A 57376-nucleotide genomic window follows, 5' to 3' on the forward strand; every position below is an offset into this window, starting at 1 on the left:
TCCGGCGTTCTGGCTGATGCCGGCCTCCCGCACCACCCCGCCCGAGCTCGACGTGGTCGAGTTCATCGGCACCACCCGCAGCGCCACCATGACCGTGCACTGGACCGGCCCCGGCGGCGACGACCTGCACGAGGGCAGGCGCTTCACCGGTCCGTCCGACTTCTCCGCCGGCTACCACGTCTTCGCGCTGGACTGGGAGAAGACCTCGCTGACCTGGTACATCGACGGCGTCGCCAGGTTCTCGCTGAAGGAGCACGTCCCGGACGTGCCGATGGAGGTGCTGCTCACCCTCGCCGTGGGCTACCCGCACCCGCCCGCCGCCGGGCAGGACTCGGCGGTGCTGCAGGCCGACTGGATCCGGGTCTGGCAGCACTGAGCCGCGACCCCGACCGCAGCCGCCGGCGTCCGGGTCAGTCGGTCGGCGGGCCGCCGACCGGGCGGCCGATCCCGGCCCGGACCCGGCGGTAGGCCCGCCAGCCCCTGGTCCGCAGCCGCTCCGGGTACGGCGCCACCGGGGCGCCGCTGCCCTCGGTCCAGGCCCGGAACTGCTCCGCCGGGGTGTCGGCGCGGACCATCAGCCGGGAGATCCGCAGCGCCTGGTCGGCCGGTGAGCTGAAGGCGTAGCCGACCGAGGCGGCCGAGGACCACCCGGCCCGCTGCACCTTGCGGCGCACCGACGGGCTGGAGTAGCCGTGCGGGTAGGCGAAGGCCTCCACCGGGTGCGACAGCAGTTCCTCCAGCTCCTGCTTGCAGCCCCCCACCTCGTCGCAGAGCTGCCGACCCGGCAGCGTGTCCAGCTGCGGATGGGTGCGGGTGTGGCCGCCGATCTCGATGCCGCAGGCGTCCAGGGTGGTGATCTGACGCCAGTTCAGCATCGGTGCCGGCGGCAGCAGGCTGCCGCGGGCCGCGCCGCCCGGCGCGTGCACCGCGCCGGTGGTGACGTAGAGCGTGGCCGGCAGCTCACGGTCGGTCAGCAGCGGGGTGACGGTCCAGTAGAAGTCGGCGAAGCCGTCGTCGAAGGTGAGCACCGCCGAGCGCGGTGGCAGGGTCGGCCCGCCGCGGATCGCGGCCACCAGGCGGCGCAGCGGCACCACGGTGAGCCCGGCCTCGGCGATGCGGTCCAGCTGCTCGGCGAAGGTGCGCGGGCTGACCGTGAACGGCGCGATCCACGACGGCGGGTCCTCCGACACCGAGTGGTAGAGGAAGACCGGGACGGCGTACCCGGGTCCGGTCATGTCGCACCTCCGCCGATCCGTCCCGCGGCGTAGCCGAGCAGGGTGGCACCGGCCCCGGTGACCACGGCCGCTGCGGCGGTCGCCGGGGTGCCCGAGCCGGGCCGCAGCCCGCGGGCCAGCGCCCGGGGGAGCGTCGAGCGCAGGTAGGCCCGCTCGCTGGCCAGCCCGGGCCCGGAGCCGGCGTGCCGGGCCACCGCGGCCTTGGACAGCCCCTCGGCGTAGCAGCGCGAGCGGAAGTAGGCCCAATCGGTGCGGGCCGGCGGGACGTGGTGGCGTACCACCGCGGCAGGTTCGTACAGCAGCACGCCCTGCGGGTCGCGGGCCGCCATCCGCAGGCACAGCTCGGTCTCCTCGCAGCCGAGCGGGCGGGTGCCGACCCGGCCGAGGTCGGTTCGGAAGCCGCCGGCGGCGAGCACCGCCGCGCGCCGGAAGGACATGTTGGCGCCGATGAAGTTGCGTACCGGCGCCCGCCGTTCGGTCATGCCGCGGTAGCTGCAGCCGACCACCCAGTCGAACTCCGGCGGGAACCAGGCCGGGCGGCCGGTCTCCCACCAGGGCAGCACCAGGCCGCCGACGCCGAGCACCCGCGGGTCGCGGTAGCCGTCCAGCAGGCGCCCGCTCCACTCGGGTTCGGCGACGGCGTCGTCGTCCAGGAAGGCGACCACCTCGCCGCGGGCGGCGGCCACCCCGGTGTTGCGGGCGCCGGAGAGCCCCTGCTGCTCCTGGTTGCTGACGATCCGTACGCCGTCCAGGGCGCCCCGGGCGCGGTCGGCCAGCTCCGGGCAGTGGTCCACCACCAGCAGCAGTTCGTCGACCGGGGTGCGCTGGGCCCGTACCGAGCGGACCGAGGCGGACAGGTCGTCCCAGCGCTCCAGGGTGTAGGCGCAGACCAGCACCGTGACCGAGGGTCCCGCGGGCGTTCCGGTGGGATCCATCACGGCCTCCTTTCCTGTTGCCGCGGCTCCTGCTCCCGCGGCGCCTGCTCCCGGGGCAGCCAGCGCGGCAGCGCGGCCAGCAGCGGCAGGCCCAGCGCGCATTCGGCCGCCAGCCAGGCGACGCCTACGCCGGTGACGCCGAAGCGGGGGATCAGCAGCACGCTGAGGCCCAGGACCAGCACGCACAGCAGCGCCTGCAGCAGCACCACCCAGCCGAGCCGGCGGCGCGCCCTGGCCACGTCGATCGCCACGCTCAGCACCAGGTTGGGCAGCGCGGACAGGGCCAGCAGCCGAAGCAGGGCGGTCCCGTGCCGGGCGTACTGGGGGCCGAACAGGCCCAGCAGCCAGGGCGCGGCCAGCACCATCACCGTCGCGGCGGCGGCGATCAGCACCGCGTTGTGGCGCAGCACCCGTCGGGCGTGCTCGACCAGCCGCTCCGGGGCCCGCGCCGCCTCCACCAGCAGCGAGCTGCCCATGTTGTAGGCCACCAGGAAGAGCGTGTAGGCGATCACCCAGGCCAGCGAGAGGTAGGCGCTGCCCTCCGGACCGAGCCGGTTCAGCACCAGCAGCGGCACCACGTTGTAGGCGGCCAGCCGGAACTGCGCGCCGACGTAGTCGGCGGCCGCGTAGCCGACCAGCCGCTGCGGCGCGGGGGCGTCCAACTGGGCCCGCCGGTGGGCCGGGACGGCGCTGCGGAACAGGAAGACATTGGTCACCACCAGCGCGGTGAGCAGCGCCGCGACCCAGGAGGCGAGGATCCCGGCGTCCAGCGCCAGCGTGCCGCAGAGCGCCAGCAGCGCCGCCTTCACCGCGGCGAACAGCGCGTTCTCGCCGAGCACCCATCCGGGCCTGCGCAGTCCGGTGAGGGCGCCGTCCTGGAGCACGAAGATCGAGTAGCCGGCGGCCCCCAGCGTGAAGCAGACCGCGACCAGCGGTCGGCGCAGGTAGTCCAGGCCCGGCGCGAGTTGGGGCACCAGCAGCAGGAAGGCCACCGCGACCACCGTGCTGAACAGTGCGGCGGCCAGGTAGCAGCGCAGCGCCAGCCGTCCGGCGTGCGCCCCGGCGGCCGGGACGAAGCGCACCAGCACGTCGGCCAGGTTGAGCTGGCCGATCCCGGACAGCAGCATCACCGCCGACAGCGCGGCGTAGCTGCGGCCCACGGTCGCGGTGTCGTACCAGGTGGTGGCGAGCACCCAGAAACCGGCGCCGAGGGCTGCGGCCAGCAGCGAACTCAGGGTCAGCACATGGCCGTTGCGCAGCAGCGGCTCGCCGTCCAGAGCCGTCCGCAGCCGGGCCGGCAGCAGTGCCGGGCGCCGGGCCGGCCGGGGCAGCGCGGCCGGGACCGGCGTGCCGGGGGTCTCCACGCGGGTGGTCATGGCAGGTCAGCCTCCGGCCCCGAGCCGCCGGGCGCTGCGCGAGGCGCGCAGGTAGCCCAGCGGCCCGTACAGCAGGCCCTGCACCTCCAGCAGCGAGAGCCGGCGGGACCAGCCGTCGTGCTGCGCGGTGGCGTCCCGGCGGCGGGTGGCGGCGTAGTGCACGCCGCGGGGCAGCCGGCGGGCCAGCGCCGGCAGCATGGCCGGCTCGTGGGCGACCGCGGCGGCCAGGAAGGCCCCGAAGCCGGCGCCGTAGCCGAACGCCTGCGCGGGCAGCGCGTCCGGATCCTGGCTCGGGCGGTGCCAGACCACGGCGTCGGGCTGGTAGGCGAGGGTGGCCCCGGCGACCAGGGCGCGGAAGAAGCCGAGCAGGTCGTCGCCGCCGCGGGCGGCGGTGCCGGTGCCGGTGGCCGGGTCGAAGCCGCCCATGGTGTGCAGCAGCCCGGTCCTGAAGGCCATGTTGGCCCCGGAGCCGAACCGGCCCGCGGTGAACGGGAACAGCGGGTCTCCGGGCGGGTCGGCCAGCGACCAGGTGCGCATGGTGAAGCCCTTGTCGTAGCCGCCGTGCCGCTGCAGGTCGGCCTGCGCCCTGGTCTCCAGCTCGGCGGGCAGGATCAGCCCGGTGACGCAGCCGATCCGGTCCGAGGCGGCGAAGGTCTCGGCGATCGCGGCGGGCCAGTCCGGGTCGACCAGGGTGTCGTCGTCGGTGAAGGCGGTGATGGCGCCGGTGACCTCGGCCAGCGCCCGGTTGTGCGCCCGGGCCAGCCCGGCGACCGGCTCGCGCAGGTAGCGGATCCGTCCGCGGTAGCGTCCCTGGACCATGGCCCGGGCCTCGTCGTCCTGCGGCGCGTTGTCCACCACCAGGACCTCCAGCCGCGGGTAGCCGGTGCGCAGCAGCGAGTCCAGGCACTGCCGCAGCGCGCGGACCCGGTTGTGGGTGGCGACCACCACGCTGATCGCGGGCGGGTCCCGCAGCACCAGGCTGCGGGCCAGTCGGCACGGGTGCGCCGCGGCCGCGTCCCCGCCGGGCAGCCGGCCGAGGACCGGTCGGCCGACGGCGGGTTCCCGGGCGGCCAGCGCCCGGGCGTCGGCCGCGCGGTGCGCGGCGACGGCGCCGGACAGTTCCCGGCAGACGGCGCGGGCCAGCGCCCGGCGGGCGTAGCCGGGGTCGCCGGGCGGGCTGGTGACGGTGAGCACGCCCAGCGGGTGGCCGTGCAGCCGGGCCAGCACCAGCACCCGTCCGCGCGGATCGACCGGCCCGGCGCTCGCGGGGGAGTGCAGCCGGTCCGGGTCGTCCAGGTCGAGGTCGAGCACGCGGACCGGGGTGTAGGGGCAGTCCTGGGTGTCCGGTCCGGGCGGGATCGCGACGGTGCTGCGCTGCCGGCCGCCGCCCTGCCGGCCGTTCATCGCTGCGCCGCCGTGAGCGGGGCCGCCGGCCGGGCGCCGGGGCGCTCGGCGATCAGGGTGCGCAGCACCCGGCGGCCGTCCGAGACCGCGTGCAGGTGCGAACGGCCGTTGCGGCGCGGGAGTTCGAGGCTGGGGACCTCGGCGATGCGCAGGCCCGAGCGCAGTGCGTGGGCGATCATCTCGGCCTCGATCTCGAAGCCGGTGGACCGCAGGTCCAGCTCGTCCAGGAAGCTGCGCCGGAAGGCGCAGTAGCCGTAGCAGAGGTCGGTCAGCACGGTGTCGTAGAGCCGGTTGACGACCGCCAGCAGGGCCCGGTTGCCGAGCGAGCGGATGGCGGTGAGGTCCAGCGAGCCGCCGCCGGCGACGTACCGGGAGCCCTTGACGAAGTCGTAGCCGTTGTCCAGGAAGTGCAGGTAGTGCGGGATCTCGCCGGGCGACATGCTGCCGTCGGCGTCCAGCATCACCACGTACTCGCCGGTCGCGGCCGCGAAGCCGGTGCGCAGCGCGTTGCCCTTGCCGGCGCCGCGCTGCGGGACGCTGCGCACGTTCGGCAGGCAGTGCGCCGCCATCCGCAGGGTCGCGTCGCGGGAGTCCCCGTCGACCAGGATGACCTCGTCCACGCAGGACGGGATCTGTTCGAAGACCCAGGGGATGTTGCGGGCCTCGTTGCGGGCCGGCACCACCAGACTGACGGTGTGTCGGGGCGCGGGCGGGTCGTCCTGGCGCCTCAGCGGGTGCGGTGCGGGTGGGCGGTCGGCGACGCGGTCGGTGCTGCGGCGCCCCGCCCCGCGGTCACCGGCGCGCCGGTCGCTGTGGACGCCGACCCGGCGTTCGATTCTGGGCAGGGTGGTACTCATGGCGGACGACCTCTCCGTACGCAGGGCGCGAGGAGAGTTCGGACGGGCGGCCGGGTGCGGCCGCAGGAGCGGACTCGGCGGCCGTTGCGCCGGTGACGGGAATCGGGGACCGTGTCGGCGTTGACCGCTTCCTCGCGAGGAAGGTGCTCCAGCTCTCGACTGAAGCGGTCGACTGGGGCAGCGGGCCCGGAACGGGCGGTCTGCCACGGACGTCACGGGGACGCCGCTCGGCCTCGGACGCCGAAGCGCCAACTGAGACTGGCAAATGTACTGTCCACGAACGGCGGTGCCGGTGTGGCGGCAGGTCGATCGCGGTGCCAGGGGTTCATCATCGACGCGGAACCCCGTCGGAGTCAAGTGATATCGGCCAAAATCTTCTGGTACATGCTGATTTGGGCGTTTCCGCTACCGGGTCAGTCCGCTTTCGGCGATGCGGCGGGAGATCTCGCCCGGCCGGACCGGCCTGCCGTAGTGCCACCCCTGCGCCCAGTCGCAGCCCATCGCCCGCAGCCGCTGGGCATGGGCCTCGGTCTCGACCTCCTCGGCGGTGACGGTCAGCCCCAGCGTGTGCGCCAGCGAGACCACGCCGCCGACGATCCGCCAGCCCAGCGCCTCGTCCCGGTCCGGGTCGTTCAGGTCGCCGATGAAGGAGCCGGCGATCTTCAGTCCGGAGACCGGCAGGTCCCGCAGGTAGGACAGGTTGGACCAGCCGGTGCCGAAGTCGTCGATGGCCAGCGAGACGCCCATGCCCACCAGGTCGTGCAGCGTCTTCAGTGACTCGTCGTCGCGCCCGACCACGGCGCTCTCGGTGATCTCCAGCTGCAGCCGGTGCGGGTCCAGACCGGTGCCGCTCAGGATCCGGGCGACATCGGTCACCAGGCCCGGGGCGCGCGTCTGCCGTCCGGCCACGTTGACGTTGACCTGCGGCGCGGCGGCGCCGAACCGGCGCACCCAGGAGGCGGCCTGGCCGCAGGCCTGCTCCAGCACCCAGCGGCCCAGCGGCATGATCACGCCGGTCTCCTCCGCCGTGGCCACGAACTCGTCCGGGCCCAGCACCCCGAACTGCGGGTGCCGCCAGCGCAGCAGGGCCTCGACCGCGACCAGCGAGCCGTCCGACAGCGCGCACAGCGGCTGGTAGTCGACGAAGAACTCGCCCCGGTCCATGGCGGTCGGCATCCGGACCGAGACGGCGTAGCGGCTGACCGAGAGGGCGTTGCGGCCCGGGTCGAACACGGTCCAGCGGCCGCGGCCCTCCTCCTTGGCCCGGTACAGCGTCAGATCTGCCGCCCGCACGGCCGCCATCGGGGTGGTGGTGGCGACGGTGCGCTCCAGCACCCCGACGCTGGCCCCCACCGACAGCTGGTTGTCGCCGACCGCCATCGGCCGGCTGAGCGCGTCCAGCACCGTCTTGGCCACCGAAACCGCCTGCTGCTCGCCGCGGCAGTGCTCCAGCAGCACCACGAACTCGTCGCCGCCCAGCCGGGCCAGCAGGTGGCCGGTGGGGGCGAGCGCCCCGGCCAGCCGTCCGGCCACCGCGGTCAGCAGCTGGTCCCCGGCCTCGTGGCCGAGGCTGTCGTTGATCACCTTGAAGCCGTCTAGGTCGATGTAGCACAGGCCGAGCCTGGCGCCCGGGGCCGGATCCTCGAACAGCGCCTCCAGCCGCTCGAAGAACGCCGCGCGGTTGGGCAGCCCGGTCAGCGCGTCGTGGGTGGCCTGGTAGCGCAGCCGCTCCTGCAGCCGGTAGCGGTCGGTGATGTCCTCCAGCATCGCCACCTGGTACTGCGGCTTGCCGTCCTCGTCGCGGATCAGCGAGACCGTCAGGTTGGTCCAGACGACCTCGCCGTCCGCCCGGTAGTAGGGCTTGTCGACCTGGAACCGGTTGCGTTCGCCGCTGATCAGCTCCGCGTAGGCCTCCCACACGCCCGGGGTGTCCTCCGGGTGCACCAGGTCGTCGACCCGGCGCCCCTCCAGGTCCTCGGTGCGCGCGCCGAACAGCTCCACCAGGGACGGGTTGACCTCCAGGATCCGGCCCTCCAGGTCACCGATCCCGATGCCGATGGCGGCGCTCTCGAACAGCGCCCGGAACCGCGCCTCCGAGGCGTTCAGCGCCCGCTCCGCGCCCTGCCGGGCGGTGTCGGCGGCCAGCCGGATGCTCTCCTGCTCGTGCAGGGTCTGCTCGCGCAGCGTCACCGCCCAGCCGACCGCGAACGCCCCGGCCAGCTCGGGACCGCGGCCCTCGGCCAGCGGCGGCTCCTGCACCAGCTCCACGACGCGGGCCAGCATCCCCGGGTCGGTGTAGTGGGCGTGCACCAGCAGCGCGCCGACCTCCTCGGCCAGCGCCGGGTCGAACGGGTCCTCGTTCCTGGCCCGGTGCAGCAGTGCGGTGGTCCTGGCCACCAGCCGGCGCTTGGTGCCCGGGGTGAGCGTGCCGCCGTGGTCGCCGACGCGGCCGTGCAGCAGCGCGGCCCACGCCTCCGCGAATCGGTCGGTGGCGCTGGGGGCCTGCTGCGGTGCGGCGTTCACGATCGGCGTCCCACGCCCACCATGCCGACCATCCGCTCCGGATGGGCCTCCACCGCTGCCGGGTTCTCCGGGTGCCACTCGGAGAAGTAGACGACGCCCGGCTCGACCAGCTCGAAGCCGTTGAACAGGGCGGTGATCCGCTCGCGGTTGCGCATGGTCAGCGGGGTCGGTGTGCGGGCGTAGAGGTCCTGGTGCGGGCCGGCCTGGTCGGGGCGGCCCTCCAGGCCGGCGTGCGAGAGCGCCAGCATGCTGCCGGGCGGCACCGCACTGTGCAGTCTGCGGACGATCCCTTCCGGGTCCTCCTCGTCGGTGATGAAGTGCAGCACCGCGACCAGCAGCACCGCGATCGGCTCGCCGGGCGCCAGCAGGTCGGCGACGGCGGGTTCGGCGAGTAGGCCCTCGACGTCGCGCATGTCGGCCTCGACGACCTCGCTGAGCGGGTCGTCCTTGAGCAGCAGGCGGCTGTGCGCCACCGCGACCGGGTCGCGGTCCACGTACACCACCCGGGCGTCGGGGGTCACCTCGCGGGCGATCTCGTGCACCGCGCCGAAGGTCGGGATCCCGGAGCCGATGTCCAGGAAGCGGGAGACGCCCTGCTCGGCCATGTACTGCACCGCGCGGCGCAGGAAGGCGCGGTTGGCCCTCATGATGTCGGGCAGTTCCGGCCACAGCTCGATCGCCTTGCGGGCCATCGCCCGGTCGACGGCGAAGTTGTGCGAGCCGCCGAGGTAGTAGTCGTACACCCGGGCAGCGTTCGGCTTGTCCAGGTCCGTGCCTGCGGGGACCCACTTCGGTCGCGACATGTGCTGGACCTCTCCGGCCTGGGCGGGTGGACGTGGACAGTAAAAGCCTCCTACTAGCCCATACGTGGTGCAACCCGCAGAATTCCTCGCCCTTGTCCGGCGACGCGGTGAGGTCGGAGGGTCACCCGGCGTTCGAGGGGGCGGGTCGGTCGGGGGCGGACAGGAGCGTCTGCAGGGTGAGGACCAGTCGGTCCGCGTCCCGGGCGGCGAGTGGAGCGAGGAACTGACGTTCCATCTCCTCGCGTGCGCGCTCGGCTCCGCGCAGGCAGTCCTGGCCGGCCGGGGTCAGCTGGACGGTGTTCTTCCGGCGGTCCTGCTCGCTGCGGCGGCGCTCGACGAGCCCCTTGTGCTCCAGGGCGTCGACCAGCGCCACCATCGTGGTGCGGTCGACGCCGAGTCGGCCCGCCGCCTCCAGCTGGGACAGCGGGTTCTGCGCCGTGAGCACCACCAGGACCGCCAGTTCGCGGCCGTCGATGCCGAACGGCGCCAGTGCCCGTGCGGACTGCTCCGCCAGCCGCAGTTGCACGTGCTTGAGCAGATAGCCGAGTCGGGAGGCGAGGGCCTCGGAGGTTGCGTCGCCCGTCATGGCTGCAGCGTATCCGAGACCTGATGGTCAGCAGTGCTGACGATCAGCTATGGTGACGGTAGTCTTCGAGCTGAAGGGCGCGTGACCACCCATGACCGTGACATTCGGAATCAAGACCACCCCGATGCGGGTGGAGTACGCGGACATCCTGCGGGTGTGGCAGGAGGCCGACGGCCTGCCGGAGATCGCGGACGCCTGGCTGTGGGACCACCTGCTGCCGATCGCCGGTCCCAGGGATGGGCAGGTCCTGGAGGGGTGGACACTGCTCAGTGCGCTGGCGGCGCAGACCCGACGGCTGCGGCTGGGGCTGCTGGTGACGAGCAACCGGATCCGCGAGCCCGCCGTCCTCGGCAAGATCGCCACGACCGTGGACGTGATCTCCGGGGGTCGCCTGGTGATGGGCCTCGGCGTCGGCGGGACCCACCAGCCGCCCGACGCCGGAGGCATCGCGGGGGAGAACCCGGCCGCCGCTGAGTACGACGCCTACGGGCTGACCCTGGTGCCGCCGGCCGAGGGCATCGCCCGCCTGGCCGAGACCGTCGCCATCCTCAAGCGGATGTGGACCCAGGAGGTCTTCGACTTCCACGGGCGGTACTACACCCTCAAGGGCAACCGCAACGAGCCCAAGCCGGTCCAGCGCCCGGGCCCGCCACTGCTGATCGGCGGGTGGGGGACCCGGACCCTGCGCCTGGTCGCCGAACACGCGGACATCTGGAACATCCCCGGCCCGCCGCACAACACCCTCGACTACATCCGCGAACGCAGCGGCGTCCTGGACGCGCACTGTGCCGCGATCGGGCGGGATCCGCGGACGATCACCCGCTCGGTGCAGTACATCGTCAACTACGACGACCCCGCCGGTGACCGCGCGGCCGTCCGGGGCCTGATCGACGCCGGCCTGACCCACATCGTGCTGAGCCTGCGCAGCCCCTACCCGCCGCAGGTCGCGCAGTGGCTGGTCGAGGCGATCATCGCGCCCCTGGGCGGAGGTCGGCGGATCCGGACGAACGGACCCGTAACGGCCTCGTAAGGAGTCCCCGAACCTCTGCGTCAGCAGGGAACGGTGGTGCGCCGCAAGGGTGTTGGCGGAGACCTCGGCCACCGGTCCGATCAGGGGTTTCGGTGTTGCGGGGAGGGCTGCCGGGTCGGTCGGGGCGGTAGCGGCCGGTGGGGAGGAGGCGGGAATTGGTCCGACTATGCCCCGATATCTCCGGCGCTAGAACGGCGGACTCCGGTTCTGCAACTATCGGCCACCAAGGCAAGCACCCTCCGAAGGGAGCCGCCGTCCCCGAGTGCGGACCCCGCATGCAGCAGGGGGGCGGCAGTCGGATAGGAGTTGGTTCGATGTCAGGCCACCGATCATCACCACCCAGGCGCTCGCGGCCCCTGCCGATGGAGCCCCTGCCCACGCGCCGGTCGTTGGACCAGCGAAGCAAGCAACGCAAGAGGCGGTCGCTGTGGGCCGTCCTGACGGTGGTGCTCACCGTGGTCGCCGGTGGACTGGCCACCGCCCTCGCGGCGAACAACGCCGCGCCGGCCGCGCCCAACCCCAACTGCTCGCTGATCGTCCCGGCCGACCCGCTGACGGCGCAGGGCCTGGCCACGCCCTACCAGTTGGCCGCGACGGACGCGGGCGGCGGGCCCTGCAACGAGGCCAACGCCAACCAGTCGGCCTTCGTCGAGGCGGCGATCCTCACCAACAACGGCCAGTTGACGCTCTACGACCCGCTGGTGGTCGACCAGGGCACCCAGCCCGCGGCCGCCCCGGTCACCCCCCAGGTGCCGGCGGGATCCACCGTGGGCCTCTGGTTCGGCTTCAACGGCACCAACCTCACCCTGCAGTCGGCCAACGGCACGACCGCGCTGCAGCAGGGCAACTGCGTCAACGGAACCCAGGGCTCCATCTTCGGCCAGTTCTCCTACTGCAACGCGCCGGCGTTCTTCCAGAGCGCCAACCAGGAGATACAGGCGAACATGCTGCAGGTGCCGGCCGCCGGGACGGCCAACGACGGCCAACCCTGCCCCACCGTGCGTGACTTCTCCGTGGTCGACCAGGACCAGAGCGACAACGTGGTGACCCACTACATCGCCACCGGCAACGGCACCATCGCGCAGAACAACGCGGCGAGCAAGGCCGCCCTGCAGAACCAGAACCCCGTCGACCTGGCGAACGGCAGCGACAACCTGCTGCTCACCCAGTTCATCGACCCGGCCCTGGGCTGCACTCCGTGGACCCGCCCCGACCAGTCCAGCGACGGCGCGCCCTCCGCGGCACTTCCGCTGGACGAACTCTCGGCCGCCGCCAACCAGCAGGCGCCGATCGCCCTCGTGCCGCAGAACGACCCGATGGTGCTGAACAACAACAACCAGGACGCCAACAAGACCAACCTCTACCGCCAGGGCGTGGACCAGGCCGCGATCGGCGGCGCCGACAGCGGCAGTGGCGCCACGTACTGCCAGAACTTCTTCGGCTCGGCCAACGGCATCCAGCGGGTCTTCAAGGACATGGCGACCTTCCAGAACGCCCCCTCGGTGGACGCGGCGATGGCCACCAACCTCTTCACCTTCCTGGCGATGCGGGCCAACCAGAGCTTCACCAACCTGAACTGCGGTGGGCTGCTCAACGTGGCCAACCCGATCACGCTGACCATGGACGGCAACGGCGTGGTGACCGCGGCCACCTACACCCCGCTCGGCCAGACCCCGGTCGCCGCCGCCAACTGCACGGCGACCCCGACGGCGGGCGCCGCGAGCACGCCTGCGGCAGCCGGCATGTCGGCGTCGGCGTCGGCTTCGGTGGCGCCGTCGGCGGCGGGCTCGGCCTCCGCGTCGGCAGCAGGTTCCGCGACCGCGTCGTCGGCCGTGGGCAACGCCTGGTCGGCGACGGGCCCGGCCTCCATGGCAGCGGGAGCCGGCTCCACCAGTGCGTCGGCAGCAGCGCCGAGTACGGCAGCAGCGGGTACGGCACCCACGTCGGCAGCCGCAGCCGCGCCTCCGTCGGCGTCCAGCACCTGCACCGCGGCCGCCTCGGCCCCGGCGGCCGGTAACAGCACCGGTGCCACCACCCCGGCATCCGCCATGCCGACCGCCACCTGGGGCGGCGGTCGCGGGATGAAGCACCATCACCACCACATGTGATTCCACCCGTGCACAAAAGGGTGCCGCAGGCTCACGGAGCCTGCGGCACCCTTTTGTGCGCCCGCTGTGAGTTCAGCTCCGTACGCGTCTCTTCGGCGGTGCGACAGCACCGTTTCACGTACTCATGTGCTGACGAACTATTGAAGCTGGGGGAAAGCACCGGGTCCCCCGAGCGATTCGCTCGAGGGACCCGCTACCGGTACCGCTCGATCAGCCGGACGTGGGTGCCGGTGTACTTACTGGCCGTTGCGGTAGGGGTCCTGGCACCGGTCAGGGCGACCGACTCGGTGGTCTCCAGCGGCTGCCGCTACGGGAAAGCACCGGGCCCCTCGAGCGATTCGCTCGAGGGGCCCGGTGCCGGTACCGCTGGAGGCTCACCAGTGGGAGCCGGCGTTCACCGTGGCGGAGGACGTCGCGGTCGGCGCTGCGCTCATTCCCATCGTCATCGAGGGGGTGGGGGAGGGGGACATGCTCGGCGACGGCATCGGTGCCGAGGTCGGGCCGGAGGTCGGGCTGGAGGTCGAGCCCGAGCCCGAACCCGAGAAGCTGACCCGGAGGCGGGCCAGGAAGAGGTGCGTGGTGGTCGGCCAGCTGCCGCCGCGGTGGTAGGACGCCGGGGTCTGCTGGACGAAGGCCCAGGCCAGATCCCCGTTGCGGAGCACCACGATGTTGCCGGAGACATGGATCGTCAGGACCAGGTCCGCCGTCAGGAACCGTCCCTGCAGGTCGATCAGCCGGAGGTGGGTGCCGGTGTACTGGCCGTTGCGGTACGAGTCCCAGCTGGCCAGCATCGCGTTCCGGCCGTACGGCGCGATGTGCACATTGATGTTCTGGACGGACTGGTCGCCGGTCAGGGCGACCGACTTGGCGGTCTTCCAGTGGCTGCCGCTGAGGAAGACGAGCACCACCTGGTCGGTCTTCCAGCGCGGGTTGACGCTCCAGGTGAGGCTGTTCTTCTTGTAGGTGACCGGACCGGGCGCGGAGAGGGCGACCACCTGGCTGCCGTTGCCGGCCGTGATCTGGTCGGCGCTGCTGCTCTTGGAGGCGCCGGAGCCGCCGTCGTCGTAGCAGATCGCGTAGTTCGCGGAGCCGGTGGAGAGGGAGCGGCCGACGTCGCCGCGGCAGCCCCACTCCCAGCCGCCGGAGAGGACGCGCCCGGAGCTGCTGACGGGGACCATCTTGTCGCCCCACTGCCCGGACCTGGAGCCGCTGGTGCCGTGCACGGTGAAGTACGTGGTGTACTTGCTGCCGTTCCAGGCCAGTTGGCCGTTGAGCACCGGCGAGGTGTCACGGCTGGCTGTGCCGGTCAGCTTGACGACGAAGACCACGTGGTTGTTGGCGACGTGGATCAGTGCCGCGGCGGTCTCCCCGTTCCTGTTGTGGTCGGCGATCCGGGTGAGCAGGGTGAAGCCGTTGTTGAAGGCGACCAGGCCGCCGACCTCCTGGGCCCCGTTGATCACCACGTCCGGTCCGCTCCGCTGCAGGAACCGGTTGACCGGGGTGACGTGGATCGAGTTGGACGCCTGCCAGGCCACCTCCAGCGTGCCGTTGGGCGCGACCGCGGTGACGGTGCGCGTCCAGGTCGGTATGCCGTTGGTGGACGGGGACAGGAAGCTGAAGGCGGAGGCGAGCCTGACCGTGGTGACCGAGAGGTTCGCGGTGAGGGTGCCGTTGCTCATCATGGTGGGCGCGGTGTTGGCCATGGAGAAGGGGGCCGCGGCCCCGTTGACCATGGCCGACGGGTTGGAACCGGCTCCGTTGACCGGAGTCGACGGCGGCGTGACATCCGCGAAGGCCAGCCCGCCGGCCGCGGCGACAGCCAGCGCCGCCGGGATGCCGATCATGAGCCGGCGCTTGCGCCGCGCCGTACGTTCCCTGACTTTGATTCGCATGCCGGGCATTTCTGCTCCCTTTCGCTTGGGCGAGATACAGACTGGCCCGCCCGAAGCCCGGGAGTACGGCTCGGAGCCTTTGTGTAAGACAGCGGTAATGGAGCCCCTTCCGCGTCAGGGAATTACCGCGTTTAGGGGGCGTCGTCCCGGAATGAGATATCACCCGTTCCCAGGGTATAGACCACTCCAGCATGGCGCAGACGACCTAACACCCGGATAACACGCCGACTTTGGTGGCGCCCCCGTGCCCAGGGCCCGTCCAGGGTCGGAACTATGGGTGAACTGTGCTGCGCACGGGTGTCCTTGGCGGCGGCTGTGAGTCAGGATCGCGCCGACGCGCAGCCCGAAACACCCCGAGGAGTACCCGTGAATCGTCGTCACCTCCGCCTTGCCGCCGTCCTCGGCGCCACCGGCCTGATCGGCGGAGCCTTCCTCGCCACCCCCGCAGGCGCGGTACCGGCCGCCTCTGCGGCGCACCGCGCCGCGGCCAAGCATGTGCTGCTGATCTCGGTGGACGGCCTGCACCAGTCCGACCTGGCCTGGTACATCGCCAGGCACCCGCAGTCGGCGCTGGCCAAGCTGGTCCGCGGCGGTGTGCAGTACACCGACGCCAAGACCACCAACCCCTCGGACAGCTTCCCCGGCATGGTCGCCCAGGCTACCGGCGGCGGCCCGGGGACCACCGGTGTCTACTACGACGACACCTACAACGCGGCGCTGCTGCCGGCCGGGACCACCAGCTGCAAGGGCGTCAAGCCCGGGGTGGAGGTGGACTTCACCGAGGACCTGGACATCAACAAGGCCTCCATCGACGCCGGCCAGGGCCTGAAGAACCTCCCGGGCAGCATCCTGTCGATGACCGGCAACCCGACCAAGCTCATCGACCCGAGCAAGCTCCCGGTCGACCCCAAGACCTGCAAGCCGGTCTACCCGTACCAGTACCTCCAGGTGAACACCATCTTCGAGGTGGCCCGCCAGGCCGGGCTGCGCACCGCGTGGTCGGACAAGCACGCCGCCTACGACATCCTCGACGGACCGTCAGGAACCGGGATCCAGGACCTGTTCACCCCCGAGATCAACTCGGACGCGCTCGGCTACGCCTCGGGCAACGACTGGACCACCGACAACAAGGCCACCCAGCAGTACGACAGCTACAAGGTCAAGGCCGTCCTCAACGAGATCGACGGCTACGACCACTCGCGCTCGCAGAAGGTCGGCACCCCGGCCATCTTCGGCCTGAACTTCCAGTCCGTCTCCACCGCCGAGAAGCTGCCCAGCTCGGACGGGCTGGCCGGCGGCTACACCGCCAAGAACGTGCCGGGACCGCTGCTGCAGAACAACCTGGACTACATCAACGCCCAGATCGGCGCGCTCACCGCGGAGATCCACAAGCAGCACCTGGACGGCAGCACCACGGTCATCCTCTCGGCCAAGCACGGCCAGTCGCCCACCGACCCGACCGCGCTCACCCGGATCGACGACGGCCCGCTGCTGGACGGCCTGAACGCCGCCTGGAAGAAGCTCCACCCGGCCGCAGCCGACCTGGTGGCGCACGCGGTGGACGACGACGCCATGCTGATCTGGCTCTCGGACCGCTCCAAGGCCGCGACCGACTTCGCCAAGGCGTACCTGCTGGCGCAGAGCGGCACCGGCACCGACATCAACAAGAAGGCGAAGGCCTACACCCACGGCGGCCTGACCAAGGTCTACGCCGGTGCCGACGCCGCGCACTTCTTCGGGGTCAAGCCCGGTGACGCCCGGGTCCCGGACATCTTCGGCGTCGCCCAGTACGGGGTCGTCTACACCGGCGGCACCGGCAAGGTCGCCGAGCACGGCGGCGGCCACGCCGACGACCTGGACGTGCCGCTGGTCGTCTCCGGGGCCGGCACCCCGGACCGGGTCACCGACGCGGCCACGGTCCACACCACCCAGATCGCGCCGACCATCCTGGCCCTGCTCGGCCTGGACCCGCAGCAGCTGAAGGCCGTCCGCGAGGAGGGCACCAAGGTCCTGCCGGTGCGCTGACACGCACGTTGTTCCCGGTTCGGCTCCGTCGGCGGCGATCGCCCGGCGGAGCCGTTCGCGTTGTGTCCGATCCGTGGTGCCGGGTCGGAGCAGGGGCGGTTTACTAAGGTGGGTTGATAAAGTAGCTTTAGCATATGGAGTACAAGTGGACGGCGCTGACCAACACCACCGCCGCAGTGTTCATGTCCGCCCTGGACGGCTCGATCGTGCTGATCGCGCTGCCGGCGATCTTCCGGGGGGTGCACCTGGACCCGCTGTCGCCGGGCAACATCGCCTACCTGCTGTGGATGATCATGGGGTACCGGCTGGTTCAGGCCGTCCTGGTGGTCACCGTGGGCCGGCTGGGCGACATGTACGGCCGGGTGCGGATCTACAACTCCGGCTTCGCGGTCTTCACCTTCGCCTCGGTCCTGCTCTCCTTCGACCCCTTCGACGGCGGCCACGGCGCCATGTGGCTGATCGGCTGGCGATTGCTGCAGGCCGTCGGCGGCTCGATGCTGACCGCCAACTCGGCCGCGATCCTGACCGACGCCTTCCCCAAGGAGCAGCGCGGCTTCGCCCTGGGCATCAACCAGGTCGCCGGGCTGGGCGGGATGTTCATCGGCCTGGTCGCCGGGGGACTGCTCGCGGCCTGGGACTGGCGCGCGGTGTTCTGGGTGAACGTGCCGGTCGGTGTCTTCTTCACGGTGTGGGCGTACCGCACCCTGCGTGAGACCGGCAGGCGCGACGGCGGCCGGATCGACTGGTGGGGCAACATCACCTTCGCGGTGGGGCTCAGCGCGGTCCTGATCGCGGTGACCTTCGGCCTGCAGCCCTACGGCGGCCACACCATGGGCTGGACCAACCCGCTGGTCCAGGTGCTGATCGTGGGCGGCCTGGTGCTGCTGGCGGCGTTCGTGGCCATCGAGAACCGGGTCTCCGCGCCGATGGTCCAGCTGAGCCTGTTCCGGCTGCGCGCCTTCACCTTCGGCAACCTGGCCGGCCTGGCCGTCTCGATCGGCCGCGGCGGGATGCAGTTCGTACTGATCATCTGGCTCCAGGGCATCTGGCTCCCGCTGCACGGCTACGACTACGCCGCCACACCGCTGTGGGCCGGGATCTTCATGCTGCCGCTGACCGCCGGGTTCCTGGCCGCAGGCCCGGTGTCGGGCTACCTGTCCGACCGGATCGGCTCACGCGGCCTGGCCACCGGCGGCGCACTGCTGTTCGGCGCCAGCTTCCTGGGGCTGATGCTGCTGCCGATCGACTTCAGCTACTGGACCTTCGCGGTGCTGATCGCCCTCAACGGGATAGCCAGCGGCATGTTCGCCTCCCCCAACTCCTCGTCGATCATGGGCAGCGTGCCGGACCGGCTGCGCGGCGTCGCCTCCGGGATGCGCTCCACCTTCCAGAACTCGGGCACCGCCGTCTCCATCGGTGTCTTCTTCTCGCTCATGATCGCCGGACTGGCGAGCAGCCTGCCGCACGCCCTCACCAGCGGCCTGACCCAGCAGGGCGTCCCGGCCCACGTCGCCGCCCAGGTCGGCGACCTGCCCCCGGTGGCGTCGCTGTTCGCCGCACAACTGGGCGTCAACCCGATCCAGCACCTGCTGCAACCCACCGGCGCGCTGTCCGGGCTGACCGCCGCCCAGCAACAGACCCTGACCGGACGCGAGTTCTTCCCGCACCTGATCGCCGCCCCGTTCCACTCCGGGCTGGTGGTGGTGTTCGCCTTCGGCGCGGCCCTCGCCCTGCTCGCGGCCATCGCCTCGATGCTGCGCGGCACCGGCACCCAGGTCGGGACCCCGGAACCGCACTCGGCCGGGACCGGTTCGCCCGCCGACACCGCGACGACCGGCCCGAAAGCCGGCTGAGCGACGGACCGCACCCGGATCTGTGACGCCGGTCGGCGAGATCGTCTCGTACAGCCCTGCCTGACAACGCATCACGGGCGCAGAATGGAGGGAGACCGCTCCACCGTCCACGCCGGCTCTGGCCGTGCCCGAGGAGGCGAGATCCATGGCAACGCCCGCAGCCGCCCCCACTCCCGCCCAGCCTGCGCCACGCCGCTCGCGCCTGGGGATCGCCCTGGCGCGGCGCCACAACCCGCTGTGGCGGCGCACCGACGCACTGCGCGCCAGGCTGCGGATGCTGCTGATCGCGGCCCTGATCGTGATCACCGCGCTGGCCGCGCTGCTGGCGCTGGGGCTGTACCGCAGCGACCGCGCCGCCGCCGGGCGCTACGCCGCGACGCTGCACCGGGTGCAGGCCGTGGCGCTGGCCGACGCCGACCAGCAGCACCCCGTCGACGGCGCGCGGTTCACCGCGGAGGTCCGCTGGACCGACGCCTCGGGGGCGCACCAGGCGCGTGCCGCAGCGGGCGCGACCACGCTCCGGGGCGACCCGGTCACGGTGTGGGTCGACGCTGCCGGCAGCCCCAGTTCCGCGCCGCGGTCCGAGGCTTACTCCACCGGGAAGGCCGCGATGGTCGGCTCGCTGGTCTGGATCAGCGTGACCTCCGGGGCGCTGGCCGTGGCCACGCTGCGGCGCCGCCGCCTCGGCCAGGTGGACCTGGAGCGCTGGACCCGGGAGTGGGAGGACGTCGAGCCGGTCTGGACCCGCCGGGGCCAGGGCGGGGCGGGCCGTTGACATCTGGCCGTTGGACATCGGGCTGTTGACAACGGGCCGTTGACGGCGTGCTCAGTGGACGGTCAGCCGCAGGATCCGGTCGTCGCCGCTGCGGGCGGTGCCGCGGCCGTCGGTGTTGCTGGTGGTGAGCAGCAGGGTGCCGTCGGTGTCCGCGATCACGCTGCGGAGCCGGCCGTAACTGCCGTCGAGGAAGCTCTGCGGGGTGGCGGCGGTCGTGGTGCCGTCCAGCGGGATCCGCCACAGGCGCTCGCCCTTGAGCCCGGCCATCCAGATGCAGCCCGCCGCGTAGGCGATGCCGCTGGGTGAGTCCACCTCGGTGCCGAACTGGGCGACCGGGCTGGTGTACTCGGAGTTGCTGGTCTTCCCCTGGGTGGCCGGCCAGCCGTAGTTGTGGCCGGGCAGGATCAGGTTGAGCTCGTCCGCCTCCCGGTCGCCGAACTCCGAGGCCCAGAGCCGTCCCTGCGGGTCCCAGGCCAGGCCCTGGACGTTGCGGTGGCCGTAGGTGTAGACGACCGAGCCGGGGAAGGGGTTGCCGGACGGCACCTCCCCGGCCGGGGTCATCCGCAGGATCTTGCCGCCGAGCGAACTCCGGTCCTGGGCCAGTGCGGTGTTCCCGGTCTCGCCGGTGCCCGCGTAGAGCAGGCCGTCCGGTCCGAAGCCGATCCGGCCGCCGTTGTGGTGGACGCCCAACGGGATCGCCGTGAGGACCGGCTGCGGTGTGCCCAGCTGCTTCCCGGCGGGCTGGGTCGGGTCGTAGCTCAGGTGGGCGATGCGGTTGTCGTGGGCGGTGGAGTAGTACGCGTAGACCAGGTGGTCGGTCGCGTAGCGCGGGGACAGCGCGAGGCCGAGCAGGCCCGCCTCGCCGCCCGCGGCCTTGTTGGAGACGACGTCGGGCACGGTGCCGGCCAGCGTCTTGGCACCGGTCGCCGGGTCGACGCGGTGGATCTCGTAGGTGTCCCGGGAGGCCACCAGCAGGCTGCGGTCCGGCAGCAGCACCAGCCCCCAGGGCACGTTGATGCCGGTGGCGACGGTGGCCGTGACGGTCACCCCGCCCTTCGGGGCGCCGGCGCTCGCGGACGCCGTGCCGGCGGCCGATGCCGATGCTGCGGAGGAGGACGGTGCCGTGGTCAGTGCCGGAGAGGTGGGGGCGGCGGACGACGGGGCGGGCGACGGTGAGCCGCCCCCGCCGTTGGAGGAGCAGGCGGACAGCAGCAGGGCGGCCGTCCCCGTGACGAAGACGCGTCGGTGCATGGCGTTCCTTCCGTGGGAGCCGGACTCCCCTCACCATCGCACCTGTGGACCCCTGAACGCCGTGCCTGCCGCCCGGGCGCGCCGGGCTGACAGTCGGTCACTTCCGGCCGTCGCGGTAGGACGGGACCCGGCTGGGGCTCGGGCGCTGTTCGGAGTCGAGCAGCGGGAGCCGGCGTGGGGCGACGACCTCGGACAGGGCGATGACGCTGGTGGACCGCACCACGGCGGGAATGCGGTTGATCCGGATCAGGATCTGCTGCAGATGCTGGTGCGATCCGGCGGCGACGCGGCAGTGGATGTCGGCGGGTCCGGTGGCCCCGTAGGCCTCCAGGATCTCCGGCACCCGGGAGAGCTCCTCGGCGATCTGGTCCAGGCCGCCCTGGGCGATCTCCAGGCTGACGAACGCCAGCACCGGGTAGCCGGCCGCGGGGAGGTCGAGGTCCGGCCCGTAGCCGGTGATCACACCGCGGTCCTCCAGCCGCTGGATCCGGGCCTGGGCCGTGGCCCGGGACACCCCGGCCAGCCGGGAGAGCTCCAGGAAGCCGATGCGCGGGTGCTCGGTCAGGGCCCGGATGAGCAGGATGTCGAGCTGGTCGAGCCTGCTGCGCACTTCTTCCATCTGGATCCCGTTCGGCCGGACTCATCTTGGCAATCTGCCTAGCTGGTGAGCAGGATGTTGTCACAGCGCGCAGATGGGCGTCTACTGCCTGGCGACCCCTCCGCCTCTCCCTCAGGGAGTCCGCCATGACCCAGCCCCTGACCGACGTCGACCTGACCACCCTGATCGGCGCCGTTGCGCACGACGACACCGCCGACCCGTTCCCGGTGCTCGGTATGGACCACATCCGCTTCGCGGTGGGCAACGCCAAGCAGGCCGCGCACTACTACTCGACCGCGTTCGGAATGACCTGCGTGGCCTACCGCGGCCCGGAGACCGGCAGCCGTGACGTCGCCGAGTACGTGCTCACCTCCGGCAAGGCCCGCTTCGTGTTCACCGGCGAGGTCCACGCCGGGACCGCGGTGGGCGAGTCGGTGGCCGCCCACGGCGACGGCGTGGTGGACCTGGCGATCGAGGTCCCCGACGTCGACCGGGCCGTCGCGTTCGCCCGCTCCCAGGGCGCGACCGTGCTGGAGGAGCCGCACGACCTGGCGGACGAGCACGGCACGGTCCGGCTGGCCGCACTGGCGACCTACGGACAGACCCGGCACACCCTGGTGGACCGCTCCGGCTACAACGGCCCCTTCCTGCCCGGCTTCGCCGCCCACGCCCCGCTCTTCCACGCCAAGCCGCCCGCGCACCCCAAGCGCTACTTCCAGGCCGTGGACCACTGCGTGGGCAACGTCGAGCGGATGGACGAGTGGGTCGGCTTCTACAACCGCGTCATGGGCTTCACCAACATGAAGGAGTTCATCGGCGACGACATCGCCACCGAGTACTCGGCGCTGATGTCCAAGGTCGTGGCCAGCGGCAACCACCGGGTGAAGTTCCCCATCAACGAGCCGGCCGCGGGCAAGCGCAAGTCCCAGATCGACGAGTACCTGGAGTTCTACGGCGGCCCCGGAGTCCAGCACCTGGCCCTCGCCACCGGCGACATCGTCGGCAGCGTCCGGGCCATGCGGGAGATGGGCGTGGAGTTCCTGGACACCCCGGACAGCTACTACGACACCCTGGGCGAATGGGTCGGTGACACCCGCGTCCCGGTCGAGACACTGCGCGAGCTGAAGATCCTGGCGGACCGGGACGAGGACGGCTACCTGCTGCAGATCTTCACCAAGCCGCTGCAGGACCGTCCGACCGTGTTCTTCGAACTGATCGAGCGTCACGGCTCGCTGGGCTTCGGCAAGGGCAACTTCAAGGCCCTGTTCGAGGCCATCGAGCGCGAGCAGGCCCGCCGCGGCAACCTGTAGAGGAGACGTCCATGGCCCACTACCGTCGGCTGGGCGCCGTCCCGCCCAAGCGGCACACCCAGCACCGGAACCCCGAAGGCGGCCTGTACTACGAGGAGCTGATGGGGGAGGAGGGCTTCTCCTCCGACTCCTCGCTGCTCTACCACCGGAACATCCCGTCGGCCATCGTCGACGCCGCGGTCTGGGAGCTCCCGGACCAGTCCCTGACCGCCAACCACCCACTGACGCCACGCCACCTGAGGCTGCACCAGCTGACCGCGGGGGAGGAGTGGAAGAACACCGACGCCGTCACCGGACGGCGCCTGGTGCTCGGCAACGGCGACGTGCGCATCGGCTACGTGGCCGCGGGCGCGCCCTCGCCGCTGTACCGCAACGCCGTCGGCGACGAGTGCGTCTACGTCGAAGCCGGCGAGGGCCGCGTCGAGACGGTCTTCGGGGAGCTGACGGTGCGCCAGGGCGACTACGTCCTGCTGCCGCGCGCGACCACCCACCGCTGGGTGCCCGGCGGCGACGGCCCGCTGCGGCTCTACACCGTCGAGGCCAACTCCCACATCGCGCCCGCCAAGCGGTACCTGTCCAAGTACGGGCAACTGCTGGAGCACGCGCCCTTCTGCGAGCGGGACCTGCACGGCCCCGACGAACCGCTGTCGGTCCAGGGCACGGACGTGGAGGTGCTGGTCAAGCACCGCACGGCCGGCGGTATCGGCGGCACGCGCTACGTCTACCCGCAGCACCCCTTCGACGTGGTCGGCTGGGACGGCTGCCTGTACCCCTACACCTTCAACATCGCCGACTACGAGCCGATCACCGGCCGGGTCCACCAGCCGCCGCCGGCGCACCAGGTCTTCGAGGGCGACGGCTTCGTGATCTGCAACTTCGTCCCGCGCAAGGTGGACTACCACCCGCTGTCCATCCCGGTGCCCTACTACCACTCCAACGTCGACAGCGACGAGGTGATGTTCTACTGCGGCGGCGACTACGAGGCCCGCAGGGGCTCCGGCATCGGCCAGGGCTCGGTCTCACTGCACCCCGGCGGGCACGCGCACGGACCGCAGCCGGGAGCCTACGAGCGCTCCATCGGCGCCGAGTTCTTCGACGAACTCGCGGTGATGGTGGACACCTTCCGCCCGCTGCAGCTCGGCGAGGCCGGCCTGGACTGCGCCGATCCGGGCTACGCCTGGACCTGGTCCGGACGGGGGCCGAGCCGGTGAACGCCATCCCCGATCTCTTCGTCGGCCTGTGCGACGACGCGGCCATGTTCCCGCCCGGCAACGCCCCGGCGGCTCGGGCCGTCACCGCCCACCGCGAGCACCGCGCCGCCTGGTACGCGCCGCTGGTCGGCCCGTTCCTGGTCGGGGCCGCCCACCTGGAGGACGTGGTCCGGGCCGGCGACCCCGGCCCTGCGGTGCTGGTCGTCCCCGCGGGCCCGGACGGGCTGGCGGCGGTTCTGGCCGCGGCGCGGGACGCCGGACTACGGGTCGCCGGGGCCGAACTGCCCTACCGGCCCGGCGGTACGGCGGCCGACGCGGTGCGGGCCCTGGACTCCGTGCTGCCCGCCGGCGGAGTGGTGGAGATCCCGCCCGGCCAGGGCCTGGACGAGGCCCTGGACACCGTCGCCGGCTCCGGCCACCGGGCCAAGCTGCGTACCGGCGGCACCGTGGCGCAGGCCTTCCCCGACGCGGCGCAGGTGGCGGCGTTCATCCTCGGCTGCGTGGCCCGCGGGCTGCCGTTCAAGTGCACCGCCGGCCTGCACCGGGCGGTGCGCCACACCGATCCGGTCACCCGGTTCGAGCACCACGGCTTCCTGAACATCCTGGCCGCCACCGACACGGCCCTGACCGGGGCCGGGGCGGACGAGGTGGCGGCGGTGCTGGAGCAGCGCGACGGCCGCCGGATCGCCTCCCGGCTGGGCGATCTGACGCTCCCACAGGTCTCCGCCGTACGCGCCGCCTTCACCGGCTACGGCACCTGCAGCATCACCGAGCCGCTGGCCGAGCTGGCCGCGCTCGACCTCCTCCCCGTACCGCACCCGCAGATCCCGGAGCACGCATGACCTCGAGCACCTGGGTGGACCTGCCCGAAGGCACCCTGTTCGGCCTGGCCAACCTGCCCTACGGGGTCTTCAGCCGCGAGGACGGGCGGCGCCGAGTGGGCGTGCGCGTCGGCGACCTGGTGCTGGACCTGGCCGCCGCGGCCCGGGCCACCGGCGCCGACGCGGCGCTGCTGGAGGGGCCCACGCTCAACCCGCTGCTGGCGGCGGGACGGGCGCACTGGTCGGCGCTGCGCTCCGCGCTCACCGGATGGCTGACCGACGCCGCCCACCGGGCCGCGGTGGAGCCGCAGTTGCACCCGCTGGCCTCGGTGACGCTGCATCTGCCCTTCGAGCCGGGCGACTACGTCGACTTCTACGCCTCCGAGCACCACGCGGCCAACCTCGGCGCCCTGTTCCGTCCCGGCACCGAACCGCTGACGCCCAACTGGAAGCACCTGCCCATCGGCTACCACGGCCGGGCGGGCTCCCTGGTGGTCTCCGGCACCCCGGTGGTCCGACCCTGCGGGCAGCGCCGGGCCCCCGGTGAACCGGCGCCCCGGTTCGGGCCCTCGCTGCGCCTGGACATCGAGGCCGAGGTCGGCTTCCTGGTCGGCACCCCCTCGCCGCAGGGCAGCCGGGTGGGCCTGACGGGCTTCGCCGACCACGTCTTCGGGGTGTGCCTGGTCAACGACTGGTCCGCGCGCGACCTGCAGGCCTGGGAGTACGTGCCGCTCGGCCCCTTCCTCGGGAAGTCCTTCGCCACCTCCCTCTCTCCGTGGATCGTGCCGCTGGAGGCCCTGGAACAGGCCCGTACCGCGCCGCCGGTCCGGGACGTGCCGCTGCTTCCGTACCTGGACGACGGCGCCGCGCCGCAGTGGGGGCTGGACCTGTCGCTGGAGGTGGCCCTCAACGGCAGCACCGTCTCGCGGCCCCCGTTCGCCGGCCTGTACTGGACGGCGGCGCAGCAGCTGGCCCACATGACCGTCAACGGCGCCCCGCTGCGGACCGGTGACTTCTACGCCTCCGGCACGGTGAGCGGCCCCGACCCGGAGACCCGGGGTTCGCTGATCGAGCTGGCCTGGAACGGCGAGCGGCCGCTGGAACTGCCCGACGGGAGCACCCGGACCTTCCTGGAGGACGGCGACGAAGTCGTGATCACGGCCACCGCACCGGGCGCTGACGGTTCGCGCATCGGCTTCGGCGAGGTCCGCGGGCGCATCCTGCCGGCGACCGCCGGGGAGGGCTGAGCCATGGACAAGACCGCTGGTTCGGCGGCCGAGGCGGTCGCCGACGTCCAGGACGGCGCCAGCCTGGCCGTGGGCGGGTTCGGGCTGTGCGGGATACCCGCGGTGCTCATCGGGGCGCTGCTGGAGCAGGGGGCCACGGGTCTGCACGTGGTGTCCAACAACTGCGGCGTCGACGACGCCGGTCTCGGGCTGCTGCTGGGGGCCGGCCGGATCGCCCGGGCGACCGGCAGCTACGTCGGGGAGAACAAGGAGTTCGCACGGCAGTACCTCTCCGGGGAGCTGGCGCTGGAGCTGGTGCCCCAGGGGACGCTGGCCGAGCGGCTGCGGGCCGGGGGCTGCGGCATCCCCGCCTTCTACACCCCCGCCGGGGTGGGCACCCAGGTCGCCGACGGCGGGCTGCCCTGGCGCTACGGGAGCCGGGGCGAGGTCGTGGAGGCGTCACCGCCCAAGGAGACCCGCCGCTTCGACGGCACGGAGTACGTGCTGGAACGGGCCATCACCGCGGACTTCGCACTGGTCCGGGCGGCCCGCGGGGACCGGCACGGCAACCTGGTCTTCCACGCCTCGGCCCGCAACTTCAACCCGCTGGCCGCGATGGCCGGCCGGCTCACCGTCGCCGAGGTCGAGGAACTGGTCGAGCCCGGGGAACTGGACCCGGACGAGGTCCACCTGCCGGGCGTCTTCGTGCAGCGCGTGCTGGCACTGACCCCGGAGCAGGCGGCGGACCGCCGGATCGAGAAGAGGACGGTGCAGGCCTGATGGCGTGGACCCGTGACCAGATGGCCGCCCGGGCCGCCCGCGAGCTGGCCGACGGCATGTACGTCAACCTGGGCATTGGCCTGCCCACCCAGGTGCCCGACCACGTCCCCGAGGACGTGCACGTGGTGCTCCAGTCCGAGAACGGCGTGCTCGGCACCGGACCGTACCCCCGGCCCGAGCAGGTGGACCCCGACCTGATCAATGCCGGCAAGGAGACGGTGACGGTCCGTCCGGGCGCGTCCTACTTCGACTCGGCACTGTCCTTCGGCATGATCCGGGGCGGCCACATCGACCTGGCCGTGCTGGGGGCGTTGGAGGTGTCGGCCTCCGGGGACCTGGCCAACTGGACCGTCCCCGGAAAGATGATCAAGGGGATGGGTGGTGCCATGGACCTGGTCCACGGGGCGCGCCGGGTGGTCGTCCTGATGGAGCACACGGCCAGGGACGGCAGCCCGAAGCTGGTCGACCGCTGCACCCTGCCGCTGACCGGACGTGGATGCGTGCACCGGGTCATCACCGACCTGGGGGTGTTCGACCTGGCCGGTGACGGGGTCGTGCTGGTGGAGTCCGCCCCGGGGGTGCCGCTGGCGCAGATCCTGGGGCAGACCGGCACCCGGGTCCGGGTGCCGGCCGGGGCGGCCTGAGCCGACCCTGCGTCAACTCCCAGGTGGGGCCGGCCGTCCGCCGTGACGGTCGGCCCCACCTGCGTGGTCAGCCGCGCGAGGCGCGCCGCGGCACGCCGAAGACCTGGACCAGGGCCTGGTGGGTCGAGCGCAGGTGGTCGCGCATGGCGCGGGCGGCGTCCCTTCGGTTGCCGGCGGTGATGGCGGCCGCGATGCGCTCGTGCGCGTCCAGCTCCTCGCGTGACCAGATGTGCGGTTCCAGGCTGGGGATGAGGTGGTGCAGCCGGGTGACCTCGTCGGCCAGGGAGGCGATCATGCGGGCCGCGCGGGCGTTGCCGGCGACCTCGGCGATGCCGATGTGGAAGTCGGCCGCGCTGGCCAGCGCCAGTTCCAGATCGTCCGCGGCGCCGCGGTGGGCGTTCAGGGCGTCGGTCACCCCGGCCGCGCCGCCGCGCAGTTGGGCGAAGCGCGCGGCGGCCTGGCCGGCGAACTCCGGTTCCAGCAGCTCGCGCAGCTGGAAGACGTCGCGCAGGTCCTCCAGGCCCAGCGAGCGCACCACATAGCCCTTGCGGGGCAGCACGGTCACCCAGCCGTCCTGGACCAGCAGCCGCAGTGCCTCGCGCACGGGGGTCTTGGAGACCCCGAAACGCGCGGCGAGGTCGGCCTCCAGCACCGTCGCTCCGGGGGCCAGACGAGCGTGCAGGATGTCGTCCTTCAGCAGCAGGTAGACCCGCTCGGTCAACGGCTGCTTGGACTCGCTCATGCTGGCGACGGTTGTCACTGCACCCCTCCGCGTCGGACACCGGGGACAAGAAATATCTGGCGTCAGCCTACCCCCGATCTGAGGCCCGATGTGCCGGTCAGTTGTGCTGAATCTCTTGACGCTGAAACACCAGTGATATATCTCTGAGATCCCACTGACGATCGCTCAACGAAGACGATCAGGAGAGCCGCGCATGCGTCCCACCGCTCACGCCCCTCTGCGCCGCAGACCCCGCCTCGCCCTGTGCCTGGGAGTCCCCCTGCTGCTGGCCGCCGCCGGCTGTGGGGCGAGCTCGACCAGCCACGCCGGCTCCGGCTCGGGGACCATCACCATCGGCATGTCCCTGCCGCTCAGCGGCGCCGTCGCCGACAACTCCAAGAGCGGCTACCAGGGCTACCAGCTCTGGGCCGACCAGCTCAACGCCCACGGCGGACTGCTCGGCCGCAAGGTCAAGCTGGTGGTCCTGGACGACGGCTTCACCCAGAGCACCGCCATCTCCGACTACAACAAGCTGATCGGCCAGCAGCACGTGGACCTGCTGCTGGGCACCTTCTCCTCGTTCCTGAACCTGCCGGTGGCCGAGGTCGCCGAGCGCAACAAGTACGTCTACATCGAGCCCTCCGGCGGCGCCGACTCGATCTTCGCGCGGAACTTCAACTACCTGTTCTTCGCCCAGCCGGCCACCACCCAGAACCTGCCGGACCAGTTCGTGGCCCAGATCGCCGCCCTGCCCGCGGCCCAGCGCCCCCGCACCGCCGCCTTCGTCACCCAGGACGACCCCAACACCTCCGAGGCCACCAAGCTGTTCAAGGACCAGCTGGCCAAGCTGGGCGTGAAGTCGGTCTACGACTCCACCTACGCGCCGGACACCTCCAACTTCGACGCCATCGCCAACGCCATCAAGCAGGCCGCCCCGGACCTGGTGGTCCAGGGCGCGCTGGCCGAGGACGGGGTCTCGCTGATCCGCTCCTTCCAGAAGGTGGGCTTCACCCCCAAGACCCTGTTCCAGACCAACTCGCCGTCCGACACCAGCTACCCGGACGCGGTGGGGACCAGGAACACCGAGGGCGTGCTCACCGCCCTCGCCTACAGCCCGGACGCCCCCACCCCGGGCAACGGCGCCTTCGTGTCCGCCTACAAGGCGAAGTACAGCACCGTCCCCTCCGACGACGCCGCCAACTCCTACACCGCCGGACAGGTCCTGGCCGCCGCGGTGACCGCGGTCGGCAGACTCGACCAGAGCGCGATCGCCGACTGGCTGCACAAGAACACCGTGTCCACCATCGTCGGCCCGCTGTCCTGGGACGCCGCCGGCAAGCCCAAGGGCTCGCTGCTGCTCGCGCAGTGGCAGAACGGCAAGCTGCAGATCGTCGCCCCGGCCGCCGAGGCCACCAGCAAGCAGATCGAATGGGCCAAGCCCGGGTGGTCCCAGTGACCCTGCTGCTGCAGACCCTGATCTTCGGCTGCCTGATCGGCGGCGTCTACGCCCTGATGTCCTCCGGCTTCACGCTGATCTTCGGCGTGATGGACGTGATCAACCTGGCCCAGGGCTGCCTGCTGATCACCGGCGCCTACCTGTCCTGGTGGATGTGGCAGCGGACCGGCCTGGACCCGCTGCTGCTCGGCGTCCTGTCCTCGGCCGCCCTGTACGGCATCGGCTGGCTGCTCTACAAGGGCGTGGTCGCCCGGGTGCAGCGGGTGGACCCGGGGCTGACCCTGGTCGCCACCTTCGCCGTCGCGGTCGCCGGGGAGGGCGTCATCGCGCTGGTCTTCGGCACCTCCGACCGCAGCGCCACCCCCTCCTACTTCAACACCTCCTTCCACCTCGGCTCCCTGAGCGTCCCCAAGGCGCAGCTGTACGCGTGCATCGGCGCACTGGTCGTCCTCGGCGGCCTGTACGCGCTGCTGCGCGGCACCTTCCTGGGACGCGCGATCCGGGCCTGCGCCTCCAGCCGCGGCGGCGCGGAACTGGTCGGCATCGACGTGGAGCGGGCCATGGCGCAGATGTTCGCGCTGGGCGCGGCCACCACCGGCTTCGGCGGCGCGGCCCTGTCCGTCCTCTACCAGTTCCTGCCCGACTCGCAGGACATCTGGATCGGCCGGGTGCTGTGCGTGGTCGTCCTCGGCGGCCTGGGCAGCCTGCCCGGAGCGCTCGCCGGAGCCGTGGTCCTGGGCCTCGGCGAGGCTCTGACCTCCACCTACTGGGACGTACGCTGGACCACCGCCGTGCCCTACATGCTCATCCTGGCCATCCTGCTGCTGCGCCCCCAGGGCCTGTTCGGCATCACCCTGCGACGCGAAGGAGCCCGGGCATGACCGCGCGCAACCGCCGCCTGCTGCGCCGGGGCGCACCCGCCCTGGGCGTGCTGCTGCTGGCCCTGGTGCCGCTGACCGGCGACATCTACTACCAGAACATGCTGATCATGACGTTCGTGTTGGCGGTGCTGGCCAGCGGCTGGAACACGATGGCCGGGTACACCGGCTACGTCTCCCTGGGCCACAGCGCCTTCATCGGCATCGGCGCCTACACCGCCGGGGTCGCCTCGGCGCACTGGGGCGTCTCCCCGTTCCTGGTCGCCCCGCTCGGCGGCGTGGCAGCGGCCCTGGTCGCCCTGCTGCTGTCGGTGGTGACCCGGCGCACCCGCGGCCCGGCCTTCGTGATCGTCACCTTCGCCCTGCTGGAACTGCTCGGCCTGACCGTCCGCAACTGGACCTCGGTCACCGGCGGCAGCAAGGGGCTGCTGATGCCGCTGCCCACCTGGGGCGTGGACATCCAGGACTGGCCCTTCTACTACACCCTGCTCGGACTGCTGGTGCTGGCCGTCGCCCTGGCCGCCGGCATCGCCCGCACCAAGCTCGGCATCGGCCTGGTGGCCATCCGCGACGACGAGGACAAGGCCGCCGGCATCGGCATCAGCACCCCCGCCTACAAGTCCCTGGCGTTCATGGCCAGCGCGGTGCTGGTCGGCGTGGCCGGTGCGGTCTACGGCTACTACGTCTCCTTCCTGGACCCCGGCGCGATGTTCGACATCGTGCTCAGCGTCGAGGCGGTGCTGGCCGCGCTGATGGGCGGCCGCGGCACGGTGTGGGGACCGGTCCTGGGGGCGTTCATCCTGGAACCGCTCTCCGAGGTCACCAACTCGCACCTGGGCGGCTCGGACGCGGGCGCGCTGCGGCTGGTCTTCTTCGGCGGCCTGCTGCTGGCCGTCACCCTGCTGCTGCCGCGCGGCATCCTGCCGCAGGCCGCCGAATGGCTGCGCCGACGCCGCACCCGCGGCGCCACCAGCCCGGTCGGGCGACGGCTGGCCGACGCCGAACTGCCGGCCACCCCGGTGATGCGACCCCGGGCGCAGACGGAGGACACCGCCCTGCTGCGGCTGACCGGGGTGAGCCGGCGCTTCGGCGGACTGGTCGCCGTGGACGACTGCGGCTTCGAGGTCACCCGCGGCTCGATCACCGCGCTGATCGGCCCCAACGGCTCCGGCAAGACCACCGTGTTCAACCTGGTCGACGGCACCTACCCGGTCACCGCGGGCCGGATCGACTTCGACGGACGGCGCATCGACCAGCTCGGGCCCACCCGGCGGACCTTCGCCGGCATCGGCCGCACCTACCAACTGCCGCGGCTGTTCCCCAGCCTGACGGTGCTGCAGAACGTCGCCGCGGCCTGCGGCGAGTTCCGCCCCGGCAACCTGCTGCGCAGCGCCGTCTCCGGCGCCGAGGCCGCCCGCGCCACCGAACTGCTGGAGTTCGTCGGCCTGGGCGACTACCTCACCGCCCGCGCCACCGACCTGTCCTACGGGCAGCGCAAACTCGTCGAACTGGCCCAGGTCCTGATGCTGGAACCGCAGCTGATCCTGCTGGACGAACCCTGCGCCGGCATCAACCCCACCCTGATCCGGCGCATGGCCGCGCTGATCCAGGCGCTCAACCGGGCCGGGCAGACCTTCCTCATCGTCGAGCACGACATGAACTTCGTGCTCTCCCTGTCCGACCCGGTCGTCGTGCTGTCCCGCGGCACCGTCATCGCCCACGGCGCCCCCGACGACATCAGCGCCGATGAGCAGGTCCGCGAGGCCTACCTCGGCGCGGACTTCGCCCTGGACGCCGCCACCGCCGGAGGCACAGCATGATCGAGATGCATTCCGTCGTCGCCGGATACGGCGGCGGGGACGTCCTGCAGGGGCTGGACCTCTCGGTCCGACCCGGCACCATCACCTGCATCGTGGGCCCCAACGGAGCCGGCAAATCCACCGTGCTGCGCGCCATCAGCGGCCAGATCCACCCCCGCGAGGGCGAGATCAGGCTGGCCGGGTCCGCCATCCACGGGCACAGCCCGGCCGCCGTCATCAGCGCCGGCATCGTCCAGGTGCCCCAGCACAACGGCCTCTTCGCCGACCTGACGGTGCGTGACAACATGCTGCTGGGCGGCTACCTGATCCGCCGCGACAAGGCCCGGCTGCGCCGCCGCATCGCCGAACTCGAAGAGGTCTTCCCGATCGTGCGCGAGCGCGCGGACGAGAAGGCCGCCAACCTCTCCGGCGGCCAGCGCCGCATCGTCGAGTTCGCCAGGGCGCTGGTGCTGGAACCGCGGATGGTGCTGCTGGACGAACCCACCCTGGGCCTGGACCCCAAGGCCAGCGCGCTGGTCTTCGACAGCACCCGGATGATGCGCGACCTGGGCACCACCGTGCTGATGGTGGAACAGAACGTGCGGTTCGGACTCAGGCTCGCCTCGCACGGCGTGGTCATGGAGCGCGGCCGGGTGCTGCTCGCCGACAGCTCCGAGGCGCTGCTGGCCCGCCCGGACATGGCCGCCATGTTCTTCGGATCCTCCGCACCCCCGGCGGACCCGGCCGAACCCGAACCCGGGACCGGTACCGGACCCGGCACCGACCCGCAGCGAGAGGACGCCCACCTGTGACCGCGACCCACCCCCCAGTCGCCATCGTCGGCGCCGGACCGGTCGGCCTCAGCGCGGCCGTCGCCCTGGCCCGGTTCGGGGTGCGCACCACCGTCGTCGAGCGCTCCACCGGCACCTTCGAGCACCCCAAGGCCCGCGGCGTACGGGTCCGCACCATGGAACTGTTCCGCCAGTGGGGCCTGGAGGACGAACTGCGCGCCCACGCCCTGCCACCCGAGGCGCTGCGCTTCATCTACTGCGACACCCTGGCCGGACACGAGCTCGCCCGCACCCCCGAACTGGAACCCCGCACGTTCGACGGCAGCCCCACCACCAGCTGCCGGGTGGCCCAGGACGCGGTCCACGACGCCCTGCTGCGCCGCGCCCGCGCCGAACCCCTGATCGAGCTGCGCACCGGAGTCACCGCCGGACCGGTCACCCAGACCGCGCAGCAGGTCCGGGTCGCCCTGGACGACGGGACCACGCTGACCGCCCGGTACCTGGTCGCCGCCGACGGCGTCGGCTCCCGGATCCGCGCCGACCTGGGCATCCCGATGACCGGGGAGCCGGTCGTGTCCTGGTGGCAGAGCGTCTACTGGCACGGCGACCTGGACCGCTACGCCGCGCACCGGCCCTGCATCCAGTTCGTCACCGGCGCCGACACCGGGCAGCACGTCCAGATCGCCTCCGTCGACGGCCACCGCCGCTGGATCACCCTGATCGCCCTGCCCCCCGGCCAGGACCGGCCCGCCGACCAGACGCCCGAACAGGCCCTGGCCGCCATCCGCGGCGCGGTCGGGGACCCCGACCTGGCCGTGGAGATCCGCGACATCGCGACCTTCCGGGTCAGCGCCATGAACGCCGACCGCTACCGCGAGGGACGGGTCTTCCTCGCCGGGGACGCCGCCCACGTCCTGCCGCCCACCGGCGGCATGGGTATGAACAGCGGCATCCAGGACGTCCACAACCTGGCCTGGAAACTCGCCTTCGTGCTGGCCGGACACGCCGACGCCGCACTGCTGGACAGCTACGACGCCGAGCGCCGACCCGTCGCCGAGGCGAACCTCGCCTGGAGCCTGGACAACGGCAAGCGGTTCCCGGCGATCCGCCGGGCCCTGGCCGAGGGGGACACCGTCCGCAGCCGCGAACTCCTGGACGCCCAGGGCGGCCACGTCAGCGCGCTGGGCCAGGACCTCGGCTTCGGCTACCGGCACGGCGCCCTGGTCCCCGAACCCGACCCGGCCCCGGCGTTCGTCCCCGAGCACTACACCCCCACCGCCCGGCCCGGGCACCGCGCCCCGGCCGTGCCGCTGCGGGACGGAGGCTCCACGCTGGACCTGTTCGACGACGCCTTCACCCTGCTGACGGGGGGTCACGGCGGAGCCTGGCAGGACGCTGCGGAGCAACAGGCCGCCGCCGGGGCCTGGCTGCGGACCCTGGCCGTCGGCCACGGCCGGCTCCGCGATGCCGCGGCCGACCTGCACGCCGCCTACGGGATCAGCGCCACCGGCGCCGTGCTGGTCCGCCCGGACGGCCATGTCGCCTGGCGCGCGACCACGCTGCCCGAGGACACCGTCGGCACCCTGCACTCCGCCCTCAGCGCGCTCCACCTGAACGCCGCCCGCCCCGCAGCCGCCGGCGGGCGGCGATGACCCTGCGCTACAGCGCCCACCTGAACACCCTGTACGGGGCGGTGCCCTGGCCGAGCCGTCCGGCCCGGGCCGCCGGGGACGGATTCGGCTGCGTGGAGCTCTGGGCCCCGCCGGCCGACCAGCGCGAGGTCCTGGCCCTGGAGTTGGACCGGCTGGCCCTGGAGGTCGCCTGCGTCAACACCGCCGAGGGCCCCTACGCGGACGACTTCGGACAGCTGGGCAACCCCGCCGCCGCGGCCTGGTGGCGCGAGGACTTCCGGCAGACGCTGGCCTTCGCCCGCCGCATCCGCGCCGGGGCGATCAACGTCCTGGCCGGGGGCCGCCTGGCCGGCTCCTCCCGCGAGCACCAGCTGGCCACCGCCCACGCCAACCTGGCCTGGGCGCTGACCACCCTGCGCGAGGGCGACCCGCTGCTGCTGCTGGAACCGCTCAACGCGGCCGACCGCCGCTCGCCGCTGCTGCGCGGGGTGGACGACGCCCGCGCGCTGATCGACCGCCTGGACCGGCCCGGGTCGCTGCGGCTGCTGTTCGACGCGTACCACCTGTTCCAGGAGGAGAGCGACCTGCTCGCCGTGCTGCGCGACGCCGAGGACTGCATCGGGCACATCCAGATCGCCGACTGGCCCGGCCGCGGCCGCCCCGGCACCGGCCGCATCCCCTTCCCCGAACTCCTCGACGCGATCGAACGCCTCGGCTACGACGGCTGGATCGGCCTGGAGCACTTCCCCCACCCCGCCGAGGAGCCGACCGTGCCACCCGCACCGCACCGCCGCACCGCCGCCACCGGGGGCCCGGCATGACCCAGGACCAGGTGATCCAGGATCAGACCGACAGCTCCCGCCTGGACGGCGACGCGGGGTTCGCCGCCCGGTCCTTCCTCCGCTCCGGCGGCCTGACCAGCGACCAGGTCCGCAGGCGCCCGGTGATCGGCATCGCGACCAGCTGGAGCGAGCTCAACCCCTGCAACCTGCCCACCCGGCCGATGGCCGAGGCGGTCAAGCGCGGCGTCGCGGCGGCCGGCGGCATCGCGCTGGAGTTCCCCACCATCTCGCTGGCCGAGTCGCTGATCCACCCCACCACGATGCTGCTGCGCAACCTGATGGCGATGGACGTCGAAGAGATGATCAGCGCCAGCCCGATCGACGCCGTGGTCCTGCTCGGCGGCTGCGACAAGACCGTCGCCGCCCAGCTCATGGGGGCGCTCAGCGCCGACAAGCCCGCCCTCTCGCTGACCACCGGCCCCCGGCCGGCCGGCCGCTGGCGGGGCGGCGAGCTGACCATCGACGACTCCTGGCGGATCGCCGACGAACGCCGCAGCGGCCTGCTCGACGACCGGGCCTGGCACGAGGTCGAGGGCTGCATCAGCCCCGGCCCGGGCGTCTGCAACGTCATGGGCACCGCGGTCACCCTGGCGATGATCGCGGAGATCCTGGGCTTCGCCCCACCGGGCAGCAGCCTGCTGCCGGCCGGCAGCCCGCAGCGGCTGGCCTCCGCCGAGCAGGCCGGGGCGCGAGCCGTGGAACTCGCCCGCGACCCGGTCCTGCCCAGCCGGCTGGTCACCCGCGAGGCGCTGACCGACGCCTGGCGGCTGGTCTGCGCCACCGGCGGATCCACCAACGCCGTCATCCACCTGCAGGCCCTGGCCGGCCGCGCCGGGGTGCGGCTGAGCACCCGTCACCTGCGGGAAGCCAGCCGGACCACCCCCACCCTGGGCCAGGTCCGCCCCAACGGCCCGCACACCCTGGCCGATCTGCACGACGAGGGCGGAGTACCGGCCGTGGTCCGCGAACTGGGCCCCCTGCTGCACCTGGACCGCCCCACCGCCGACGGCAGCAACTGGCGCGAGGTCGCCGCCGGGACCGCGCCAGGACCCGGCCGCGCGCTGCGTCCCGCAGCCGACCCGGTGCACCCGCACGGGGCGATCGCCGTGCTGCACGGCAGCCTGGCGCCCCGCAGCGCCGTCATCAAGCGCAGCGCCGCCTCGCCCCGGCTGCTGCGGCACACCGGACCCGCCCTGGTCTTCGACGGCCTGGCCGACCTGCGGGCCCGCATCGACGACCCCGACCTCCCGGTCACCGCCGACACCGTGCTGGTGCTGCGCGGGGCCGGCCCGATCGGCGGACCCGGCATGGCCGAGGTCGGCGGACTGCCCATCCCCGCCAAGCTCTACCGGGCCGGGGTCCGCGACATGGTGCGGGTCTCCGACGCCCGGATGAGCGGAACCGCCGCCGGCACCGTGGTCCTCCACGTCACCCCGGAGGCCGCGGTCGGCGGCCCGCTCGCCCTGGTGCGCGACGGCGACCCGATCCGCCTGGACGTCCCCGCCGGGACCCTGGACCTGCTGGTGGACCCCGACACCCTGGACCGGCGGGCCCGCGACACCCCGCCGGCCACCGCCCCCCGCCCCGCCCGCGGCTACCGCCGGCTGTACGCCGACCACGTCGGCCAGGCCGACGAGGGCTGCGACTTCGACTTCCTGCACGCCACCCCGGAGGAGACCCCATGAAACTCGTCAGCTTCGGCCCCGCCCGCGCCGAGCAGCCCGGTGTCCTGGACGGCGACGCCGTCGTCCCGCTGGCACCGCTGCTGGCCGACCTCGGCATCCCCGGCGCCGGCATGAACGCCGTCCTCGGCCTGCTGCCGCAGCTGCGCCCGCTGATCGCCGAGCTGCTCGCCGACCCGACCGCCGACCGGATCGCGCTGGACGCGGTACGGCTCGGACCGCCGGTGCCCGAACCGCCCACCCTGGTGGTCATCGGCGGCAACTTCCACGCCCACGTCGCTGAGATGGCGGGGATGAACGGCGGCAAGCCGCCGCAGCAGCCGATCATCGTGCCCAAGCCCACCAGCAACGTCATCGGCCCGCACGACCCGGTCGTCAGGCCCGCCGTCACCGCCGAACTGGACTACGAGGCCGAGATGGGCGTGGTCATCGGCCGCGCCGGACGGCACATCCCGCGCGAGCGGGCCCTGGAGCACGTCGCCGGCTACATGAACATCCAGGACATGACGGCCCGTGACCAGATCCTGCCGCCCGGCGAACCGTGGATGCACGTCCAGATGGGCCGGGCCAAGGGCTTCGACGGCTCCAGCCCCTGCGGACCCTGGCTGCTGACCGCCGACGAGGTCGCCGACCCGCAGGACCTGCGGGTCCGGATGTGGGTCAACGACGAGCTGCGCCAGGACGGCAACACCGACGACATGGTCGTGGACGTGGCCGGACTGGTCGAGAGCGTCAGCGCGGTGTTCCGGCTGCGCCCCGGCGACATCCTGATCACCGGCACCCCGGCCGGCGTGGGCGCGAAGATGGAGCCCCCGCGCTTCCTGCAGCCCGGCGACCGGATCAGCATGTCGGTGGAGGGGCTGGGCCGCACCGACAACCCGATCGTGGCACCATGACGGCCGGCGCACCGCGCACCGTCGCCTTCCTGGGGCTGGGCGCGATGGGGGCACCCATGGCCGGCAGGCTGCTGACGGCAGGTCACCGCGTCGTGGTCTGGAACCGCACCCCGGCCCGCGCGCAGGCGCTGCGCGCGGCCGGCGCACAGGTCGCCGCGACCCCGGCCGAAGCGGCCGGTGCCGCGGACCTGGTACTGGGCTGCCTGCTCGACGGGGCCGCTGTCGAGCAGACCTACCTGGGACCGGACGGCGCCGCCGAGGCGGCCCGGCCCGGCCAGGTCTTCGTCGAGCACGGCACCTTCGCGCCGAAGCTGGCGCGGGACCTCGGCGCGTTCCTGGAGGCGCGCGGCGCCCGGTTCCTGGACGCACCGGTCACCGGCGGCCCGGAAGGTGCCGCGGCAGGAACCCTGACCACCATGGTCGGCGGCGCCGAGGCGGCGCTAGCCGAGGCCGCCGCGGTGCTGTCGGGGTATGCGTCGAGGATCCGTCATGTCGGCGGCCAGGGCGCCGGCTTGGAGCTGAAGCTGGTCAACCAGATGCTGGTCAGCTGCCATGTGGCGGCCGCCGCCGAGGCGGTGGCGCTGCTACAGCGAAGGGAGGTGGACCTGGAGGTCGCCCGCGAGGTCCTGGGCTCGGGCTGGGCCGCCAGCACCATGCTTGAGCGAACACTGACCCGGCTGACCCGGGCCCCGCACGAACCCTCCGGGGCCACCCTCGCCGGACTGCTCGAACCCCAGCGCCTGGCCGCCGAACTGGCGGCCCAGGCCGGAATGCCGCTGGCGCTGCTCCCCGAGGCGCAGGCGCTGTTCGTCCGCGCCCGAGACCTCGGCCTGGGCGGCCACGATCTGTCCGGACTGGCCGCCGCGGTCGGCGGCTGACCTCCTTCGAACCACCGCAGCAGCGGTCCCGTGCCGGGGGATGCCGGGCTCGGGACCGCTGCCGCTGCCGGTTCAGGAGGTCTGACTGAAGGCGGCGTCGAAGGAGGCTGCCGGGGGCTCGATCCTGCTGAGCTCGCGGACCAGGGCGAGTGCGGCGGGGGCGCCGACCAGGCGGTCCATGCCGGCGTCCTCCCACTCGACCGAGATCGGCCCGTCGTAGCCGATGGAGTTGAGCATCCGGAAGCAGGCCTCCCACGGCACGTCGCCGTGGCCGGTGGAGACGAAGTCCCAGCCGCGCCGCGGGTCGCCCCAGGGCAGGTGCGAGCCCAGGCGGCCGTTGCGGCCGTTGAACTGCTTGACGGACTCCTTGCAGTCGACGTGGTAGATGCGGTCCCGGAAGTCGTAGAGGAAACCGACCGGGTCGAGGTCCTGCCAGACGAAGTGGCTCGGGTCGAAGTTGAGCCCGAAGGCGGGCCGGTGGCCGATCGCGTCCAGGGCGCGCTGGGTGGTCCAGTAGTCGTAGGCGATCTCGCTGGGGTGCACCTCGTGCGCGTAGCGGACGCCGACCTCGTCGAAGACGTCCAGGATCGGGTTCCAGCGCTCGGCGAAGTCGGCGAACCCGCGCTCGATCATCTCCGGCGGCACCGGGGGGAACATGGCGACGGTGTGCCAGATGGACGAGCCGGTGAAGCCGACCACGGTGTCGACGCCGAACCTGGCGGCGGCCCGCGCGGTGTCCTTGATCTCCTCGGCGGCCCGCTGCCGCACGCCCTCGGGCTCGCCGTCGCCCCAGATGCGGTCGGGCAGGATGCCGCGGTGGCGCTCGTCGATCGGGTGGTCGCAGACGGCCTGGCTGGTCAGATGGCAGGAGACGGTCCAGACCTGGAGGCCGTAGCGGTCCAGGGTGGCGCGCAGCGACGGCAGGTAGGCGTCGTCGGTCAGTGCCCGGCGGACGTCGAAGTGGTCGCCCCAGCAGGCGAGTTCCAGGCCGTCGTAGCCCCACTCGGAGGCCAGTCGGCAGACTTCTTCGAGGGGGAGGTCGGCCCACTGGCCGGTGAAGAGGGTGACGGGTCGGGGCATGGTCGCGATGCCTTTCCGTTGCGGGTGGGGGTCGGTCGGTTCAACTGCCGTCCTGGACGGCCGTCCAGACGCTGTCGGCGGCGGCGCTGTCGGTGACGGCGGCGAGCACCCGCTGCACCTGGAGCCCGTCGGCGAACGACGGCGCGGGGTCGGTGCCGGTGGCGACGGCCTCGACGAAGTCCTTCACCTGGTGGGTGAAGCTGTGCTCGTAGCCGATCAGGTGGCCCGGCGGCCACCAGGCGTCCATGTAGGGGTGGGTCGGTTCGGTGACCAGGATCCGGCGGAAGCCGGCCGTGCGCGGGTCCTCGCCCCGGTCGTGGAAGGCGAGTTCGTTCAGGGACTCGCAGTCGAAGGACAGGCTGCCCAGTGAGCCGCTGACCTCGATCCGCATCGCGTTCTTGTGCCCGGTGGCGAAGCGGGTGGCCTCGAAGACGCCGATCGCGCCGCCCTCGAAGCGCGCGGTGAACAGGGCCGCGTCGTCCACGGTGACCGCGCCGCGCCCGCTGCCGCCGGAGGCGGACAGGCCGCTGGACGCCTCCGGCAGCGGCCGCTCGGGCACGATGGTCTCCAGCAGCCCGCTGACGCCCACGATCTGTCGACCGGTCAGGTACTGGGCCAGGTCGATGCTGTGCGCGCCCAGGTCGCCGAGGGCGCCGGAGCCGGCCCGGTCCGCCTGCAGCCGCCAGACCAGCGGGAAGTCCGGGTCGACGATCCAGTCCTGCAGGTACTGGGCGCGCACCTGGTGCACGGTGCCCAGCCGGCCGTCCGCGATCAGCTGCCGGGCCAGGGCCAGGGCGGGGACGCGCCGGTAGTTGAAGCCCACCATGGAGCGCTGTCCGCGCCGGGACGCCTCGGTGGCGGCGGCCGTCATGGTCCGGGCCTGCTCGGTGGTGTTGGCGAGCGGCTTCTCGCAGAGCACGTGCTTGCCGGCCGCCAGCGCCGCGAGGGCGATCTCCGCATGGCTGTCGCCCGGGGTGCAGATGTCCACGACGTCGATGTCGTCGCGGGCGACCAGGCGCTTCCAGTCGGTCTCCCAGTCGGACCAGCCCTGGGTCTGCGCGGCAGCCCGTACCGCCGGTTCGGAGCGGCCGCAGAGCACGGCGAGTTCGGGCCGCAGCGGCAGGTCGAAGAAGCGGGGCGCGTTGCGCCAGGCCTGCGAGTGGGCGGTGCCCATGAAGGCGTAGCCGACCATGCCGACGCGCAGGGGGGCTTTCTGACCGTCCGTCGGACTCACTGCTCCTCCGGCCGGGCGTCCAGCGGCACGGCCGCGGGTCGGGCGCAGCTGCTGCCCACCTCCACCGCCTGTCCCGACTCGGCCGCCGCGAGCAGCGACTCCATCACGTCCAGCACGTGGTAGGCGAGTTCGCCGTCGGCCCGGTGCGGGCCGCCGGTGGCGAGGGCGCGGGCCAGGTCGGAGACGCCGTAGCCGCGCGAGGCGCCGCGGTAGCCGCCCGACTCGGGCACCGGGGTCCACTCCTGCCGGCTCGCGTGGAAGCGGCTCACCTGGCCGTCGAAGCCGTTGGGGTCGGGGACCGAGAGGGAACCCTCCAGACCGTAGACCTCGATCCTGGGCAGCTGTCCGGCCCAGATGTCGAAGCTCATCATCAGCGTGGACAGCACGCCGTCGGCGTGCTCCAGGACGCCGGTGACATGGGTGGCGACCTGGACCGGGAAGCTCGTCCCGGCGTTGGGGCCGCTGCCGACGGTGCGGGTCGGCTGCGGGGTGGCGGACATGCCGACCACCCGCCGCACCGGGCCGAGCATGGTGACCAGCGCGGTCAGGTAGTAGGGGCCCATGTCCAGCAGCGGGCCGCCGCCGGGCCGGTAGTAGAACTCCGGTGCCGGGTGCCAGCGTTCGTGGCCGGGGGTGACCATGAAGGCGGTGGCGGCGACCGGCCGGCCGATGGCGCCGGCGTCCAGCTGGGCCCGGGCGGTCTGCACCCCGGTGCCCAGCACGGTGTCCGGGGCGCAGCCGACGCGGACGCCGGCCCGGGCCGCGGCGTCCAGCACCTGCCGGGCCTCGGTGGTGTCGGCGGCCAGCGGCTTCTCGCCGTAGACGTGCTTGCCGGCGGCGACGGCGGCCAGGGCGATCTCGGCGTGAGCGGCCGGGATGGTCAGGTTGAGGACCAGGTCCACGTCGGGCGCCGCGAGCAGTTCCGCGGGGGTCAGCGCGCGGGCGCCGGGGACGGTGTCGGCGGTCGCCTCGGCCCGGGCGGGGTCCAGGTCGGCGACGGCCGTCACCCGGACGTTGTCCAGCTGGGGGAAGGTCTTCAGGTACGCGCCGCTGATCTGGCCTGCTCCCACCAGACCGATGCGCAGCGGGTTCACCGGGTCGCCCATGCCATGCCCTCCTTGATCATCGTGTCGACCTGGGGTGTCTCGAGGTCGGCCAGGTTGTGGCCGAGGGTGGTGACGAAGACCCGGCCCGCGCCCCAGCGGCGGGTCCAGGTGACGGGCATGACGGTGCCCGCGAGTCCGGGGTTGTCCGGGTCGTCCTCGAAGTCGGTGACGGCCAGTACGTCGTTGGCGGGGTCCAGGTGCAGGTAGTACTGCTCGGTGGTGATGGTGAAGGCGGTGATGCCGCCCAGCGCCGGGTGGTGCGCCCGCTCGGGGACCGGTCGCACCCGGTAGGTGACGAACCCGCTGGGGTGGTGCACGAACTGACCGCCCGTCATCAGCTGGTAGGCGGTCTCGCCGCGGAAGGAGTCGACGATGCCGCCGTGCCAGCCGGCGAAGCCGGTGCCGGCCCGCACCGCGCGGGACAGGCCGGCCGCCTGCGGGCCGGTGATCTCGCCCATGGTCCAGCACTGCACCACCAGGTCGGTGCCGGCCAGCAGTTCCTGGTCGAGGTAGGAGTCGAGCGTGTCCGAGACGGTGACCTGGTAGTCCGCCTCCTTGAGTGCCTGTGCGTAGCGGTCGGAGGCGGCGACGGGCACATGGCCCTCCCAGCCGCCGCGTACGACCAGGGCCTGTTTCCGTGGCGTTGTCGTCATGCCTTCTCCTCCTGGCGGGCGGCGTCCTGCCGCCAGCCGTGAATGGTGGTGAATCCGAGCAACTGCGTGGCCAGGTGGGTGGCGTAGGGGGTGCCGTACCCGTCCGGGGCGTGGTCCAGCGGGGCCGACGGGTGGTAGCGGGTGAGCAGTTCGCGGGTGGGCCGGGTCGCGGTGGTGTCCGGGGCCACCAGGTTGATCAGGTGGTGGCCGGTCAGCGGCCGGATCAGCGCCGCCTCGATGCCCCGTGCGGCGTCGCGGGTGTCCAGCCAGGACCACAGCGCGCCCCGGTCCAGGGCGGGGTCGGCCTGGACGTAGCGCAGGTGGTCGCGCAACCGGTCGCCGCTGCCCAGGAAGGGGAAGCGCAGGCTGACCACGGTGCTGCCCCAGCGCCTGGCGGTGGTCTCGGCGATCAGTTCGCCGAGGTGCTTGGAGAGGCCGTAGACGTCCTCGGCGAGATAGGGGTGACGCTCCGTCACCGGGATCTCGGTGGGCGGGCGGTGCCGGGCGGACCAGGCCATGCCCAGGGCGGACAGGCTGGAGACGTAGACGATCCGTGGGACCCCGGCCCGCCCGGCGGCGTCGAGCACCTGGTAGGCGGCCAGGACGTTGTTGGAGAACACCTCCTGCTCGGTGCCGGACGTCGGTGAGGGCAGCGCGGCGGCGTGCACCACCGCGTCCATACCGGTGACGACGGAGCGTGCGTGCTCGGGGTCGAGCAGGTCGCCGCAGGCGGTCTCGGCGGCCCCGGCGGCCGGGTCGGCCCCGGCGTCCTGCGGCGGGGTTCGGTCGTGGGCGCGGACGCTCCAGCCGCGGGCGGTCAGGTGGGCGACCACCTCGCGGCCCAGCGTTCCGCGGGCTCCGGTGACCAGGACTCTCACGTTTCTGCGTTCCTTTCGGGGCCCGGGTGTCGGGGCCGGGTCAGCCCTTGACCGCGCCGGCCAGGCCGTTGACGAAGTAGCGCTGCAGCAGCAGGAAGAGGACGACCACCGGCACCACGATGATCAGTGAGGCGGCCATCAGCACGTTCTGCTGGGGGGACGCCGAGGAGCTGAGGTTCTGCAGGCCCAGCGGCAGGGTGTAGCTGGAGGGGTCGTTGAGCGAGACCCGGGACAGCACGTACTCGTTCCAGGTGGGGATGGCGGTGAGCAGGGCGATGGTGACCAGCGCGGGTCGTACCGCGGGCAGGTGGATCGACCAGAAGGTGCGCAGCTCGCCGGCGCCGTCGCAGCGTGCGGACTCCCGCAGTTCGCCGGGCACCGCGCGGAAGCTGTTGGTGAGCAGCATGATCGACAGTGGTGCGGTGCCGTTGATGAACGGCAGGATCAGGCCGATCCGGCTGCCCAGGATGCCCAGGTCGCTCTGCAGGATGACCAGTGGCAGCAGCACGGTGATGCCGGGGACGAACAGCAGTGAGACGAAGGCGCCGTAGAGCAGTCGGCGGCCGGGGAAGCGCAGTACGGCGAAGGCGTATCCGGCCATGGAGTAGAACAGCAGCACGCCGGCGGTGGTGCAGACGGTGATGATCAGGCTGTTGCCGAAGTAGCGCAGGAAGTGCAGCTGGTTCCAGGTCTGGACGAGGGTGGACAGGGTGGGGCGGTGCGGGATCAGGTGGCCGCCGGAGAGGATCTCCTTGCTGTCCTTGAAGGCGCCGGAGACCATCCAGGCGAACGGGTAGGCGCTGACCACGGCGTAGAGCAGCAGCAGGACGTAGGCGACGGTGCGGCCCAGGTTGCGCTGCACCGGGTGGCTGCCGGGGGCCCGGGAGGGGCGGTCGGCACGGTCGGGGTCGGGGGTGGGCTTGGTGGGCGCGGCGACGGCGGCCGGGGCGGTCATGTGCGGCTCCGCAGGACTCGGACGTTGATCGCGGCCAGGATCAGCGCGACCACGAAGAGCAGCCAGCCAAGGGCGCTGGCCAGGCCGAGGGTGGGTCGCAGGCCGGAGAAGAAGGCCAGGTTGTAGGACTCCAGGCCGAGGACGGTGGTGTGGCCGCCGGGGCCGCCGTTGGTCATCACCAGGAAGATCTGGAAGCCCTGGAGCGCGTCGCGCATGTTGAGCATCACCACGGCGGCGGTGATCGGGCGCAGCAGCGGCCAGACCACCGCGGTCATGGTGCGCAGGGTGCCGGCGCCGTCGGTCCTGGCCGCGTCCAGCACCGAGGAGTCGATGCTCTGCAGGCCGGTGAGGTAGAGCAGCATGGCGACCGGGATCGCCGACCAGGCCATCACCACGATCAGGGTGGGCAGTGCGGTGCTGGGGTTGCCCAGGAAGCCCTGCGGTTGGGCCAGGGTGCCCAGGCCCAGGTGGCGCAGTACGTAGTTGAGCGAGCCGTCGGGCTGCAGGACGTAGGTCCAGGCGTAGAAGACGGCGATGCCGGCGGTGACGTAGGGCAGGAAGAAGACGGTGCGGAAGAAGCCGCGCAGCCGGGTGATGCTGTTGAGCAGCACCGCCAGCGGGAAGCCGATGGCGACGGCGAGCGCGGGTACGGCGACCATCACCACGACGGTGCGCAGGGCGGCGCTCTGCACCACCGGTGCGATGACCGGGTCGCGGTAGAGCAGGTCCAGGTAGTTGCCGACGCCGACCCAGGTCCAGTGCGGGGTGAAGCCGTTCCAGCGGGCGAAGCTGAGCAGCAGCCCGTAGATGATGGTGTAGACGCCCATCAGGGCGAACAGGGCCACGGCGGGCAGGACGAAGCCGTAGCCGGTCAGGGCTTCCTTGACGCGTTGCGAGCGCAGGGTGGCGGGGCGGCGCGGTCGGGCGGTGGTGTCGAGGTTCTCGGGGGTGGCCAAGGCGCCGTCACTTCCAGGTGCTGGCGATCAGGACGCCCAGGCGGGCGGCGGCGGAGGCGGGGGTCTGGCCCTTCAGCGGTGACATCTGCACCAGGACGTTGCCGGTCTGCGCGGGGTCGTAGGTGGGGCCCATGAACGTGGTGTCCAGGGGGTTGTAGGTGTCCGGTCCCGCTGCTCCGAAGACGCTCTCCAGGCTGGCCAGGTGCGGTCCCACGGCGGCTGCGGCGCCGGCGCCGAGGTCGGTTCCGGGCAGGTCCAGTGCGGCCTTGGCGAAGTCGCCGGCCTGCTGACGGGAGGTCAGGAACTGGAGCCACTTCAGGTCGGCGTCCTGGTGCTTGCTCTGCGCGGAGATCGCCAGGCCGGTCAGGGCGACCGGGGCGAGCTTGAGGTCGCTGACCGCTCCGCCCTGCACCGGGGGAAGCCCGAAGGCCACCACGTTGGCGGGGTCCATGCCGTCCTGCTGGATCGAGGAGAGGGTGAAGGTGCCGCCGACGTCGAAGGCGGACTTGCCCTGGGCGAAGGCGCGGTCGGCGTCGTCGATGCCGAGGGTCTGGCTGCCGGCGGTCCAGTACGGGGTGAGCTGGTCGTACTGGGTGAGCACCTGCTTGCCGGCCGGGCTGGACCAGCTCGCCGCCGGGTCCTTGCCGAACAGCGCCTGGTACTTGGCCTTGCCGAGGTCGGCGTAGGCCATCGGCTGCAGCAGCCAGTCGAAGGCGGTGGAGGGGTCCTTGAGGCCCATGGTGATGCCGCCGGTCTGCGGGGCGGCGTGGTTGGTGGCCTTGAGCCAGGTGATCAGCTGCTGCCAGGTGGTCGGCGGCTTGGCCGGGTTCAGTCCGGCGGCGGTGAGCATCTTCTTGTTGGCGAAGACGATGCCGAAGGTGCCGGCCGTGAAGGGGACGCTGAACAGCTGTCCCTTCTGCACGCCCTGCCAGGTGGACTTCGGCTGCTGGGAGGACGCGTACACGCTGTCGGTGACCAGGCCGGTGTCGGCGGTTCCCTTGAGGAAGGTGTCCTTCCAGCCGGCGTCCACGCTGGGGGCAAGGTCGGCCAGGACGCCCGCGCCGCCGAAGACGAAGTCCTCGCCGCCGGCGTGGACCTCCAGTACGTCGGCGACGCTCCTGGTGGCAGCGGCGCTCTGGATCTTGCTGCTGTAGGTGTCGTCGGGGGTGTAGGCGGTGATCTGCACGGTGATGCCGGTCTGCTGCTTGAACGCGGCGGCGGCCGCTTCCAGGGCCTTGACGTGGGTCTGTTTGAACGTCCACATCTGGATGGTGCTGCCGGCACCGCTGCTGCTGCCGGCCGAGCCGCTGCCACAGGCCGCGGTACCGAACAGCAGTCCGGCGGCCATCGCGCAGGAACCCCATATTCGGGTTCTGCCAAGGCTGTTGGCCATATTCTCCTCCAAATGCACCGGTCCGGCGGTGACGCCGGTCGGGCTCCGGGCCTCCCGGCGAGGTCGAGTGCCCCAGACCCTAGGTGCGTCAGATTTAACATGTCAATAGCCTGATCAAGAAGAGCTTGTGCTACCAAGTGACTGTCAATTAAGGTTTTGACCGGTTAACTTGGCACTGTTGGAGCCGGGGGCGATCGAGCCGAACCGGACACCGAGGAGGTCGATCGTGGATGGCAGCGGAAGACGGTAGCTCCCGCGTCCCCCTGTACGAGCAGGTCAAGCGCAAGCTCCTGGACGCGATCGCGTCCGGCGAGTACTCGCCCGGCGTGCCCTTCGTGACCCAACGGGAGATCTGCGAGCGCTTCGGGGTCAGCCATGCCACCGCCGTGCGCGCACTCAACGACCTGGCCACCGAGGGCTACGTGGTGCGCCGGCGCGGCAGCGGCACCTTCGTCGCCGACCGCCCGGTGCGCCGGGCCCAGGACAGCGGGCGGTCGATCTCCTGCGTGCTGCAGTTCCAGGGCCCGCACGTCTCACAGCTGCTCGCCGGCATCGAGGCGACCTGCGCGGAACTGGGCTACCGGCTCTACCTCACGCACTGCGAGGGCGACCCCCGGCGCGAGGAGCGGGCCCTGCTCGACGCCCTCGACCACGGGGCCGACGGCATCATCGTCTACCCCGCCCAGGACAGCGCGCCCGACTCGGCCTACACCGAGGTCCTCGGCCGCGACGTCCCGCTGGTGCTGCTCGACCGCTACCGCCCCGACCTCGCCACCGACGCCGTCGTCGCCGACAACGTCGGCGCAGGTCGTCAGCTCACCGAGGCGCTGATCGGCTCCGGCCACCGCACCATGGCCACGCTGTGGGACGAGACCACCGTCACCAGCGTCCGGGACCGCCTGGCCGGGCACATCGACGCCCTGCGCCGCCACGACATCACCGTGCGGCCCGACCTGACGGTGCTCCGCCCCTTCCTGAGCCTGTCCGCCCAACAGCGCCAGGCGCTGCTGACCGATCTGCTGCGCGGACCCCAACCGCCGAGCGTGCTGCTCTGCGCCAACGGGTACGTGCTGGCCAGCGCCGCCCAGGACCTGCTGGCGCTGGGCTTCGAGATCCCCGGCGACGTCGACCTGGCCGGCATGGACGACGCCGGCCCCTTCGACGTGCTCCCGCTGACCGCCGCGGCCGTCTCGCTGCCCTCCCGGGAGATGGGCCGGCGGGCCATGGAGCTGCTGCACCGGCGCATCAGCGCGGACACCCCCGCCACCGGCCCCGAACTGGTGGTGGTCCCGGTCACCGTGCAGACCCGCCAGGCCGCCCAGGCCCATCTGCGGATCTTCAGCGCCGACAGCCCCGGCCCCGCCCTGCCCGCCCTTCCCGCCCTGCCGACGGCGCCCTGAACGCGCCCGCCCCACCACCTCTGACGCCGCCTCACCACCCGGAGGACACCACCATGTCCATATCCCACGCCGACCAACTGCTCGACGCCACCGGCGGCCTCCCGCAGGCCCAGCCGCCGTGGCCGTCCCGCGACGCCCTGCGGGTCACCGCGGTACGCGCCGTCGTCACCGCGCCCGAGGGCACCCCGCTGGTGGTCGTCCGCGTCGACACCAGCGACCCCGGCCTGTACGGGCTCGGCTGCGCCACCTTCACCCAGCGCTACGCGGCCGTGGTGGCCGCGGTCGAGGAGCACGTCGGACCACTGGTCGTCGGGCGCCACCCGGCCGACATCGAGGACATCACCCGGATGATCCACTACTCCTCGTACTGGCGCGGCGGACCGGTGCTCAACAACGCACTGTCCGGCGTCGACCAGGCGCTGTGGGACATCGCCGGCAAGCGCGCCGGAATGCCGGTGCACGAGTTGCTCGGCGGACGCAGCCGGGCCGCGGTGGAGGTCTACTCCCACGCCGCCGGCGCCACCGTTGCCGAGACCCTGGCGCAGGCCGAGGCGCTGCTCGCCGAGGGCTACCGGCACATCCGGCTCCAGGTGGGCGGTCCGGGCCTGGGCACCTACGGCGCCCCCGGCACCCCGAACGGCTACCCGCGCTCGCCGCACCCGGACGGCTGGGACGTGAACCACTACCTGGCCGCCACCCCCGCGCTGTTCGCCGCGGCCCGGGAGCGCCTGGGCGACGAGGTGAGCCTGATGCACGACGTGCACAGCCGGCTGACGCCCAAGCAGGCGGTGGTACTGGCCCGGGCGCTGGAGCCGTACCGGCTGTCCTTCCTGGAGGACGTGGTGCCGCCGGAGTACTACGACCGGCTGCCCGAGGTGCGCGCGGCCTCCCCGGTGCCGATCGCCGTCGGCGAGCAGCTCGGCTCGGCGGCCGACGCGGCGCGGCTGGTCCGCGACGGGGGAGTGGACCTGCTGCGGCTGCACACCTCCTCGGTGGGCGGTCTCACCCCCACCCGCAAACTGGTCGCCCTCGCCGAACTCCTGGGCGTGCGCACGGCGTTCCACTCGCCCGGGGACATCTCGCCGGTGGGCGTGGCGGCCAACCTCGCCGTCGACGTCAACACCCCGGCCTTCGGCTACCAGGAGTCGCACAGCTACAACGAGGCCACCCACGAGGTCTTCCCCGGCACCCCGGTGGTCCGCGACGGCTACCTGACGCCGTCTGAACAGCCCGGCTGGGGGGTCGACCTGGACGAGAAGGCGGCGCTGCGCCACCCGCCGGTCAAGTTCCTGCACGAGCGCTGGTCCACCCAGGTGCGCCGCCCTGACGGCGGTCTCGAGGCGCCCTGAGTCGCCGTGCGGCGCTTTCCGAATTCAGCGGCGACTTCAATCGTCCTTGGGCCAACAGATGAAGCGGATTAACTTACACCGGCAGCCGACGCGGGCCCTCCCGGTCAATAAAGTGGTGCCGTTTCCCCAGGTCAGCGACTAGATCCGGAAACATCTGCCGGCCGTATTGCGTCGATAACACAGCGGGTTGTAGACACACCTCCCGGGAAGAGATCCGCACACGACGTCGGAGGAGCCAACCTTGAAGGTGCTCGGATGCCCACTTCCACGACTCATGGCCACCGTATGCGCGGTGAGCCTGGTCGCGGTCCTCCCGGCCGTCGCGCAGGCCAGCCCTGCGGCCCACGCCCCGGCGGCGCAGTCCGCCGCCGGGGCGCCGGTCTACCTGAACACCCGCTACTCCTTCGCCGAGCGGGCGGCCGACCTGGTGTCGCGGATGACGCTGCCGGAGAAGGTCGCCCAGCTGCAGACCAACAGCGCCCCGGCGATACCGCGGCTCGGCGTGCAGGAGTACACGTACTGGAGCGAGGGCCAGCACGGCATCAACACGCTGGGCGCGGACAGCAACCGCGGCGGCGTGGCCGGCGGGGTGCACGCGACGAGCTTCCCGGTGAACTTCGCCTCGACGATGACCTGGGACCCGCAGCTCACCTACCAGGAGACCACCGCGATCTCGGACGAGGCCCGCGGCTTCCTGGACAAGTCGCTGTGGGGGACCGGACAGAACAACCTGGGCCCGTCGGCGTCCGACTACGGGGCGCTGACCTTCTGGGCGCCCAACGTCAACATGGACCGGGACCCGCGCTGGGGCCGGACCAACGAGTCCTTCGGCGAGGACCCGTACCTGACCTCCTCGATGGCGGGCGCCTTCGTCGACGGCTACCAGGGCGAGACCATCACCGGCAAGCAGCAGACCCCCTACCTCAAGGTCGCCGCCACCGCCAAGCACTACGCGCTGAACAACGTCGAGGACTCCCGGCACACCGGCAGCTCCGACACCACCGACGCCAACCTCCGGGACTACTACACCAAGCAGTTCGCCGGCCTGGTCCAGAACGCGCACGTGTCCGGCATCATGACCTCCTACAACGCGGTCAACGGGACGCCGTCCCCGGCGGACACCTACACCGTCGACGAACTGCTGCAGGCGACCTACGGGTTCGCCGGCTACACCACCTCGGACTGCGGGGCGATCGGCGACGTCTACCAGTCCTCCTCGCACGACTGGGCCCCGCCCGGCTGGACCACCAACGGCACCTCGTGGACCAACACCAGCACCGGGAAGCAGATCTCCGCCGCGGCCGGCGGACAGGCCTACGCGATCCGCGCCGGCACCCAACTCAACTGCGCCGGCGGTGAACTGACCACGCAGAACGTCCAGGCCGCGCTGGACCTCGGGCTGCTGTCGACCGGCGTCGTCGACTCCGCGCTGACCAGGCTGTTCACCGTGCGGATGGAGACCGGCGAGTTCGACCCGGCCAGCAAGGTCGGCTACACCTCGATCACCAAGTCGCAGATCGAGAGCCCGGCCCACCAGGCCCTGGCCGAGCAGGTCGCCGCCAACGACATCACCCTGCTGCAGAACAACGACGTGACCGGCACCTCGTCCACGCTGCTGCCGGCCGACCCGGCGAAGCTGTCGAACGTGGTCGTGGTCGGCGACCTGGCCGGCAAGGTGACCCTCGGCGGCTACTCCGGCGAGCCGAGCCTGCAGGTCAGCGCGGTACAGGGGATCACCGCCGCGGTGAAGAAGGCCAACCCGGCGGCGACCGTCAGCTTCGACGCCTGCTCCACCTCCACCACGGCCACCGCGGCGGCCTCCTGCTCAGCCGCGACCCAGGCCGCCATCAAGTCCGCCTCGCTGGTGGTCGTCTTCGCCGGGTCCGACCTCCAGGTGGCCGACGAGAGCCACGACCGGTCCACCCTGGCCCTGCCGGGCAACTACCAGTCGCTGATCGACCAGGTCGCCGCCGAGGGCAACCCGCGCACCGCACTGGTGCTGCAGGCCGACGGACCCTACGACATCCAGCAGGCCCAGAAGGACTTCCCGTCGATCGTCTTCAGCGGATACAACGGCGAGAGCCAGGGCACCGCGCTGGCGCAGGTGCTGTTCGGACAGCAGAACCCGGCCGGGCACCTGGACTTCACCTGGTACGCCGGTGACTCCCAGCTCCCGGCGATGACCAACTACGGGCTGACCCCGTCGCAGACCAGCGGACTCGGCCGCACCTACATGTACTTCACCGGCAAGCCCACCTACCCCTTCGGCTACGGCCTGTCCTACTCCACCTTCAAGTACTCCGGCATCGAGGTCGGCCCGGCGTCCACCTCGGCGGACGGAACGGTCCGGGTCGGCTTCGACGTCACCAACACCGGCTCGGCGGCCGGGACCACGGTCGCGCAGCTGTACGCCGCACTCCCGGGAGCCGGCAGCGGCGACACCGCCCGCGAGCAGCTCGCCGGATACCAGAAGACGCGGCTGCTGCAGCCCGGCCAGACCCAGCACATCACCCTGTCGGTCAAGGTCTCCAGCCTCAGCACCTGGGACGAGAGCAGCCTGAAGCAGGTCGTCGCCGACGGCGCCTACCAGTTCCGGGTCGCCACCGACGCCTCCGACACTGTCGGCTCCGGCAGCGTCAGCGTGCACGGCGCGATCACGCCCCGGGTGCAGACCGTCACCGTCCAGCCCGACCAGGTGGTCTTCGACTCCGGCCAGACCCTGGACCTGACCGCCGCCAACCCGTGGATCGCCCCGGACACTGACGCCACGCTGGAGCAGAACCACGCCGCTGCCGCCAACGTCGTCGAGGCGGTCGACAACGACCAGTCCTTCGCCGACCTCGCGCACGCACACGTCGGCTACGCCAGCAGCGACCCGCGGGTCGCCATGGTCAGCGGCGACGGCACCGTCACCATGCACGCACCCGGTGCGGCGACCATCCGGGTGACCGTGAACGGCGTCACCGGCAGCACCCCGATCGTGGTGCGGGACCCGCTGACCCTGCACGCGCCCACCGTGGTGAAGCCGGCCACCACCGTCACCGCGACCGAGACCTTCACCAACAGCGGCGACAAGGCCGTCCACGACCTGCACCTCGGCCTGGACACCCCCAGCGGCTGGACCGCGACCGCGACCTCGCCGGTGGAGATCGGCAGCGTCGCCCCCGGGCAGCAGGTGACGGCCAGTTGGAACGTGGCCGTACCCAGCAGCACGACACCCGGTACCCAGACCGAACTTGACGCGACGACAACCCTCACCGGCGCGGCCGGGCCGTACACCGAGAGTGCGGTCGACCCGCTGTCGGTCACCTCGGGCGCCACCCCGGAGCAGGCCACCCCGGTGATCACCGGGACCAGCCCGGCGGCCGGTGAGCTGAAGGTGCTGCTGGACAACCCGTCGGACACCCCGACCACGGTGACGGCGATCAACTGGAAACTCGGCAGCCTGTCCGGCACCCAGCCGGTCGACGCCACCATCGCCGCGGGCTCCACCGCCACGGTGACCGCGCCGGTGCCCGGCATCGCCTTCGCCACCCAGTACCCGCTGACGGTCACCAGTACCGTCTCCGGCGGACTGTCCTCCGAGGCGCTGTCCGGGCACGCCACCTTCCTGCCCGTGGTCAACAAGAGCCTGGGCAGCTCGTGGACGCTGGCCGACGTCCAGGACGGCCCGTCCATCGACATGGCCACCACGGCGAACGGAGTCTGGCAGTCCCTGGACGGCTCGCTGCCGTACGGCGGCCCGTCCTACCTGTCCGGGAAGATGTGGTTCGACTGGGACTCCCAGTACCTCTACATCACCGCCGACATGACCGAGCAGTCCTTCGCCAACTCCGCCACCGGGGGCGACATCTGGCAGGGCGACAGCCTGCAGTTCGCGGCCACCTCGGGGGTGCCCGGCGCCTCGACCAGTACCAGTTCCGCCTCCTCCGACGGCCACTACGAGTACGGCGCCGCGCTCACCCCGGACGGCTCCCAGCTCTACCGCTGGACCAGCCCCGCCCAGGGCGCCGGCCAGGTCACCGACGCGTCCGTCCACGTCACCAGGGACGACGCCAACCACACCACGCTCTACCAGGTCGCCCTGCCCTGGAGCGACCTCACCTCGGTGCAGCCCACGGCGGACAACGTCTTCTCGCTGTCCACGATGTTCAACAACGTGGACACCGGGGTGCGCAACGGCTACCTGGAGTGGGGCGGGGGCATCGGCGACAACAAGAACGTGGCCGAGTTCGACATGGCCCAGCTGATGCCCGCCGGCAGCGGGTCCTGACGAAGTGCCCTGAGGAGCGAGGTGGGCTGCCGTCCGTTATCGATTTACTCCATCGAATGGGGTTAATCGGTACGGGCGGCAGCCCGCCGTGGCCTTGCTCGGCAGCTGACTGATAGACAGACAGGCTGTTCAGCAAGGACTTTTGCCCGTTGGGTTCCACGCGCCGCCGGATCCTTGCCCCATAGTTCATCCAGCGTATTGACTAACCAGGACGCCGATTCGTAGGCTCGCCGAGCAGGCGACTCTCCCCGACCGGTCCGTACCCGCTCGCAGCAACAGGAGACCCCATCCCATGCACGACGACCGAGAACTGGTCGAAGCCCGACTGGAGCGCGTCCTGCGGGAGCGCATCCGCCCGGCAGTCCACCCGCTGACGGCGCCGCTGGACGTCGAGATCTGGTCCACCTCGGGCGAGCCCGTGCCGGTGGCCGAGGGACTGGCGGCGGCGACCCGTCCCATCGACGAGGGGACTCCCTGGGGCACCCCCTGGGGGACCAGCTGGTTCAAGGTCACCGGAACGGTGCCCGCCGAGTGGGCCGGCTCCACCGTCGAGGCCGTGCTCGACCTCGGCTTCACCCCGCGCACCCCGGGCTTCCAGTGCGAGGGCCTGGTCTACCGCCCCGACGGCTCCCCGGTGAAGGGCCTGCATCCGCGCAACTCCTATGTGCGGCTGGACTCCCCGGTGGCCGGCGGGGAGCAGGTGCACTGGCGGATCGAGGCGGCCTCCAATCCGGACCTGGATGCGAGCGGCGTGCCCTTCCAGCCCACGCCGATGGGGGACCGCAGCACCGCCGGCGACGCGCCGCAGTACGTGCTCGGCGCCATGCGGCTGGCCGTCTTCGACGAGACGGTGTGGAACCTGGTCATGGACCTGGAGGTGCTCGGCGAGCTGATGACCGAGCTGCCCGTGGACGGCGCCCGCCGCTGGGAGATCCTGCGCGCGGTCGGCCGGGCCCTGGACGCCGTCGACCTCCAGGACGTCAACGGCACCGCGCAGGCGGCCCGGGACGAACTGGCCGGTGTGCTGGCCGCCCCCGCCGGCCCCGCCGCGCACCGGATCAGCGCGGTCGGCCACGCCCACATCGACTCCGCCTGGCTGTGGCCGCTGCGCGAGACCGTGCGCAAGGTGGCCAGGACCGCCTCCAACATGACCGCGCTGATCGAGGCGGAGCCCGAGTTCGTCTTCGCCATGTCCCAGGCCCAGCAGTTCGCCTGGCTCAAGGAGCACCGGCCGGAGGTCTGGGCCCGGGTCAAGAAGGCCGTGGCGGACGGCCGCTTCGTCCCGGTCGGCGGCATGTGGGTGGAGTCCGACACCAACATGCCAGGATCCGAGGCGATGGTCCGTCAGTTCGTGCACGGCAAGCGCTTCTTCATCGAGGAGTTCGGCATCGACAGCGAGGAGGCGTGGCTGCCGGACACCTTCGGCTTCGCCGCCGGGCTGCCGCAGATCATCAAGGCGGCCGGAGCCCGGCGGCTGCTCACCCAGAAGATCTCCTGGAGCCGGACCAACAGCTTCCCGCACCACACCTTCCTCTGGGAGGGCATCGACGGCAGCCGGGTCTTCACCCACTTCCCGCCGGTCGACACCTACAACTGCGAGATGAAGGGGCGTCAGATCGCGCACGCGGCGCGCAACTTCAAGGAGAAGGGGGTGGCCACCCGCTCGCTGGCGCCGACCGGCTACGGCGACGGCGGCGGTGGTACCACCCGCGAGATGGTCGCCAGGGCGGCCCGGCTGCGCGACCTGGAGGGATCGGCCACGGTGCGCTGGGAGGCGCCCGCGGAGTTCTTCGACAAGGCCGAGGCCGAGTACCCCAATCCGCCGGTCTGGGTCGGCGAGCTCTACCTGGAACTGCACCGGGCCACGCTGACCAGCCAGGCGCAGACCAAGCGCGGCAACCGGCACAGCGAGTCGCTGCTGCGGGAGGCCGAGCTGTGGGCCGCGACCGCTGCGGTCCGCACCGGATTCCCTTACCCGTACCAGGAGTTGGACCGGATCTGGAAGACCGTGCTGCTGCACCAGTTCCACGACATCCTGCCCGGCTCCTCCATCGCCTGGGTGCACCGCGAGGCCCGGGAGACCTACGCCCGGGTGGGCCGGGAGCTGGACGGCATCATCGCGGCCGCCCAGCAGGCGCTGGCCGGGCAGGGGTCGGTCGAGCTGCTGTTCAACGGCGCACCGCACGCCCGCACCGGGGTGCCCTCGGGCGGCGCCGGACCCGAGTCCGGGGCGGGCGCCGCGGTGACGCCGGTGCCGCGCGAGGGCGGCGGCTATGTGCTGGACAACGGCCTGCTGCGGGTCGAGATCGACGCACGCGGGCTGGTGGTGTCGGCCTACGACATCGCCGCCGGGCGCGAGGCGGTCGCACCGGGACAGGCGGCCAACCTGCTGCAACTGCACCCCGACTTCCCCAACCAGTGGGACGCCTGGGACGTCGACGCCTTCTACCGCAACACCGGCCGCGACCTGGTCGAGGTGGAGTCCCTGGGCATCGAGGGCGCCGCGGTGCGCATCGAGCGGGTCTTCGGCGAGTCCAGGGTCACCCAGCTGCTGTCGGTGCCCAACGGCGTGCAGCGGCTGGACATCGACACCGAGGTCGACTGGCACGAGCGGGAGCGGTTCCTCAAGCTGGCCTTCCCGCTGGACGTGAAGGCGGACCGGTACGCCTCGGAGACCCAGTTCGGGCACGTCTACCGGCCCACCCACCAGAACACCAGCTGGGAGTGGGCCAAGTTCGAGGCCTGCAACCACCGCTTCGTCCACGTCGACGAGCCGGGCTGGGGCGTGGCGGTGGTCAACGACGCGACCTACGGCCATGACGTCACCCGCTCGATCCGCACCGCCGACGGCGGCGCGACCACCACGGTGCGGGCCTCGCTGCTGCGCGCACCGCGCTATCCCGACCCGGAGACCGACCAGGGCGTGCACCGCTTCCGGCACGCGCTGGTGCCCGGCGCGACCATCGGCGACGCGGTGCGCGAGGGCTACCGCGCCAACCTGCCCGAACGCCGGGTCACCGGCGCGGCGCAGGCGGTGGCACCGCTGGTCTCCGTGGACGGGGACGGGGTGGTGGTGAGCGCGGTGAAGCTGGCCGACGACTGCAGCGGCGACCTGGTGGTCCGCCTCTACGAGGCGCACGGCGGACGCGCCCGGGCCGCCGTGTCGGTCGCCGACGGCTTCGCCGCCGACCGCGCCGTCCGGACCGACCTGCTGGAACGGCCCGTCACGGACGCGGTGCCGTCGGCGGTCGAGGACGGGACCGCCTTCCTGGACCTGCGGCC

The 57376-nt window shown here is 72.3% G+C and carries 45 protein-coding genes (2 of these 45 running past the window's edge); 25 read left to right on the forward strand and 20 right to left on the reverse strand.

What is annotated here, in order from left to right:
* Window positions 1–376 carry the 3' end of a glycoside hydrolase family 16 protein gene (locus tag IF29_RS0130795; RefSeq protein ID WP_198037596.1) on the forward strand. The gene continues 950 nt to the left of window position 1, outside the view, so 376 of the gene's 1326 nt are visible here — the last part of the coding sequence; its start codon lies beyond the left edge, outside the window; it ends in the stop codon at window positions 374–376.
* 34 nt (window positions 377–410) lie between these two features.
* Here IF29_RS0130795 and IF29_RS0130800 read toward each other — a convergent pair whose 3' ends face one another.
* From IF29_RS0130800 to IF29_RS0130835, 8 genes are all read right to left on the reverse strand, one after another.
* On the reverse strand, window positions 411–1235 hold the full coding sequence (locus IF29_RS0130800) for a polysaccharide deacetylase family protein (protein WP_030261709.1): 825 nt from the start codon (window positions 1233–1235) through the stop codon (window positions 411–413).
* On the reverse strand, window positions 1232–2170 hold the full coding sequence (locus IF29_RS0130805; protein ID WP_030261710.1) for a glycosyltransferase family 2 protein: 939 nt from the start codon (window positions 2168–2170) through the stop codon (window positions 1232–1234). Before IF29_RS0130805 ends, IF29_RS0130800 begins: the two co-directional genes overlap by 4 nt.
* Window positions 2170–3546, reverse strand: a complete 1377-nt coding sequence (locus tag IF29_RS0130810; protein WP_030261712.1) for a lipopolysaccharide biosynthesis protein — start codon at window positions 3544–3546, stop codon at window positions 2170–2172. Before IF29_RS0130810 ends, IF29_RS0130805 begins: the two co-directional genes overlap by 1 nt.
* A 6-nt stretch (window positions 3547–3552) precedes the next feature.
* The gene (locus tag IF29_RS42510; protein ID WP_051726244.1) at window positions 3553–4950 is read right to left on the reverse strand and encodes a glycosyltransferase family 2 protein; all 1398 of its coding nucleotides are present in this window, start codon (window positions 4948–4950) and stop codon (window positions 3553–3555) included.
* Window positions 4947–5807, reverse strand: coding sequence for a glycosyltransferase family 2 protein (locus IF29_RS0130820; RefSeq protein ID WP_037597217.1), 861 nt, complete (start codon window positions 5805–5807; stop codon window positions 4947–4949). The genes IF29_RS42510 and IF29_RS0130820 overlap by 4 nt, the downstream gene beginning before the upstream one ends.
* Before the next feature lie 405 nt (window positions 5808–6212).
* A complete protein-coding gene (locus IF29_RS0130825; protein WP_051726245.1) occupies window positions 6213–8330 on the reverse strand; it encodes a putative bifunctional diguanylate cyclase/phosphodiesterase in 2118 nt (705 codons plus the stop codon).
* On the reverse strand, window positions 8327–9133 hold the full coding sequence (locus IF29_RS0130830; protein WP_030261719.1) for an SAM-dependent methyltransferase: 807 nt from the start codon (window positions 9131–9133) through the stop codon (window positions 8327–8329). The genes IF29_RS0130825 and IF29_RS0130830 overlap by 4 nt, the downstream gene beginning before the upstream one ends.
* Before the next feature lie 121 nt (window positions 9134–9254).
* The gene (locus IF29_RS0130835) at window positions 9255–9719 is read right to left on the reverse strand and encodes a MarR family winged helix-turn-helix transcriptional regulator (protein WP_030261720.1); all 465 of its coding nucleotides are present in this window, start codon (window positions 9717–9719) and stop codon (window positions 9255–9257) included.
* Window positions 9720–9810: 91 nt separating this feature from the next.
* On the opposite strand from IF29_RS0130835, the gene IF29_RS0130840 reads away from it, so the two are divergent.
* Complete coding sequence (locus IF29_RS0130840) at window positions 9811–10749, forward strand: LLM class flavin-dependent oxidoreductase (RefSeq protein ID WP_037597219.1); 939 nt, start codon at window positions 9811–9813, stop codon at window positions 10747–10749.
* A gap of 389 nt (window positions 10750–11138) precedes the next feature.
* Complete coding sequence (locus tag IF29_RS47070) at window positions 11139–12857, forward strand: hypothetical protein (protein ID WP_063757651.1); 1719 nt, start codon at window positions 11139–11141, stop codon at window positions 12855–12857.
* A 374-nt stretch (window positions 12858–13231) separates the two neighbouring features.
* Here the strand turns inward: IF29_RS47070 and IF29_RS0130850 are convergent, their stop codons facing one another.
* Entirely contained in the window at window positions 13232–14749 is a 1518-nt protein-coding gene (locus IF29_RS0130850; protein ID WP_157624011.1) for a hypothetical protein, read from the reverse strand.
* A gap of 366 nt (window positions 14750–15115) precedes the next feature.
* Between IF29_RS0130850 and IF29_RS0130855 the strand changes: the two genes are divergently transcribed.
* From IF29_RS0130855 to IF29_RS43995, 3 genes are all read left to right on the forward strand, one after another.
* Window positions 15116–16774: an alkaline phosphatase family protein gene (locus IF29_RS0130855; RefSeq protein WP_084715249.1), complete on the forward strand. Its 1659-nt coding sequence runs from the start codon at window positions 15116–15118 to the stop codon at window positions 16772–16774.
* Window positions 16775–16908: 134 nt separating this feature from the next.
* Window positions 16909–18627: an MFS transporter gene (locus tag IF29_RS0130860; protein WP_051726247.1), complete on the forward strand. Its 1719-nt coding sequence runs from the start codon at window positions 16909–16911 to the stop codon at window positions 18625–18627.
* Between the two features lie 145 nt (window positions 18628–18772).
* Window positions 18773–19402, forward strand: coding sequence for an Rv1733c family protein (locus IF29_RS43995; protein ID WP_051726248.1), 630 nt, complete (start codon window positions 18773–18775; stop codon window positions 19400–19402).
* A 51-nt stretch (window positions 19403–19453) separates the two neighbouring features.
* Here the strand turns inward: IF29_RS43995 and IF29_RS0130870 are convergent, their stop codons facing one another.
* Together IF29_RS0130870 and IF29_RS0130875 are read right to left on the reverse strand one after the other, a co-directional pair.
* Window positions 19454–20653 carry a PQQ-dependent sugar dehydrogenase gene (locus tag IF29_RS0130870; protein ID WP_030261736.1) on the reverse strand — a complete coding sequence of 400 codons (1200 nt, stop codon included), beginning with the start codon at window positions 20651–20653 and terminating at the stop codon, window positions 19454–19456.
* A gap of 97 nt (window positions 20654–20750) precedes the next feature.
* Window positions 20751–21272, reverse strand: a complete 522-nt coding sequence (locus IF29_RS0130875) for an Lrp/AsnC family transcriptional regulator (protein WP_030261738.1) — start codon at window positions 21270–21272, stop codon at window positions 20751–20753.
* A gap of 215 nt (window positions 21273–21487) precedes the next feature.
* On the opposite strand from IF29_RS0130875, the gene hppD reads away from it, so the two are divergent.
* From hppD to IF29_RS0130905, 6 genes are read left to right on the forward strand one after another with little or no spacing between them, the layout of a single operon-like run.
* Window positions 21488–22561 (forward strand): 4-hydroxyphenylpyruvate dioxygenase, encoded by a 1074-nt coding sequence (gene hppD / locus IF29_RS0130880; protein ID WP_232242680.1) that lies wholly within the window; start codon window positions 21488–21490, stop codon window positions 22559–22561.
* Between the two features lie 11 nt (window positions 22562–22572).
* Window positions 22573–23772 carry a homogentisate 1,2-dioxygenase gene (locus tag IF29_RS0130885; RefSeq protein ID WP_030261741.1) on the forward strand — a complete coding sequence of 400 codons (1200 nt, stop codon included), beginning with the start codon at window positions 22573–22575 and terminating at the stop codon, window positions 23770–23772.
* Window positions 23769–24614, forward strand: a complete 846-nt coding sequence (locus IF29_RS0130890) for a hypothetical protein (RefSeq protein ID WP_037597221.1) — start codon at window positions 23769–23771, stop codon at window positions 24612–24614. Before IF29_RS0130885 ends, IF29_RS0130890 begins: the two co-directional genes overlap by 4 nt.
* Complete coding sequence (gene fahA / locus IF29_RS0130895; RefSeq protein WP_030261743.1) at window positions 24611–25840, forward strand: fumarylacetoacetase; 1230 nt, start codon at window positions 24611–24613, stop codon at window positions 25838–25840. The genes IF29_RS0130890 and fahA overlap by 4 nt, the downstream gene beginning before the upstream one ends.
* A gap of 3 nt (window positions 25841–25843) precedes the next feature.
* Complete coding sequence (locus tag IF29_RS0130900; RefSeq protein ID WP_030261745.1) at window positions 25844–26599, forward strand: CoA transferase subunit A; 756 nt, start codon at window positions 25844–25846, stop codon at window positions 26597–26599.
* Window positions 26599–27243 carry a CoA transferase subunit B gene (locus IF29_RS0130905; RefSeq protein ID WP_030261747.1) on the forward strand — a complete coding sequence of 215 codons (645 nt, stop codon included), beginning with the start codon at window positions 26599–26601 and terminating at the stop codon, window positions 27241–27243. Before IF29_RS0130900 ends, IF29_RS0130905 begins: the two co-directional genes overlap by 1 nt.
* Before the next feature lie 67 nt (window positions 27244–27310).
* On the opposite strand, the gene IF29_RS0130910 is transcribed toward IF29_RS0130905, so the two are convergent.
* On the reverse strand, window positions 27311–27985 hold the full coding sequence (locus IF29_RS0130910; RefSeq protein ID WP_030261749.1) for a GntR family transcriptional regulator: 675 nt from the start codon (window positions 27983–27985) through the stop codon (window positions 27311–27313).
* A gap of 193 nt (window positions 27986–28178) precedes the next feature.
* Here IF29_RS0130910 and IF29_RS0130915 point away from each other — a divergent pair, with 193 nt between their 5' ends.
* From IF29_RS0130915 to IF29_RS0130955, 9 genes are read left to right on the forward strand one after another with little or no spacing between them, the layout of a single operon-like run.
* Window positions 28179–29420 (forward strand): amino acid ABC transporter substrate-binding protein, encoded by a 1242-nt coding sequence (locus tag IF29_RS0130915; protein WP_084715253.1) that lies wholly within the window; start codon window positions 28179–28181, stop codon window positions 29418–29420.
* Complete coding sequence (locus IF29_RS0130920; RefSeq protein WP_030261752.1) at window positions 29417–30301, forward strand: branched-chain amino acid ABC transporter permease; 885 nt, start codon at window positions 29417–29419, stop codon at window positions 30299–30301. The genes IF29_RS0130915 and IF29_RS0130920 overlap by 4 nt, the downstream gene beginning before the upstream one ends.
* The gene (locus IF29_RS0130925; RefSeq protein WP_030261754.1) at window positions 30298–32118 is read left to right on the forward strand and encodes a branched-chain amino acid ABC transporter ATP-binding protein/permease; all 1821 of its coding nucleotides are present in this window, start codon (window positions 30298–30300) and stop codon (window positions 32116–32118) included. The genes IF29_RS0130920 and IF29_RS0130925 overlap by 4 nt, the downstream gene beginning before the upstream one ends.
* Complete coding sequence (locus IF29_RS0130930) at window positions 32115–32909, forward strand: ABC transporter ATP-binding protein (RefSeq protein WP_051726250.1); 795 nt, start codon at window positions 32115–32117, stop codon at window positions 32907–32909. Before IF29_RS0130925 ends, IF29_RS0130930 begins: the two co-directional genes overlap by 4 nt.
* Window positions 32906–34540 (forward strand): FAD-dependent monooxygenase, encoded by a 1635-nt coding sequence (locus IF29_RS0130935; RefSeq protein WP_051726251.1) that lies wholly within the window; start codon window positions 32906–32908, stop codon window positions 34538–34540. Before IF29_RS0130930 ends, IF29_RS0130935 begins: the two co-directional genes overlap by 4 nt.
* The gene (locus tag IF29_RS0130940) at window positions 34537–35340 is read left to right on the forward strand and encodes a TIM barrel protein (RefSeq protein WP_030261760.1); all 804 of its coding nucleotides are present in this window, start codon (window positions 34537–34539) and stop codon (window positions 35338–35340) included. The genes IF29_RS0130935 and IF29_RS0130940 overlap by 4 nt, the downstream gene beginning before the upstream one ends.
* On the forward strand, window positions 35337–37046 hold the full coding sequence (locus IF29_RS0130945; protein ID WP_030261761.1) for a dihydroxy-acid dehydratase: 1710 nt from the start codon (window positions 35337–35339) through the stop codon (window positions 37044–37046). Before IF29_RS0130940 ends, IF29_RS0130945 begins: the two co-directional genes overlap by 4 nt.
* Entirely contained in the window at window positions 37043–37939 is an 897-nt protein-coding gene (locus IF29_RS0130950) for a fumarylacetoacetate hydrolase family protein (RefSeq protein WP_030261762.1), read from the forward strand. Before IF29_RS0130945 ends, IF29_RS0130950 begins: the two co-directional genes overlap by 4 nt.
* Window positions 37936–38817, forward strand: a complete 882-nt coding sequence (locus IF29_RS0130955) for an NAD(P)-dependent oxidoreductase (protein WP_051726252.1) — start codon at window positions 37936–37938, stop codon at window positions 38815–38817. Before IF29_RS0130950 ends, IF29_RS0130955 begins: the two co-directional genes overlap by 4 nt.
* Before the next feature lie 72 nt (window positions 38818–38889).
* On the opposite strand, the gene IF29_RS0130960 is transcribed toward IF29_RS0130955, so the two are convergent.
* From IF29_RS0130960 to IF29_RS0130995, 8 genes are read right to left on the reverse strand one after another with little or no spacing between them, the layout of a single operon-like run.
* Window positions 38890–39897, reverse strand: coding sequence for a sugar phosphate isomerase/epimerase family protein (locus IF29_RS0130960; protein WP_030261766.1), 1008 nt, complete (start codon window positions 39895–39897; stop codon window positions 38890–38892).
* Window positions 39898–39937: 40 nt separating this feature from the next.
* Window positions 39938–41089 (reverse strand): Gfo/Idh/MocA family protein, encoded by a 1152-nt coding sequence (locus IF29_RS0130965; RefSeq protein WP_051726266.1) that lies wholly within the window; start codon window positions 41087–41089, stop codon window positions 39938–39940.
* A 38-nt stretch (window positions 41090–41127) separates the two neighbouring features.
* On the reverse strand, window positions 41128–42237 hold the full coding sequence (locus IF29_RS0130970) for a Gfo/Idh/MocA family protein (protein ID WP_030261770.1): 1110 nt from the start codon (window positions 42235–42237) through the stop codon (window positions 41128–41130).
* A complete protein-coding gene (locus IF29_RS0130975) occupies window positions 42222–42890 on the reverse strand; it encodes a ThuA domain-containing protein (RefSeq protein WP_030261771.1) in 669 nt (222 codons plus the stop codon). Before IF29_RS0130975 ends, IF29_RS0130970 begins: the two co-directional genes overlap by 16 nt.
* On the reverse strand, window positions 42887–43768 hold the full coding sequence (locus IF29_RS0130980; RefSeq protein ID WP_030261773.1) for an NAD-dependent epimerase/dehydratase family protein: 882 nt from the start codon (window positions 43766–43768) through the stop codon (window positions 42887–42889). The genes IF29_RS0130975 and IF29_RS0130980 overlap by 4 nt, the downstream gene beginning before the upstream one ends.
* A gap of 40 nt (window positions 43769–43808) precedes the next feature.
* Entirely contained in the window at window positions 43809–44723 is a 915-nt protein-coding gene (locus tag IF29_RS0130985; protein WP_084715257.1) for a carbohydrate ABC transporter permease, read from the reverse strand.
* Entirely contained in the window at window positions 44720–45679 is a 960-nt protein-coding gene (locus IF29_RS0130990) for a carbohydrate ABC transporter permease (RefSeq protein ID WP_030261776.1), read from the reverse strand. Before IF29_RS0130990 ends, IF29_RS0130985 begins: the two co-directional genes overlap by 4 nt.
* Window positions 45680–45686: 7 nt before the next feature.
* Window positions 45687–47027 (reverse strand): ABC transporter substrate-binding protein, encoded by a 1341-nt coding sequence (locus IF29_RS0130995; RefSeq protein ID WP_051726253.1) that lies wholly within the window; start codon window positions 47025–47027, stop codon window positions 45687–45689.
* Between the two features lie 275 nt (window positions 47028–47302).
* Between IF29_RS0130995 and IF29_RS0131000 the strand changes: the two genes are divergently transcribed.
* The 4 genes from IF29_RS0131000 to IF29_RS0131015 form a co-directional block, all read left to right on the forward strand.
* On the forward strand, window positions 47303–48472 hold the full coding sequence (locus IF29_RS0131000) for a LacI family DNA-binding transcriptional regulator (RefSeq protein WP_051726254.1): 1170 nt from the start codon (window positions 47303–47305) through the stop codon (window positions 48470–48472).
* 53 nt (window positions 48473–48525) lie between these two features.
* A complete protein-coding gene (locus IF29_RS0131005) occupies window positions 48526–49821 on the forward strand; it encodes an enolase C-terminal domain-like protein (protein ID WP_030261781.1) in 1296 nt (431 codons plus the stop codon).
* Window positions 49822–50095: 274 nt separating this feature from the next.
* Complete coding sequence (locus IF29_RS0131010) at window positions 50096–54094, forward strand: glycoside hydrolase family 3 C-terminal domain-containing protein (RefSeq protein ID WP_037597224.1); 3999 nt, start codon at window positions 50096–50098, stop codon at window positions 54092–54094.
* 292 nt (window positions 54095–54386) lie between these two features.
* Window positions 54387–57376, forward strand: partial view of an alpha-mannosidase gene (locus IF29_RS0131015; RefSeq protein ID WP_030261784.1) — the 5' portion only. 37 nt of this gene lie beyond the right edge of the window; only the first 2990 of its 3027 coding nucleotides appear in the window; it begins with the start codon at window positions 54387–54389; the stop codon falls past the right edge of the window.

The organism is Streptacidiphilus jeojiense, assembly GCF_000719095.1.
Classification (GTDB): Bacteria; Actinomycetota; Actinomycetes; order Streptomycetales; family Streptomycetaceae; genus Streptacidiphilus; species Streptacidiphilus jeojiensis.

What these genes read in the sequence shown, in the direction of transcription:
- IF29_RS0131000 (WP_051726254.1), top strand. Translation starts at nt 47,303, where the DNA reads ATGGCAGCGGAAGACGGTAGCTCCCGCGTCCCCCTGTACGAGCAGGTC.
- IF29_RS42510 (WP_051726244.1), bottom strand. Translation starts at nt 4,950, where the DNA reads ATGAACGGCCGGCAGGGCGGCGGCCGGCAGCGCAGCACCGTCGCGATC.
- IF29_RS0130820 (WP_037597217.1), bottom strand. Translation starts at nt 5,807, where the DNA reads ATGAGTACCACCCTGCCCAGAATCGAACGCCGGGTCGGCGTCCACAGC.
- IF29_RS0130830 (WP_030261719.1), bottom strand. Translation starts at nt 9,133, where the DNA reads ATGTCGCGACCGAAGTGGGTCCCCGCAGGCACGGACCTGGACAAGCCG.
- IF29_RS0130945 (WP_030261761.1), top strand. Translation starts at nt 35,337, where the DNA reads ATGACCCAGGACCAGGTGATCCAGGATCAGACCGACAGCTCCCGCCTG.
- IF29_RS0130995 (WP_051726253.1), bottom strand. Translation starts at nt 47,027, where the DNA reads ATGGCCGCCGGACTGCTGTTCGGTACCGCGGCCTGTGGCAGCGGCTCG.
- IF29_RS0130970 (WP_030261770.1), bottom strand. Translation starts at nt 42,237, where the DNA reads ATGGGCGACCCGGTGAACCCGCTGCGCATCGGTCTGGTGGGAGCAGGC.
- IF29_RS0130900 (WP_030261745.1), top strand. Translation starts at nt 25,844, where the DNA reads ATGGACAAGACCGCTGGTTCGGCGGCCGAGGCGGTCGCCGACGTCCAG.
- IF29_RS0130925 (WP_030261754.1), top strand. Translation starts at nt 30,298, where the DNA reads ATGACCGCGCGCAACCGCCGCCTGCTGCGCCGGGGCGCACCCGCCCTG.
- IF29_RS0130800 (WP_030261709.1), bottom strand. Translation starts at nt 1,235, where the DNA reads ATGACCGGACCCGGGTACGCCGTCCCGGTCTTCCTCTACCACTCGGTG.
- fahA (WP_030261743.1), top strand. Translation starts at nt 24,611, where the DNA reads ATGACCTCGAGCACCTGGGTGGACCTGCCCGAAGGCACCCTGTTCGGC.
- hppD (WP_232242680.1), top strand. Translation starts at nt 21,488, where the DNA reads ATGGACCACATCCGCTTCGCGGTGGGCAACGCCAAGCAGGCCGCGCAC.
- IF29_RS0131005 (WP_030261781.1), top strand. Translation starts at nt 48,526, where the DNA reads ATGTCCATATCCCACGCCGACCAACTGCTCGACGCCACCGGCGGCCTC.
- IF29_RS0130975 (WP_030261771.1), bottom strand. Translation starts at nt 42,890, where the DNA reads ATGACGACAACGCCACGGAAACAGGCCCTGGTCGTACGCGGCGGCTGG.
- IF29_RS0130965 (WP_051726266.1), bottom strand. Translation starts at nt 41,089, where the DNA reads ATGGTCGGCTACGCCTTCATGGGCACCGCCCACTCGCAGGCCTGGCGC.
- IF29_RS0130885 (WP_030261741.1), top strand. Translation starts at nt 22,573, where the DNA reads ATGGCCCACTACCGTCGGCTGGGCGCCGTCCCGCCCAAGCGGCACACC.
- IF29_RS0130835 (WP_030261720.1), bottom strand. Translation starts at nt 9,719, where the DNA reads ATGACGGGCGACGCAACCTCCGAGGCCCTCGCCTCCCGACTCGGCTAT.
- IF29_RS0130840 (WP_037597219.1), top strand. Translation starts at nt 9,811, where the DNA reads ATGACCGTGACATTCGGAATCAAGACCACCCCGATGCGGGTGGAGTAC.
- IF29_RS0130805 (WP_030261710.1), bottom strand. Translation starts at nt 2,170, where the DNA reads ATGGATCCCACCGGAACGCCCGCGGGACCCTCGGTCACGGTGCTGGTC.
- IF29_RS0130915 (WP_084715253.1), top strand. Translation starts at nt 28,179, where the DNA reads ATGCGTCCCACCGCTCACGCCCCTCTGCGCCGCAGACCCCGCCTCGCC.
- IF29_RS0130940 (WP_030261760.1), top strand. Translation starts at nt 34,537, where the DNA reads ATGACCCTGCGCTACAGCGCCCACCTGAACACCCTGTACGGGGCGGTG.
- IF29_RS0130955 (WP_051726252.1), top strand. Translation starts at nt 37,936, where the DNA reads ATGACGGCCGGCGCACCGCGCACCGTCGCCTTCCTGGGGCTGGGCGCG.
- IF29_RS0130950 (WP_030261762.1), top strand. Translation starts at nt 37,043, where the DNA reads ATGAAACTCGTCAGCTTCGGCCCCGCCCGCGCCGAGCAGCCCGGTGTC.
- IF29_RS0130810 (WP_030261712.1), bottom strand. Translation starts at nt 3,546, where the DNA reads ATGACCACCCGCGTGGAGACCCCCGGCACGCCGGTCCCGGCCGCGCTG.
- IF29_RS0130875 (WP_030261738.1), bottom strand. Translation starts at nt 21,272, where the DNA reads ATGGAAGAAGTGCGCAGCAGGCTCGACCAGCTCGACATCCTGCTCATC.
- IF29_RS0130985 (WP_084715257.1), bottom strand. Translation starts at nt 44,723, where the DNA reads ATGACCGCCCCGGCCGCCGTCGCCGCGCCCACCAAGCCCACCCCCGAC.
- IF29_RS0130860 (WP_051726247.1), top strand. Translation starts at nt 16,909, where the DNA reads ATGGAGTACAAGTGGACGGCGCTGACCAACACCACCGCCGCAGTGTTC.
- IF29_RS0130905 (WP_030261747.1), top strand. Translation starts at nt 26,599, where the DNA reads ATGGCGTGGACCCGTGACCAGATGGCCGCCCGGGCCGCCCGCGAGCTG.
- IF29_RS0130870 (WP_030261736.1), bottom strand. Translation starts at nt 20,653, where the DNA reads ATGCACCGACGCGTCTTCGTCACGGGGACGGCCGCCCTGCTGCTGTCC.
- IF29_RS0131010 (WP_037597224.1), top strand. Translation starts at nt 50,096, where the DNA reads ATGGCCACCGTATGCGCGGTGAGCCTGGTCGCGGTCCTCCCGGCCGTC.
- IF29_RS0130930 (WP_051726250.1), top strand. Translation starts at nt 32,115, where the DNA reads ATGATCGAGATGCATTCCGTCGTCGCCGGATACGGCGGCGGGGACGTC.
- IF29_RS0130910 (WP_030261749.1), bottom strand. Translation starts at nt 27,985, where the DNA reads ATGAGCGAGTCCAAGCAGCCGTTGACCGAGCGGGTCTACCTGCTGCTG.
- IF29_RS43995 (WP_051726248.1), top strand. Translation starts at nt 18,773, where the DNA reads ATGGCAACGCCCGCAGCCGCCCCCACTCCCGCCCAGCCTGCGCCACGC.
- IF29_RS0130960 (WP_030261766.1), bottom strand. Translation starts at nt 39,897, where the DNA reads ATGCCCCGACCCGTCACCCTCTTCACCGGCCAGTGGGCCGACCTCCCC.
- IF29_RS0130850 (WP_157624011.1), bottom strand. Translation starts at nt 14,749, where the DNA reads ATGCGAATCAAAGTCAGGGAACGTACGGCGCGGCGCAAGCGCCGGCTC.